General features: G+C 57.9%; 38 protein-coding genes and 3 pseudogenes (1 of these 41 running past the window's edge). 17 read left to right on the top strand and 24 right to left on the bottom strand.

Features of this window, described 5'->3' with window-relative positions; genetic code table 11:
- The 9 genes from ACTJKL_RS28465 to ACTJKL_RS28425 all read right to left on the bottom strand — a co-directional run.
- Window positions 1-710, bottom strand: the 5' portion of a protein-coding gene (locus tag ACTJKL_RS28465; protein WP_440637056.1) for an enoyl-CoA hydratase-related protein. Its footprint begins 22 nt before the window's first position; the window shows 710 of its 732 coding nt (coding positions 1-710); it begins with the start codon at window positions 708-710; the stop codon falls past the left edge of the window.
- Between the two features lie 37 nt (window positions 711-747).
- The gene (locus ACTJKL_RS28460) at window positions 748-2,190 is read right to left on the bottom strand and encodes an NAD-dependent succinate-semialdehyde dehydrogenase (protein WP_440637058.1); all 1,443 of its coding nucleotides are present in this window, start codon (window positions 2,188-2,190) and stop codon (window positions 748-750) included.
- A gap of 57 nt (window positions 2,191-2,247) precedes the next feature.
- Window positions 2,248-4,545 (bottom strand): molybdopterin-dependent oxidoreductase, encoded by a 2,298-nt coding sequence (locus ACTJKL_RS28455; protein ID WP_440854389.1) that lies wholly within the window; start codon window positions 4,543-4,545, stop codon window positions 2,248-2,250.
- A gap of 22 nt (window positions 4,546-4,567) precedes the next feature.
- Entirely contained in the window at window positions 4,568-5,335 is a 768-nt protein-coding gene (locus tag ACTJKL_RS28450) for an enoyl-CoA hydratase/isomerase family protein (protein ID WP_430764912.1), read from the bottom strand.
- Between the two features lie 38 nt (window positions 5,336-5,373).
- A complete protein-coding gene (locus ACTJKL_RS28445; RefSeq protein ID WP_440854388.1) occupies window positions 5,374-7,470 on the bottom strand; it encodes a hydantoinase/oxoprolinase family protein in 2,097 nt (698 codons plus the stop codon).
- A 13-nt stretch (window positions 7,471-7,483) separates the two neighbouring features.
- Window positions 7,484-9,313, bottom strand: a complete 1,830-nt coding sequence (locus ACTJKL_RS28440; RefSeq protein ID WP_430764914.1) for a hydantoinase B/oxoprolinase family protein — start codon at window positions 9,311-9,313, stop codon at window positions 7,484-7,486.
- Window positions 9,314-10,117: 804 nt separating this feature from the next.
- A complete protein-coding gene (locus ACTJKL_RS28435) occupies window positions 10,118-11,848 on the bottom strand; it encodes a SulP family inorganic anion transporter (RefSeq protein ID WP_440637064.1) in 1,731 nt (576 codons plus the stop codon).
- Window positions 11,849-11,904: 56 nt separating this feature from the next.
- Window positions 11,905-12,237, bottom strand: a complete 333-nt coding sequence (locus tag ACTJKL_RS28430; protein ID WP_440637132.1) for an ArsR/SmtB family transcription factor — start codon at window positions 12,235-12,237, stop codon at window positions 11,905-11,907.
- Entirely contained in the window at window positions 12,234-13,118 is an 885-nt protein-coding gene (locus ACTJKL_RS28425; protein WP_440637066.1) for an MBL fold metallo-hydrolase, read from the bottom strand. The genes ACTJKL_RS28430 and ACTJKL_RS28425 overlap by 4 nt, the downstream gene beginning before the upstream one ends.
- 612 nt (window positions 13,119-13,730) lie before the next feature.
- Between ACTJKL_RS28425 and ACTJKL_RS28420 the strand changes: the two are divergent.
- Window positions 13,731-13,829, top strand: a pseudogene (locus ACTJKL_RS28420) (ferredoxin--NADP reductase); the annotation flags it as partial.
- 545 nt (window positions 13,830-14,374) lie between these two features.
- Here the strand turns inward: ACTJKL_RS28420 and ACTJKL_RS28415 are convergent.
- Window positions 14,375-15,940 carry a carboxylesterase/lipase family protein gene (locus ACTJKL_RS28415; RefSeq protein WP_440854387.1) on the bottom strand — a complete coding sequence of 522 codons (1,566 nt, stop codon included), beginning with the start codon at window positions 15,938-15,940 and terminating at the stop codon, window positions 14,375-14,377.
- 308 nt (window positions 15,941-16,248) lie between these two features.
- Window positions 16,249-16,986, bottom strand: a pseudogene (locus tag ACTJKL_RS28410) (IS630 family transposase); the annotation flags it as partial.
- Window positions 16,987-17,514: 528 nt separating this feature from the next.
- On the opposite strand from ACTJKL_RS28410, the gene ACTJKL_RS28405 reads away from it, so the two are divergent.
- Together ACTJKL_RS28405 and ACTJKL_RS28400 are read left to right on the top strand one after the other, a co-directional pair.
- Window positions 17,515-21,060 (top strand): AAA domain-containing protein, encoded by a 3,546-nt coding sequence (locus tag ACTJKL_RS28405; protein WP_440637069.1) that lies wholly within the window; start codon window positions 17,515-17,517, stop codon window positions 21,058-21,060.
- Window positions 21,061-21,182: 122 nt separating this feature from the next.
- Window positions 21,183-22,832 (top strand): phospholipase D-like domain-containing protein, encoded by a 1,650-nt coding sequence (locus ACTJKL_RS28400; RefSeq protein WP_440660742.1) that lies wholly within the window; start codon window positions 21,183-21,185, stop codon window positions 22,830-22,832.
- A gap of 234 nt (window positions 22,833-23,066) precedes the next feature.
- On the opposite strand, the gene ACTJKL_RS28395 is transcribed toward ACTJKL_RS28400, so the two are convergent.
- Window positions 23,067-23,609 carry a hypothetical protein gene (locus tag ACTJKL_RS28395; RefSeq protein WP_440854386.1) on the bottom strand — a complete coding sequence of 181 codons (543 nt, stop codon included), beginning with the start codon at window positions 23,607-23,609 and terminating at the stop codon, window positions 23,067-23,069.
- Between the two features lie 63 nt (window positions 23,610-23,672).
- Here ACTJKL_RS28395 and ACTJKL_RS28390 point away from each other — a divergent pair, with 63 nt between their 5' ends.
- Genes ACTJKL_RS28390 through ACTJKL_RS28375 form a run of 4 tightly spaced genes read left to right on the top strand, consistent with a single transcriptional unit; the run spans window position 23,673 to window position 29,917 of the window.
- Window positions 23,673-24,842, top strand: coding sequence for a cysteine desulfurase family protein (locus tag ACTJKL_RS28390; RefSeq protein ID WP_440637075.1), 1,170 nt, complete (start codon window positions 23,673-23,675; stop codon window positions 24,840-24,842).
- Window positions 24,843-24,852: 10 nt separating this feature from the next.
- Window positions 24,853-25,776 (top strand): DUF4007 family protein, encoded by a 924-nt coding sequence (locus ACTJKL_RS28385; protein WP_440637077.1) that lies wholly within the window; start codon window positions 24,853-24,855, stop codon window positions 25,774-25,776.
- On the top strand, window positions 25,773-29,081 hold the full coding sequence (locus ACTJKL_RS28380; RefSeq protein ID WP_440637079.1) for a hypothetical protein: 3,309 nt from the start codon (window positions 25,773-25,775) through the stop codon (window positions 29,079-29,081). Before ACTJKL_RS28385 ends, ACTJKL_RS28380 begins: the two co-directional genes overlap by 4 nt.
- A complete protein-coding gene (locus ACTJKL_RS28375) occupies window positions 29,078-29,917 on the top strand; it encodes a phosphoadenosine phosphosulfate reductase family protein (protein ID WP_440637080.1) in 840 nt (279 codons plus the stop codon). The genes ACTJKL_RS28380 and ACTJKL_RS28375 overlap by 4 nt, the downstream gene beginning before the upstream one ends.
- Window positions 29,918-29,932: 15 nt before the next feature.
- Here the strand turns inward: ACTJKL_RS28375 and ACTJKL_RS28370 are convergent, their stop codons facing one another.
- The 6 genes from ACTJKL_RS28370 to ACTJKL_RS28345 form a co-directional block, all read right to left on the bottom strand.
- On the bottom strand, window positions 29,933-35,398 hold the full coding sequence (locus tag ACTJKL_RS28370) for an FtsK/SpoIIIE domain-containing protein (RefSeq protein WP_440854385.1): 5,466 nt from the start codon (window positions 35,396-35,398) through the stop codon (window positions 29,933-29,935).
- Window positions 35,395-36,936, bottom strand: coding sequence for a methylation-associated defense system protein MAD7 family protein (locus tag ACTJKL_RS28365; RefSeq protein WP_440854384.1), 1,542 nt, complete (start codon window positions 36,934-36,936; stop codon window positions 35,395-35,397). Before ACTJKL_RS28365 ends, ACTJKL_RS28370 begins: the two co-directional genes overlap by 4 nt.
- Window positions 36,937-36,938: 2 nt before the next feature.
- Window positions 36,939-38,708, bottom strand: a complete 1,770-nt coding sequence (locus ACTJKL_RS28360; protein WP_440637085.1) for a hypothetical protein — start codon at window positions 38,706-38,708, stop codon at window positions 36,939-36,941.
- 249 nt (window positions 38,709-38,957) lie between these two features.
- On the bottom strand, window positions 38,958-39,818 hold the full coding sequence (locus ACTJKL_RS28355; RefSeq protein WP_440854383.1) for an SIR2 family protein: 861 nt from the start codon (window positions 39,816-39,818) through the stop codon (window positions 38,958-38,960).
- The gene (locus tag ACTJKL_RS28350; protein ID WP_440637089.1) at window positions 39,818-40,870 is read right to left on the bottom strand and encodes a DUF262 domain-containing protein; all 1,053 of its coding nucleotides are present in this window, start codon (window positions 40,868-40,870) and stop codon (window positions 39,818-39,820) included. Before ACTJKL_RS28350 ends, ACTJKL_RS28355 begins: the two co-directional genes overlap by 1 nt.
- 93 nt (window positions 40,871-40,963) lie before the next feature.
- Window positions 40,964-42,094 (bottom strand): RHE_PE00001 family protein, encoded by a 1,131-nt coding sequence (locus ACTJKL_RS28345; protein ID WP_440637091.1) that lies wholly within the window; start codon window positions 42,092-42,094, stop codon window positions 40,964-40,966.
- A gap of 209 nt (window positions 42,095-42,303) precedes the next feature.
- Between ACTJKL_RS28345 and ACTJKL_RS28340 the strand changes: the two genes are divergently transcribed.
- Entirely contained in the window at window positions 42,304-43,458 is a 1,155-nt protein-coding gene (locus tag ACTJKL_RS28340; RefSeq protein ID WP_440854382.1) for a site-specific integrase, read from the top strand.
- A 78-nt stretch (window positions 43,459-43,536) separates the two neighbouring features.
- On the opposite strand, the gene relB is transcribed toward ACTJKL_RS28340, so the two are convergent.
- Together relB and ACTJKL_RS28330 are read right to left on the bottom strand one after the other, a co-directional pair.
- Window positions 43,537-43,863: a type II toxin-antitoxin system RelB family anti-toxin gene (gene relB, locus ACTJKL_RS28335; RefSeq protein ID WP_440854381.1), complete on the bottom strand. Its 327-nt coding sequence runs from the start codon at window positions 43,861-43,863 to the stop codon at window positions 43,537-43,539.
- Complete coding sequence (locus tag ACTJKL_RS28330) at window positions 43,856-44,221, bottom strand: type II toxin-antitoxin system RelE/ParE family toxin (protein WP_427277320.1); 366 nt, start codon at window positions 44,219-44,221, stop codon at window positions 43,856-43,858. Before ACTJKL_RS28330 ends, relB begins: the two co-directional genes overlap by 8 nt.
- A 142-nt stretch (window positions 44,222-44,363) precedes the next feature.
- Between ACTJKL_RS28330 and ACTJKL_RS28325 the strand changes: the two are divergent.
- Window positions 44,364-45,272, top strand: a pseudogene (locus ACTJKL_RS28325) (recombinase family protein).
- A gap of 490 nt (window positions 45,273-45,762) precedes the next feature.
- Here the strand turns inward: ACTJKL_RS28325 and ACTJKL_RS28320 are convergent.
- The 4 genes from ACTJKL_RS28320 to repA all read right to left on the bottom strand — a co-directional run bounded on the left by ACTJKL_RS28320 (window position 45,763) and on the right by repA (window position 50,902).
- Complete coding sequence (locus ACTJKL_RS28320; protein ID WP_440854380.1) at window positions 45,763-46,938, bottom strand: hypothetical protein; 1,176 nt, start codon at window positions 46,936-46,938, stop codon at window positions 45,763-45,765.
- Between the two features lie 300 nt (window positions 46,939-47,238).
- Window positions 47,239-48,483, bottom strand: a complete 1,245-nt coding sequence (repC, locus tag ACTJKL_RS28315) for a plasmid replication protein RepC (RefSeq protein ID WP_440854379.1) — start codon at window positions 48,481-48,483, stop codon at window positions 47,239-47,241.
- 157 nt (window positions 48,484-48,640) lie between these two features.
- Window positions 48,641-49,636: a plasmid partitioning protein RepB gene (repB, locus tag ACTJKL_RS28310; RefSeq protein WP_440854378.1), complete on the bottom strand. Its 996-nt coding sequence runs from the start codon at window positions 49,634-49,636 to the stop codon at window positions 48,641-48,643.
- Between the two features lie 75 nt (window positions 49,637-49,711).
- Window positions 49,712-50,902 carry a plasmid partitioning protein RepA gene (gene repA / locus ACTJKL_RS28305; protein ID WP_440854377.1) on the bottom strand — a complete coding sequence of 397 codons (1,191 nt, stop codon included), beginning with the start codon at window positions 50,900-50,902 and terminating at the stop codon, window positions 49,712-49,714.
- A gap of 391 nt (window positions 50,903-51,293) precedes the next feature.
- On the opposite strand from repA, the gene traI reads away from it, so the two are divergent.
- The 8 genes from traI to trbL all read left to right on the top strand — a co-directional run.
- Entirely contained in the window at window positions 51,294-51,917 is a 624-nt protein-coding gene (traI, locus tag ACTJKL_RS28300; RefSeq protein ID WP_440854376.1) for an acyl-homoserine-lactone synthase, read from the top strand.
- A gap of 12 nt (window positions 51,918-51,929) precedes the next feature.
- Window positions 51,930-52,907 carry a P-type conjugative transfer ATPase TrbB gene (trbB, locus tag ACTJKL_RS28295; RefSeq protein ID WP_440854375.1) on the top strand — a complete coding sequence of 326 codons (978 nt, stop codon included), beginning with the start codon at window positions 51,930-51,932 and terminating at the stop codon, window positions 52,905-52,907.
- A complete protein-coding gene (locus ACTJKL_RS28290) occupies window positions 52,897-53,280 on the top strand; it encodes a TrbC/VirB2 family protein (RefSeq protein ID WP_440854374.1) in 384 nt (127 codons plus the stop codon). Before trbB ends, ACTJKL_RS28290 begins: the two co-directional genes overlap by 11 nt.
- Window positions 53,273-53,572, top strand: a complete 300-nt coding sequence (locus ACTJKL_RS28285) for a conjugal transfer protein TrbD (protein ID WP_440854373.1) — start codon at window positions 53,273-53,275, stop codon at window positions 53,570-53,572. The genes ACTJKL_RS28290 and ACTJKL_RS28285 overlap by 8 nt, the downstream gene beginning before the upstream one ends.
- 9 nt (window positions 53,573-53,581) lie before the next feature.
- Window positions 53,582-56,038 carry a conjugal transfer protein TrbE gene (locus tag ACTJKL_RS28280; protein ID WP_440854372.1) on the top strand — a complete coding sequence of 819 codons (2,457 nt, stop codon included), beginning with the start codon at window positions 53,582-53,584 and terminating at the stop codon, window positions 56,036-56,038.
- Window positions 56,010-56,813 (top strand): P-type conjugative transfer protein TrbJ, encoded by an 804-nt coding sequence (gene trbJ, locus ACTJKL_RS28275; protein ID WP_440854371.1) that lies wholly within the window; start codon window positions 56,010-56,012, stop codon window positions 56,811-56,813. Before ACTJKL_RS28280 ends, trbJ begins: the two co-directional genes overlap by 29 nt.
- Window positions 56,810-57,010: an entry exclusion protein TrbK gene (gene trbK, locus ACTJKL_RS28270; protein ID WP_440854009.1), complete on the top strand. Its 201-nt coding sequence runs from the start codon at window positions 56,810-56,812 to the stop codon at window positions 57,008-57,010. Before trbJ ends, trbK begins: the two co-directional genes overlap by 4 nt.
- Window positions 57,004-57,671, top strand: a 668-nt coding sequence (gene trbL, locus ACTJKL_RS28265; protein ID WP_440854010.1) for a P-type conjugative transfer protein TrbL, incomplete at its 3' end; no start/stop codon positions are given. The genes trbK and trbL, both read left to right, overlap by 7 nt.

Here is a 57,671-nt window from a genome sequence, read left to right as displayed (position 1 = left end):
CTGCGCTTCTGCCTGAGTGCGAGCAGGCCTTCGTCCCGGTCACGGCTTGATTTGATCCTCGCAATGTCCCGATTAACGCTGGCCGCCTTTTCCGATGGTCCTTCGGGCAGGATTGACGTGTTGACGAAGGATTTGAATAACTCCAGTACCATCGGCGCGGCAGAGCCGATCCTGTCGGCCCATTCCAGCGCAAGATTGACGTGCTCGCCGTTCGGTGCCACCCGATTTACAAAACCGACTTCGTAAGCACGCTGTGCTGTAAGGCTTTCGCCCATGAACATTACCTCCATCGCGATCTTGTGCGGGATGCGCGCGGCAAGGCCCGCAATCATCCCTCCGGTAAATCCGCGATATGCCTCGGGGTAGAAAAACTTAGTCGTGTCGGAGGCTATAAGCAGATCCGATTTCATCGCCATGACCATCGCCCCGCCGACGCACCAACCTGAGGGCGCGAGGATCAGTGGTTTCGACAACTGGAAGCCGATACCCGGAATGCAACGCCACAGTTCCGGCAAATCTTTCACGTCAGCTCCCGAGCAAAACGTTTCGCCCACGCCGGTAAGAACAACGACGCGTTGGTCTGACGCCTCGAAATCCTGAAATGCCTCCTGCACCTCGAATGCGGTCGCACTGTCAATGGCGTTCAGGCGGTCTGGCCGATTGAACGAGATTTGAGTCGTCTTGCCGTGGTTTTCGATGATGAGGGTCATAACTGGCCTATGTCTGTGGATAATAGCCGGCGCGAGCTTACAATGATTGTTCGATGACCAGCCGCTTCGTAGTGTAAGATTCGATACCTTCACTTCCACCCTCGCGGCCGTAACCGCTATCCTTGATGCCGCCGAAGGGCGTTTCAGGGAAGGATACCGTCAAGCCGTTGATGGCAACCATACCAGCTTCCACGCGGCGCGACACCTCTGCAGCACGCGTCATAGACTGGGTAAAGCCGTAAGCGGCAAGACCATACGGCAGGCGGTTAGCCTCAGTTATGGCATCGCTCATCTCGTCGAACCGGTTGATCAGGGCGACGGGTCCAAAAGGTTCCTCGTTCATGATCCTCGCTGACAAGGGCACATCCGCCAACACGGTGGGCGCAAAGAACGATCCCCGGTTCAGGAGCCTCGAGCCGCCGGTCAGCAGGCGGGCGCCCTGCTCAACAGCGTCGCCGACCAGATTCTCCATCGTGATCATACGCTTCTCGTTGATCAAGGGGCCCATCTCGACGTCGGGCTCAAAACCATCGCCAACTTTTATGTTTGATGCCACCTCTACAAAGCGGGAGAGGAAGGCTTCATAGATTGTGTCTTGGACAACAAAACGGGTGGGTGAAGTGCACACTTGTCCGGCGTTGCGGAACTTCCCCTCCGCAGACATGGTGGCGACCTTTTGCACATCGACATCATCGAAAACGATGACGGGAGAATGGCCGCCTAGCTCCATCGTTGAGAGCTTCATGTTCTGCGCCGCCATCGCGGCTAGATGCTTGCCGACGGGAACCGATCCGGTGAAGGTAAGCTTGCGTATTATTGACGAGGTCAGCAGGTGATTTGAGATCTGCGCAGGATCACCAAAAACCAGATTGATCACGCCGTCTGGCACTCCCGCCGCGACAAACGCTCGGACGATTTCTACAGCCGTGCCAGGCACATCTTCCGCGGCCTTAAGCACGCAGGAACAACCCGCCGCCAACGATCCAGCCAACTTGCGGGTGGGCGAGATGGCCGGGAAATTCCAGGGCGCAAAGGCAGCAACGGGGCCGACCGGCTCCTGCAAAGTGTACAGCCGCATCTCGGGACCGGACGGCACGGTCTTACCATAGGTGCGCCGCCCTTCCTGCGCGCCCCATTCGATCATGTCGGCCGCTTTGAGTACCTCTCCCTTGGCTTCGGCATAGGACTTGCCTTGCTCCATGGTAAGTATCTCGGCGATACGGAGGGCTCGCTCACGAACCAAGTCTGCGGCCTTTTGCAAAATAACACCGCGTTTGGTGGGACTGGTGTTACGCCAAATTTCAAACCCCTTGGCGGTTGAGGCGAGCGCGGCGTCTAAATCCGCAATCGTGGCATGAGGCAATTGGCCAATCACTTCGCCGGTGGCGGGGTTGATGATGTTTGAGGTCTGGCCCGCGGATCCGCCGCGCCAGACGCCGCCGATGAAGAGTTGAACGTCCGTATATTTGCGCTCGGTCATGGTGATATCCTTGATTGGCTTCTGTTGCGGTCCCCGCGGGATACGGTTCTCGTTTTGTCAGGCGCTGACAAAACGGGGCGGATCAAAAGCTGTGACGGGCGGCGGGTCTTCAATCGGACCGGAGAGCTGCACCAGACACGTCTGTGCCGAGCAACCCTGCGACAGGCCCGAGCAACCGATGTCCAATGTCAGCACATTGGGATTTCCATGCTTCTCTAGATCATCGCCTGGCCGGCGGTCATACCAAGCGCCGGTCGCAAGACGCAGGACACCTGGCATCACCGCATCCGAAACGCACGCGCCGGCAAGACATTTTCCGCGACTGTTGTATAGCATCACGACGTCGCCCTGACTTATGCCGCGCGCGACCGCGTCGTCTGGATGAATATAGACGGGCTCGCGTTGCGCTATCTTGCCGTCGCGGCTCCACGAGGAATGATCGTACTGGCTGTGTAGCCGGCGGGTCGGCTGATCGCTGAGTAGGTGCAAAGGATGGTCCTTCGCGACGACCCCGCCCAGCCATTCTGGAGGTTCCTGCCAATAGACGTGACCAGGGCAGTCTTCCAGTCCGAACCCCGCAATCGTTTTGGAAAACAGTTCGATCCGCCCGGACGGTGTATTCAGAGGATGCGCTACCGGATCGTGGCGAAAGGCATCAAGCATGGAGGTTTGGGTCTCCGGTGACGGTAGAGCGATCAGGCCGTCTTGCCAGAAGACGTCGAACGGCGGAATTGTGACGCCGGTTTCGGACCAGTCCGCGCGGGTTCCTTCATACAACACCCGCAACCATTCCTCCACGCTGCGCCCTTCGGTGAAGGCAGGCGCAGCGTGCAATCGCTCGGCCAAGGCGGTGAAGATGGCATAGTCGTCTCGTGCTGATCCAGGAGCCGCCAAGACGCGGCGCATCGCAACCAGATGTCCTTCGCGGTTAGCGAAAGCGAGGTCGTCACGCTCCAGACTCGTGGTGGCCGGCAGAACGATGTCCGCGTGTTTGGCGGTGGCCGTCCAGAACTGTTCATGCACCACGATTGTCTCAGGTTTCTGCCAAGCTTTTCGCAAGCGGTTCAGATCCTGATGGTGATGGAATGGGTTACCTCCCGCCCAGTAAACCAGTCGAATGTCTGGATAGTTGCGTGTTTCCCCATTGTAGGTGAACGAAGCACCTGGGTTCAACAACATGTCAGCTACGCGAGCAACAGGAATAAAGTCCGTGACCGCGTTATATCCTTGAGACAACGTCGGTCCACGCATCTTACGATCGGGGCTGCCAATGCTGTTCGTCATGCCATAGCCCACTCCGAAGCCGCCGCCGGGAAGACCGATCTGGCCCAGCATCGCGGCAATCAGCACCAGTCCCCAAAAGGGCTGTTCTCCGAACCGCGCCCTTTGCAGCGACCAGGCGGCGTTCATCATGGTGCGTTGTATATGGATCTCGTGAGCAAGCTGGTGGATGCGTGCGGCGGGAACGCCGCAGATGTTGCTGGCCCAGTCGGGTGTCTTTGCCGTGCCATCGGCATGACCCAGAAGATAAGAGCGCACGATCTCGTAGCCGACAGTGTGGCTGTTGAGAAAAGCAGTGTCCGCAAGTCCCTCGCTTTCCAGGACATAGGCGACAGCCAGCATCAAAGCGACATCTGTGTTCGGGCGGATCGGAATCCATTCGATGTCAGCCTCTTCGATTACGAGATTGTCGCGCACCGGGCTGATGTTGATGAAACGGCATCCTGCCCGAGCCAGACCTTTGAGCCCGTCGACCACACGATGTCGAACCGGACCGCCGGCGCTGACTTGTGTATTTTTGACCGGAATACCACCAAACGCAACGAAGAGTTCCGTGTGTGCCTGCATCACCGGCCAGGAGGTGTGATTAAATTCAAGCTCGGACATAGGCGCCACAATATGACCCATAATCACCTGTGCCGCGGCTATCGAATATGAATCTCGGTGCCGCACATAGCCGCCGATGCTATTGAGAAAGCGATGGATCTGGCTTTGCGCGTGATGAAACCTGCCGGCGCTCGACCAGCCATAAGAACCGCCAAAGATAGCACTGTTACCGAACCGACCGCGCACCCGACCGAGGTCGCGCGCGACAAGGTCTAGTGCTGTGTCCCAAGACACTTCGATGAACGGCTCGTCTCCACGTGTGGGCGGAGCCACACCGGGGCCTTCGCGCAGCCAACTCTCTCGAACTGCGGGACGCAGCACACGGCAGGCGGCTTGACCAGCCGCAATCTGGTGAAGTCCGATCTGAGAAGGATCCGGATCCTCCGTGTGCGGCACTAATTCCGGCAACCCGTCGTTCGGCTGGTGTATCTCATAAGTGCCCCAGTGCGAGGTAGTGTATCTTTTCATCCAACGCTCCTCATCAGTTGAGTCACCGTCCAACAAATTGGGGCAGGCGGCGGGCGGCCATGGCTTCGATTCCTTCCGCAAAGTCCTCGGTCTGGAACTGTATTTCTTGCTGGGCAAGCTCATGACGGGTAGCGGCGACAATATCCGCCGCAAGGGACCCGCGCAGGGTCGCGCGAACGGATTGAACCGCAATCGGTGCTGATGCAGCAATTTCCTGGGCAAGTTCGATTGCGGCATTGCGCAAATCGACAGCCGGGACGAGCACATCGGCAAGATTGATTCGGTGAGCCTCGTCGCCCGTGATGCGACGACCGGTGTAGAACAGTTTTGCTGCTTGCTGCCCGCCGATCACACGTGGCAGGCTTACGCTTAGGCCGAAACCCGGATGAAATCCAAGACGGGTGAAGTTGGCAGCAAACCGGCTTTCAGGCGAGGCAACGCGGAAATCTGCCACCATCGCAACGCCAAGCCCGCCGCCCACGGCTGCCCCTTGGACTGCTGCGACGATAGGAAGGCGGCAACGAAATAGCTGCGCGGCGTAGGTATAGAGGTGATCGTCCATCCCGTCGTGGACGGACCCGACTGTCTCGCTCGCAGGATTGGAAAAGTCAGCGCCGGCGCAGAAATTTTTCCCTCGCGAGCAAAGCAGTATTGCCCGCATACCCTGCGCCTCGAAGCCTTCAAAAGCTTCGGCCAGAGAGCGGATTAGCGATTTGTCAAAAAAGTTGTTTGGAGGGCGGTTCATTTCGGCGATGCCGACAAGACCCGCCGTCGTGGCGATAACATGCATGACGCAGTTCCCTTGTTTTCCGGCGCGATGAGCACGGATCAGGCGACACGGATCCGGCTCTCTTCCACCGGAATGGTTATGAACAGGCCCCGTTGGGCTGTGACGCGTCCAGTCGCACCCGGCGGAATGTAGTTGACGGTCACTGTTTCCTGCACCAAGGCTGGACCAACCATTGTGGCTCCAGGCATCAGTTGCGCACCATCATATATGGGGATGTCGACAGGCCCGCCACATTCACGTAATTCACTGCGAGAGTGCCCAACGAGAGCCGAGGCGGCGGTAGGTGAAATGTCGGTTTCAGCCTCCGTCGGTTCACTTGAGACTGGCCCTATGGCATCAAGGTTCCACTCGGTGAATTCAACCCTTTCGCCTGGCGAGCGCACGGCATAATACGCTTCATGTAAAGCGTGGAAGCTTGCCTCAAGATCCGCAAGACCGGTTTTGTCCAACGAAGCTGCGGTGAAAGGGAGGGTAATTTGCCAAACTTGGCCGGCGTACCGCGCCTCAACGCTGAATTTCAACTCGCGCACTTCATCGGGAACGTCCATCCGATCGAGAAACGCAGTTCCTTCGATGCGCAGCCTTGCAAGCAGTGCATTCACCCCGTCAAGATCGAAATCTTGAGAATGGGTGAACAGCGAATGGGCAAAACTCATCTTGATCGCGCCTGTCATAATGCCATACGCACTGAGAACACCTGCAGCGCGAGGAATAAGGACCTGACGGATTCCAAGTTCGCGCGCGATAGCACCCACATGGAGCCCCCCTGCGGCACCCCCCGATACTAGGGTGAAGTTGCGCGGGTCGACCCCTCGCTTGATGGTAATGTCCTCGATCGCGGAAACCATATTCTGCTCGGCCACCAAGCAGATCAGGTTCGCTGCTTCCCTAACTTCCATTCCTAAAGGTTCCGCAATCTGTTCGCGGATAACACGTTCGGCTGCTTCAACATCCAGTTTGAACTGCTTGTTGGCGAAGGTTTGCGGCAATATAAATCCCCTCACAACATTGGCATCCGTAACGGTCGGTTTATTGCCGCCGCGTCCGTAGCAAGCAGGGCCAGGCATAGCGCCGGCGCTCTCAGGCCCGACGTGGATGAACCCGCCCGCGTCGATCGATGCGATCGAACCGCCACCGGCTCCAATGGTCTTGACCTCGACCGACGGGACGCCAAACATGTGGTCACCGATCATCCCCTCGCGGTGCATGGGCGTGTCCCAGTCTACGCTGACGCTAACCTCGAAGCTGGTGCCGCCCATATCAGTGGTCAGGATGTTGCCTAGCTCGATACCTTCGGACCGTGCCAGACGGCAACCAGCCTGCGGCGCTGCAGACGGACCTGAAAGACATAGTGAGATCGGACGTTGCACGATCTCCGTCGGTGAGGTGCGACCCCCGCTACTTGTGATGAAGGTCAGCACACCATTGAAGCCTGCGTCAGCCAGCATGGTGTCGATCTCTGTGACCCTGGCCTGTACAAGCGGCTTAAGAGAAGCGTCGATCGCCGCCGCCGATGTGCGCCGGTATTCACGGACTGACGGATTGACCTGATGTCCCAAGCTGAAGGGGATGCCGGGTAATTCCTCGACGATGAGTTCACCGATACGCCTCTCATGTGTAGAATTGGCGATCGACCATATCAATGAGACGGCAATCGCCTCCACCTTGTCCTCGCGGAAGCGGGACAGTGCTTCGCGGACAGCTGTTTCGTCCAGGGCTTTTTCGATGCCACCCTCCGAATTGATCCGCTCGGGAACTCCTATTGTCAAATGCCGAGGGATGTAAGGGGCCGGGTAATCCATGTAGAAGTCGTAAGAATCCGGCTTTCCTCCTTCGCGAATAAGAAGCGTGTCGCGAAATCCTTCTGTGCAAATCAATCCGGTTTTTGCTTGCCGTCCTTCGAGAATTGCATTCGTGGCTATAGTCGTTCCACAGGCAAATGACTTGCAATCGTTCATGAACTCGCGTTGGGTCAATCCGAGAGTCTCTGCAATCATTGACACGCCGTTAAGAATGCCTTTAGAAATATTGCTGGGGACGGTCGAGGTTTTGAATATTTCTACCGCTTTGCCGTCGATCCGCAGCACGAGATCGGTGAATGTGCCGCCCACATCGGCGGAAATCTCATATGCCATTCGTGCAAACCTTTCAGGATGTGAACTCGGGTTTAAGGACGATCGGCGTCCGGGAGATTATCTGGTCACGTAGAACCTGCGTGGCGGCAGGATCGGCGCGGAACTCGGATCCGGACCGTTGCAGCACAACGCCGAAAACCTTTCGCGCTCTTTCGATACTTATCCAACCCTCCTGTACATCACGGGCTACAAGGTCGGGCTTGCGGTCGAGCGGATTGCCGTAACCGCCACCGCCCGACGCGCGAGAGATAAGTTTCTCCCCGGCGTTGAGTACCACATCAAATGAATTTGGAAGGGTGTGGTGCGCACCGTTACGGCTTTCCCAGAGGACGTCATTCGCGCCGCCTGGTTTGCCGCCAGCGACCCCGAAGGGCGGGAAATCATGCCCCGCAGCGTTGCCGGTATAGCGGATCCCGTCGGTTCGGCTGCGGAAAACGCAGATTGCGCCAGGAGCGCCACACCATTCCCCAGGGCCGCCGCTGTCCACACCGATCTCTAAACGTTCAACGAGCACGGGCTGCTGCTGTTCGACGACTTCGACGCTAGATTGACGCAACTGGCCCATTGAGCCGCTGCCGCCGTGCGTGAACCAACCATCATGTCCCTGCAGCCCAGGTCCGCCCCAGTATCCCATGATAATCTGGTTAACGAAACTTTCACCGCCGCGGCGGCTGTCGCTTCCGCTGACCACGGGACAAGATGCAGGCATGCCTAGAGTGCCACACGCACTGCCCAGACCCTTCTGGATTTCGGCGAAGGCTGAGCGGACGAGTGGTCCAAGAAGTTGCGTCAGATTTGTCGTCGCGCATGAAGTTGCCGCCGGAAATTTTGGCCGCCCTATCGCGGCGCCTTCGCGGCTTAGAATGCGGATACGGCTATAAGCGCCGGTGCTGCGCGGAACATTTGGGCCCAGCACGGTGAGTACAGCCGTCAGGCACGTCGCGCGCATGGTTGCTTCAGTCAGGTTAATTCCGAGCGGCAAATTATCAACATTGTCAGTCAGATCCACGGTGATCATCCCCGCTGCGGGATCGACTTCAACTGTGGCGCGGACCGGAATGCCGTCGGGGTGCAGATCGGTTTCAGAATCGTAACGCTCTTCTCGGGTCACTCGACCTGCCGGCAATTTGCGGATCGCCTCGATCGCCATCGTCTCGGCGTAGATTTGAAATTGCTTGAGGAAACTGCGCACGGTGCCGACACCATACTGCGCACAGATATTCTGCATACCAATCTCACCGGTACGCACGGCGGCGAGTGTGGCCAAATAGTCGCCGTAAAACTGTTCGGGTGCGCGGATGTTGGCTTTGCAGATATCCACAACTTCGGGAATATCACGATTGTCTCTCTGGATGCGCACGCAGGGCAACTTCAAACCCTCTTCGTAAACATCACGAGACAGCGGTCCGTAAGTTGTGGGAGTTGGAAATCCGATATCCCCAAGGTGAGCGCGGGCTATGGCGTAAAATATTACCTCGCCCTCGAAAAACACAGGGGCGCACAGCGTGAAATCACCACAGTGGGTATTTCCGTGGTAGCCGCTGTTGTTAGCGAAACAATCGCCCGGATGAATGTCGTTCCCGAACTTCGTCGCGACCGCTTTTGAGATTAGATCAATCGCACCAACGTGGACGGGCAGACCCAATGCGGTGCTTACGGTCTGGAAATCACTGTCGGTTACGCTACACGAGAAATCCATCGCGGTGTTGAGTACGCCGGAACGGCCGGTACGAAACAGGGTGTTGATCATATCGCGAATGACTGCTTCGATCCGACGGCGGAGAACCACCATCGTGAACATATCGAGGTTCGTTTCACCCTTGTTAGGTATGACGTCATTCATTAGGAAATTCTCCAAGAAATGCCGATGCTGGAGCCTCCGGGTATCTAATTCAGACAGGATCGGAGGGCTGTCAGTAGGGTGTCATGCCCAGCGAAGTTGCGCCAGAAACTTTCATTTATCCGTGCCCTTCAACTTCCGTGATGGAACGAGAGACCGCCTACTTCGACTGGGCGCTGTCTCTAATTGCAGTCGCAAAGTGGCCGTGAAAGTCGTTAACCAGGTCATTTAGGCAGACCGCAACCCTTAAAACGACCGCAACTGCCTGACTCCGCCCAGAATGCAACATCAGGGTTTAGGTGATTCCACGTAGCGCGTTTGTGAGCAAAGGGACAGTTTTTGAAGGACTGAATCCCGCGGAGAGGCATATGAGCGGCGTCGACGTGCGCAAAAATCATTCGGCTTCTGATCAAGGAAATCATTGACAATACCCTTGACGACACATTGGTACCTGTCATTAATTAGCAGGGTGGCGACACCCCGATCACGGTGAGCACAAGCGGCGTTCTTGCTGCTCGCCTGCTATGCACGGAGCGCCTTGGATAATCCAACTTTCGAACCTTCAACACGACACCGTGCACCACGAGGGCGATGCCCGGCGATCACGGTGTTCGGAGTCTCAGAAGTTACTCCAAAAAGCCCCTTATATTATAAGGGGCATCATCAGATGAGTAGTATGTCGCCAAGGTCGCTACCCGCAAATAGGCTGTCGCCTAAGGCTTCTCGATAGCCGAAATCGAAACGCGATGCCCTGGAATTTCAAGCCAGACGCCATCTGTTGACCGCTTACTCCGTAATCGCCGACAATCATGGGGATGGTTCATATTCCAGCTTGGTCAGTGTTTGGATTGCTTCATGCTGACTGAGGAAAACTTTCCCGTTTAGACTGCTCAAGAATTCGGTTCCCTTAAGCCGGTCCATTACCGGACCCTTCACCTCTGAAAGGTAAAAGCCGATTCCGCTTTCGGTGAGCCGGCGGCCTACTTCATCTAGGCTTTCCAGCGCAGACGCGTCAATAGCATTCACGGCCGAACACATCAGTATGACGTGCTTCACCGCAGGCCGGTTGGTGACCATCTCCGCGATCTGGTCTTCAAGATAGCGCGAGTTGGCAAAATATAGGCTTTCATCAACTCGCACTGAAAGGATTTCCGGCCAGGTTGCGACCGAGTGACGGTCCACGTTACGATAGTGTTCCGTGTTGCGAACTTGACCGACGACGGCCATGTGTGGTCGGCTGGTTCGGTAAAGATGGAGAAGTAGCGAGAGGAGCACTCCGGCTACGATGCCGAGTTCCACACCTCGGCCGAGCGTGACGACGAGAGTTGCAGCCATCGCCGCGAAGTCAGATCTGGAATATAGAAAGACGCGTCGCATCGCGGCGAAATCTACCAGAGACAGCACCGCGACGATGATGGTGGCCGCCAAAGTTGCACGTGGCAGATTGGAGAGTAGTGGCGTAAGGTACATTGCAGCGACCGCAATGCCCACAGCAGTGAACGCACCCGCCAACGGGGTGGCGGCGCCGGCTTCGAAATTGACCACCGAGCGGGCTAAGCCACCGGTAACCGGATAGCCCGCCGAGAGACCAGCTGCGACGTTGGCTGCACCGAGGCCAATTAGTTCCTGGTCAGGATCGACCCGCTGGCGTCGCTTTGCGGCGAGCGTCTGCGCCACTGACACGGATTCTACAAAACCGACGACTGAGATGAGGCAGGCCGGCATGGCTAGCGTGGCGATCAGGTCGAGCGATATGTGGGGAAAGCCCAACGACGGCAGTCCCGCCGGAATGGTGCCCACGAGTGCTACGCCATGAGCACCAAGATCGAAAACAGTGGCAAGTAACGTTGTAGCTGCGACTGTGACCAATGGAGCGGCCCTTGAAATGATTTCTGCTGGACGCGCGGGCATTCGCGCCATGACCAGCATCGGTTTCAAACCCTTGCGAGAGGCATAGAGGGAGATCAATACCAAACTTCCAACTGCAAAGGTCACAGGATTGACATTGCCAAGTTGAATGGCCAACGCATAGACGATTTCGGGCAGCGTGTCGCCACGGCCCTTGACGCCCATAATGTGGCCAATTTGCCCGGCTGAGATCAACAGAGCCGCTGCAGTTATGAAACCAGAGATAACGGGATGCGATAAGAAATTCGCTAGGAAACCTAGGCGGAACAGTCCCATCGCGAGTAGTATGAACCCTGACAGCAATGCCAGTACAAGAGCCGCTTCAACATAGCTGGCTGTGCCTTGTGCAGCAACCTCCGATATCGCTGAGGCACTCATAAGTGACACGACGGCGACAGGTCCAATGGCCAACGTCCGACTTGTTCCAAACAATGCGTAGGCTACAAGCGGGAAGATCGACGCATAGAGCCCGACTTCCGCGGGTAGTCCGGCCAGCATCGCATAGGCCAGCGATTGAGGAATAAGCATGGTGGCAACGATAACGGCAGCAAGAAAGTCGCTGGTCAGCATCGTACCGTCGTAAGTACGGCCCCATTGGAGGATGGGTAGATATCGGGAGAGGCGATTCATGATAATCCGGCAAGATAGAATGAGACAAGCCACTCTGCGATAGTGACACCTATTTTTTACAAGGCGCAGGACGCTTCGTGTTGTCTGCCGAAGAGTGTGTGCATCGTGGTGATGAACGTCGCTACCCGTGGGTCGTTCAACCGATAAAATACTTGCTTGCCCTCTTTGCGAGCAGCGACAAGGCCGATCTTACGCAGCTCGGCAAGCTGCTGCGAAAGCCCAGGCTGACGGATTCCAAGAAGGTCCTCAAGCTCGCGCACGGAGCGCTCCGCGTCGGCGAGCGCGCAACACACGAGCAGACGGTCCGGATGCGACAACTTCTTCAAAAAGTCGGAGGCCTCATCAACGTTCGATCTCATATCTGCGGCTTCGCAGGACAAACGCGTCATTGGTGCCACGCTGCTCCTCCAATCAGATTAATCGGTATCTTAAGATAGCGCAGCCCGTTGTCTTCAGGTTGCGGCAGCCGCCCAGCATTTGTGTTTATTTGCAGCGCGTGCAGGATCAGCTTCGGCATCGCTAGTGTCTTATCACGAGCGACTCGGGCGGCGATAAACTCGGCTTCGGTCTTGAACACGGATATATGGATGTTCTTCGACTTTTGCTCGGCGACTGTCGATTCCCACCGCGGCTCGCGATTACCTGGTTGATAGTCATGACCGGTAAAAATCCGGGTTTCGTCTGGTAGGGCCAGAATGTCCTGGATTGAGCTCCAAAGCTGCTGTGCGCTACCTCCGGGGAAGTCCGCCCGAGCTGTACCTGAATCCGGCATAAATAATGTATCATGCACAAAAGCGGCGTCTCCGATCAAATAAGTGATCGAGGCAAGAGTATGACCAGGGGAAAACATCACCCGGGCGTCGATGCTTCCGATCTTGAAGGTTTCGCCATGGGCGAACAACTTATCCCACTGCGATCCGTCTGCAGGAAAGTCGGGCCAGTTATAGAAACGCCTCCACAAATTCTGAACACTAACAACCATTTCGCCTATCGCAGTGGGTGCGCCGGTCATTTCCTTCAGATAAGCGGCGGCCGAAAAATGGTCCGCGTGCGGGTGGGTATCGAGGATCCAAGTGATCTCGTAGCCTCTATCCAAAATGAACTTGAGAATCTTGTCAGCATGTGTCGTGGACGTCGCGCCGGACTTGGCGTCATAGTCGAGCACCGGGTCGATAATTGCGCACTTCATCGTTGCCGCGTCGACGACGACATACTGAATTGAAAAAGTTACAGGATCAAAAAAGCCGTAAACTTCCGGGCTTGCGGACATCAGCGGTTCCTCATTATCGGACGATACAGGAATGTCGAAGCTAAAAGATGCAGACAATTGCGGAATAATGCAATCGAATTCTTGAAATTATCTTTTAGGGATAATCGATCGAAACCATCCCGCTGCAGTTCGCGTGTGAACTGGCTCTTGCCGTCGCCGTGCGCGCATTAACGTCCATTGATGATAATTTGTTATCCGCTTACAATCTCGCAACTGGATGCCAATCGTCATGGTACTGATGTAAATTCGGTGGAACCGCTCATCGAGCAGGATCGTAGTCTCGCGCAAGGACACCGATCGGCTATACCCGCAGATCATTGATCGCAGGGGCTACATATCTTCGAAGGATGCTGGGCCGATACATCAATAGTTTCTTCCGAATGCGAAACGACCGGCGACGATCAGCCCACGCTCGGCCTTCAATATTCTGTGGCTTTTCAGCGTTAGAGCACCAACGTGCCGGTCGAATTCCTGCGCCCCAGCACCGTTTCGCTCGACTTGATCGCTTACAGGTGACAGGCGAGCGGCCCATTCGGCACCTCGCTTGAGAAGAACTCCAGCTGTTCGTCCAAGTGGATGGCGATTGAATTGACGCGGTAGACCCAGCATTAGACCGCCCGCTTATTCCGCTTCCGCATGACGCGGCCGGTCAGATTGCGTTTCCACTCCGGCGAGTTCGCGATGATCGACCTGATGGTCAGTGAGAAGCCTCGACAGGAGGCAGCGTTTCGGCATAAACTTCTGCTGGAACGGACGCCACAAGCCTCGTTTTTCCAGCTGCGTTCATTTCGCTAGTCTAATTTGCTCAGGAAAGGTGGCTGGTGAGCCGAACTCATCCGGGAAGTCCTCTGCCGAATCGCAAATCCATACACAACCATCCAGAACTATAATTGGGCCGCGTTTTCTCGCAGCACTCTGGACATGCTGACGATACGCAGCTCGCCAGTTGGAGCACTGCGAGAGTAGCCGCCGGGCGTGACCTAAGAAGTCGAATGGTGTCGTCAAATGGTTCATGGAAGGCCTCATTCAGTAGAGAGCGTCGAGAAGGACGTATTGGGGCTTCGCCTACATGGTGGGTGCATATATTAGAAAATGTCCTTCCTATCTGAACCTACCAAACAAAGTTGCAATGACAACTACGGTTCGTAATCCGATACGCGAGCGAAGTTATCATATAACAGCGCGGTATTGTGTCTTACGAGACTTGAAGGTAGAGGCGGGGTACTACCCACCTCTGTTGGAGGCGGCGCTGGAGCCTATAGCTGGAGCTCGTAGTTGCTCCAGAAGTCACAATGGTGTTCGCTTTTCACGTTCCACTCCGGATTAATTGGTTTGGCGAAGTTCAACACTGTTTCCGGCTTGTCCGCCAGTGTTGGCCATACAGGCAGACCCGCTCCGTTGGGATCGCCGGCTCGCGCAAAATTTGTGAGGTAGGACCGCATTTCCGCCGATAGCTTCTTGATGTCAGGCGACGAGGAATCAGGGAACTTCGCAAACCAGTAGTCGTGATCGACGCCGTGGTAGTTGCCGATATCGCCGTACCAGGCGGGAACGTCGAACGGCGGCGGAGGGTTACCCTGGAAACCGAACTGGAAAGCCCAGACCCTGCGGTCGTATTTGACCATATCGTCGGCCATCTTGAGATGCTGGCATGCGATCATGAAGTCGGTTGCGGTGGCCGCATAAGCCTGTGTCGGGTTTGGGTAGGCGGAGAGATCGTAGGTCTTCGCCAGCGCGGATGCATCGATTCTGGGCTTCGAATATGGTGAGAGGTATTTCGCCGCGTCCTCGGCGAAGTTTTCCTTCGTCTTCTCGCCGGCGCCATACATGTATCTGCTGTATTCGTGCTGGGTCGCGCCTGTGATGAACGGCACCTTGTTGTAGTTTCCGCTTTCAAATGCGTCCTCCGGGGACATAGGCAATATGTAGTCGTCTACGAGAGGGACAAACTCGTATTCACCAGGAGGTGTGGACGCTTTCACCACGGCCTCGATTGGCTGGGACCGAAGGCATGCTAGGACCGCTTTCCGATCGCCTTTGCAGCCCCACGCGTCGGCGTCCTTCTCACCAGAGGTTTCGGCTTCCGCAAGCGTTCGTCCCTTTGGATACCAACCGCCACTAAGTGAAACTGCCTTATGGAATAGCGTCTTCGAGCTCGGCGAAGCTAGGTGGGCAAGGACGGAGATGGCACCGGAGGAATACCCGAAGATGGTCACGTTATCGGGATCGCCGCCGAAACCTCTAATGTTTTTCCGGACCCACTGCATGGCGAGCCGCTGGTCAAGCAGACCATAGTTGGCCGAACGGACGCCGGAGGCGTCGAGCGTTGAATTGTGAGCAAAGAATCCGAACCCGTTAAGGCGGTAGTTTATTGAAACGAGGATCACATTGTTTTCGGTGGCGAGCACTGCTCCGTTCGCCTGGTCCGCTGATCCCCGCATTAGCCCGCCACCATGGATGAAGAACAGCACGGGCAATAGCGTATCGCTCTTCGCCGTCGGGCGAAACACGTTGAGATACAAGCAATCTTCAGACCCCACGACCGCCTTGAACTCCAACTGGACGCACTTTGAAGCGACCTCGGTCACAGAAAATTCGCCCTCGTGCTTTACGGCTTCCACAGGAGGCTTCCACCTGAGTTCACCGACTGGCGGTTGACCATAGGGTATGCCGAGGAACTCCACGTAACTGTCGTGTGCAATCCCCTTGAAGGCTCCCTGTGAGGTATCGGCGATCGACAAGTCATCCGCCCACACCGGAGCAGCCGATATCAGTCCGAATAGTGTGGCGATCACGATGGCATGCCTTCCGAGTTTGGTCATTTTGTACGTTCCTTTCACTTTCAGCTGGGTCAGGTGAGGTAGCGTGCAGACACCCTCCCGCGAGAGAGGGCGGGTCAAACGTTTTAGATCAATTGTAATATTGAAACGGACGCTTTAAGCGATAAGGGGACCTAGAGACGCGTAAAGGCATCGCTGATCCAGCCATTTCCCCCAATTGCGACTGTAAAATCACATTACGGCGCGAAGGAAAAATGACAAGTGAAATATTACAGCTGTTATGAAATATTTTGTCGGGCCGTCTTCGGCGTCAATGGCGACGCTCGGACGTGGTCAAAGTAACGAAGAAGTCATACGTGGAGGAGCGGCGAACGGTTTGATTCCAACAATCGGTGCCCACGTCTGACGGCTGCGAAGTCAGGTCTGCTTTCCAGATGAATGGCTTCGGCTTTTTGTGCTCTTTGATAAAGCGGTTGATGGCTGCCTGAAGATCACCGACCGAATGAAAGACACCGTTCTTCAGCCGACGACGGGTGAGTTTTGCGAAGACCCTCGACGGCATTCAACCAGGAACAGGATGTCGGAACGAAGTGGAAGGTCCAGCGTGGGTGCCGCGCCAACCAGGCCCGGACTTTGGGCTGTTTGTGTGTGGCGTAGTTGTCCAGGATGACGTGAACCGCCTTATCCTTCGGCAACTGAGCCTCAATGGTGTTGAGGAAGCGGATGAACTCCTGATGCCGGGGCCGCTGCATGTTGCCGCCGATGACGGAGCCGTCGAGAACATTCAGGGCGGCGAAAAGTGTCGTGCTGCCGTGGCGCTTGTAATCATGAGTCATCGTGCCGGCACGGCCCTTCTTCATGGGAAGACCCGGCTGGGTTCGATCCAGCGCCTGGATCTGACTTTTCCCATCAACGGAAAGGACAATCGCATGGGCCGGCGGCAAGACGTAGAGGCTGACCACATCGTGAAGCTTCTCGGCGAAGCTTTGTCGTTCGATAGTTTGAAGCTGCGCCACCGATCGGATGCGAGACCATGCTCATACCAGATCTTGACGACAGGACGCCGCAATCCCCACAGCCTTTGCCATCAGTGAACACCTCGAACCAGCGCACCGGCTCATCCCTGGATTTAAGCTTAAGCTCTGAAATCGACATGCTCGCCTTGTTTAGGCGCGCCGTGGAATGGATACGGTGTTAGCTAACCTCGCCAAGCTGGAAACGGAGTCGATTCGGTCGGCGTGAATAGGTTGAGCGCCTTGAACGGATCCGAACGAGCGACCCCGCTCTTCCTAACTCCCTCTGTGACAGATTCGTAGGCGAACCAAGAACTTGCCTAGCTGGGACAACCGATTTGGTACCGTGACCGGAGAGGCAGGTTGCATTTGGTGAGCTTCAGAAACGGACCTAGTGAGGCGAGTGCCAGTTGGATCTACAGCAGTCACTCAGTTGACAGCGGCACTGGTAATCGGGCTGCATGGCCAGCATTGATCGATAGGACTCTTCGAAAGAATGGTGGGAACTTGCCGCGAATGTCATTTGGAGGAGCTATTTCAGCAGCTTCTCCTCTATTCTCATCAAAAGACATCGCCTATCTTGAGTTGAAGGGGGGGGATTGTATGGCAATCAAATCGCGCCGCAAAGGCACGTTCCTGTCAGCTTATAAGCTCGAGGATCGCGACCTTCAGAGAGCGGATCGAAAATCAGGACGACCTTCACTAACACTTGGTGTCGATGAGAGCGGAAATCACGTTCTCATCAAAGCGTGGCCACGTGCGAGTGGCGAAGGACAAGAAGAGCTTCGTGAACTTTGGCAGCACGAAGTGCGTCATCTTTACCGTTTAGGGGGATATCCCGGAGCGTCGACGTCGATTGCAACGCTGCTGCAAGCCGGCTTCGACGATTCGGGCTTCTATCTCGTTCTCGATCTCGGCCAACGCCAACCGCTGGCAACGCTTCTCCAGCATCGGCAAGCGAACCATTGGCTGCAGAACCCGCGCATCACCCGCAATCGGCTGCTGCTCTGGCAAAATCTGTCGCAGATTGCGTTCGCGCTGGAGATACTCCACGATCAAGGGCTTCTGCATCGCAATATCGACCAGTGGTCGATATTGGCGTCTGGCGGAAGCGAACCTGATTTTCAGCTCACTGGCTTCGAGTGGTCGCTGAGGCTTGCAGGCGCAGCGAACGCACCGAGCGCGACACGCACAAAGACCGGCGCGCCGGCATCATTTGTCGAGGACTGGCGAGCATTTGGCGAATTGGCTGCAGGATTATTGGGAGCCGACCTGAAGCGGGTCATTGACCTTCGCATCATTCCCTCCGATGTAGCAGACCACCTGTCTTCTGCTGAAGTCAGGCTTCTGCGACAGCTCATCCGGATCGAGCGGCTGGATCGGCTCGACGGCGAAATCGTACGTCTGCGAATTCAAGAAATCCTCCGTGATCTCGGCGCCAGCGCCGCAGGCCGGGAAGCGAAATTTCATCTAGTTTTCCGTTTCGCCGGAGCATTTGCGCAACGTATCCGCGAGGCTTCTGGTAATGACGTAGAAGTCGATGACGTCGAAGCTATGCTTGGATTCGTTCGCGCCGATCTCGGCGACGCGCCGCTTCTACTCGCGATAAAGAATGAAGCACAGCCATTCAGATTGACGCTCGCCGGCACACTGCTCACCTATTCACTGACGCAGTACATCCAAAAGCCGGGCGTGCCAGGAACGTGGGAGATGGCGTATTGCGAGCGGGCAGAGGCCACCGAAGCAGCCGCGGTTAACATTTTGGGACAGGTACAGCTTGAGGCCCGCTCGCTCGAGATCATGGACCAGCGGGACGCAGTCGCAAGATTTCCGAGGCTGCGTGGGAAACTATCAAGCTGGGAGCAATTACGGCGCGAGCTTGATGAGGAACAAGCCAAGCCTGACAGGGCGAAGCGCGTTCACCAGGCGTTGGCGCTCACGCAATTTCTTGAGGCGCTCTACGCAGCCGCCGACGTCTATCCAGTCGACATAAAGCAGGTGGTCGACGCCCATGGGGCTGCGAGCGCGGACGGCGAGGAAGTTTGCGTCGCCATGGTGCCCCGCCAAGATCCGGAGCGCGACGCACTTTCGATCGCGCTCGGGCTCCGGCCGCCGGCCAAGCGGTTCGAGGACGTGATGATGGGCGATGCGCGCATTGAGGATTGGGTGCTGACCGAAGCGCGCCAGGTCGGCGACCGCGAAATTTCCGACACGTCGTGGAAGTTCAGCCGCAAGGATCAGCAAGGCGCGTCGCAGCCGACCTATATCTTTGTCGGCGCCGAAAGGCCGACCAACTTCCGCGACGCGGCGCTCGTGCCGGCAGATTTCGTGGGCCGCGACATCCAGCTGCGCCGCCGCCTCAGGGCACTGAGGGCGCTCGCGGACCACTCCGAACTGCTTCGCATGCTCGACGACCCACGGTCGAGGATCCTCGATTCACATGAAGTGGCGAAGTCGGACGAGCGTTTCGCAGCGCTCGACGAATCGAAACGCTCCGCGCTCGGCGCGATCATATCGACCATCCCCCTGTTTTTAGTCCAGGGCCCGCCGGGGGTCGGAAAGACCCGGTTGGTGAGAGACCTGGTCCTCGACACGCTCGCCGACAACAGCTCCGCGCGCCTGCTCTTGACGGCCCAGAGTAACGCTGCGGTCAATCATCTCATGGATGAACTCGCCGAGGCGCTCGAAGGACATCCCCGCGAGCCCGTCATCGTGCGCAGTCAATCCAAGGACAACAAGGATGACGCCGGCGATTTCGAGGTCGTCCGCCAAACCGAGTCGCTGATTGCAAAGCTCGCCGCGAGTCCGCTCGTCGCCGAGGCGCCCCAACGACTTCGCAAGCAGCTCGGCGATCTGCAAGCGAGCGTGGCCACCAAACCCAAAGAAGAACGATCGAGCGTCACCCAAGGCCGCCAGGCCATGGAGGCGTTGCTCGTTCGGGGGGCGAACCTGCTGTTTGCAACCACCAACTCGCCCGAGCTGGAGCGCCTTCTCGACGAGCGCGGCCAATTCGACTGGGTCATGGTCGAGGAGGCAGGAAAAGCGACAGGGGGTGAGCTAGTTGCCCCTCTCCTGCTGTCCTATCGGCGCTTGATGATTGGCGACCACAAACAACTCGCGCCTTTCGGTTCGGAGCGAATCGTGCAGCTGCTCGCGAATCCGCAAGCCGTTGCGCAGGCTCTCGAAGCCGGCGCCGAATTCATCGGCCGGACGCTTCGCGATATGTCGACCGACGAGGTTCTGGACGAGGTCGACACCGATCAGAGTGATTTCCCCGCCCTCTGCGCCTTGGCACTCGGTCAGATCCTGCTCTTCGAGCGGATGATCGAAGACGAGTTCAAGGTCCACAAGAACAAGCCCAAGGCCCGCCGGCTCGCTCAGCGACTGACGTTGCAGCATCGGATGCACCCGGCGCTTGCCGAGGTCGTGTCCCATAGCTTCTATGACAACGAGCTCAAGACGCATGAAGAGGCGGCAGCGCGGATCACGGGCGCACCTTCACCGGTATCCTCCAGCGACAGCAAGCGGCTCCCGAACGCCCCGCTTATCTTCATCGACATGCCATGGGTCCAAGCGACCGTTGGGATGAAAGCGAGCGACGCCGAGCGCCGGCCACGGTGGCACAATCCCGCCGAGGTTGAGGCAGTTCGGCAGATCCTATCGCTCCTAAAGGTTCGCCAAAGCCTGGAAAAGCCGCCGACCCTGGCGATCCTGTCGCCCTACAGCGAGCAGGTGCGCCGACTCAAGGCGGCGTTCGATGACAACCGGGCGAGCTTTCCGATTTTAGGCGACTTGTCACCGGCGATCGATGCCGATCGCTATTGTGGCACGGTCGATTCGTTTCAGGGAAACGAGGCCGACGTCGTCATCGTGTCCCTCGTCCGCAATAACCACCATGCATCGCTTCGCAGGGCGCTCGGCTTTCTCAGTGACCCGCGCCGGATGAACGTCCTCCTCAGCCGGGCAAAGTCAAACCTGTACGTCATCGGTTCGCTCGAATTCATACGCTCGACGATCGCGTCGAACGTTGGCACCGAGGCTCTGCAGGAAGCCGCATTCCTGGGCCGGTTCTTGGAGGCGCTGGAGACCGAGCGGCAGCGTGGCAAAGCGGTGATCATCCCCTTTGAACGTCTGGTCGGTGGAAAATGAGTCTCATCCGCGTCGCCATTCCCGTCCTACAGGGACGCCGCAAATTTCACTTTGACAAAGGCCGTCCGTGGACCGTTCTGGAGCAATTGCTTCTGTGGGAGCTGGACCGCGGATCAACCTCCGTGCATGCGCTTAAAGAGCGGGCGTGCATCCCGGAGCGCGTAATCGTCGAGGCGCTGATCCGTCTCATGCGCGCGGGCTGGGTCGAGATGATGCAATCGGCATCTGCCGTGCAATTCCAGATCACACCGGAAGGCCGCATTGTGAAGGATTACGATCAGTTACCGACGGCCCCCCGGCGCTTGAGCCGCAACATGACGTTCGTGATCGACCAGATTACGGGGACGCTGTTCAGAAGCCGCGACCTTCCCTTCGTCCATGAGCATGTCGTTGAGAAAAGAGAAGAGCAAGGCGAGCCGATCGTGCGCATCGAGCGCCCCGCAAGACAGCTTATCGAAGAGGTGCGACCGCTCGTTGACGCGCTGTTCCAAGCCGACGAGAAGTTCGTTGGCATAGACCCCTACGGCAACCGCCTCGCCAAGCGATGGGCGCTCGTGCCGGTGAGGGACGGACAGCCCGAAGGCATGAGCCCCCGCACCCCTGCGATGCTCATCGAGGAGATCAAGCGTGCGGCGGCTGCCATGTCGGCCAAGTCGGCGGGCGGCCAACAGCGTTCATACACGCCGACGTCGCTCGCCGGATCCGAGAGCGCCCAGATCACGCCGCCAATCCGCAAGGTCGCTTTCACGACGAACGACCTGATTGCTGGCGGTGCCGAACACGAAACCGCACTTAGGGGAGCGATTAGCCGGGCGCGGCACAGGCTTCTGATCCACTCAACCTTCGTGTCGGCCCAGCGCTTCGCCGCCTTGCTTCCGGATTTCCGCAAAGCCGTCGCTTTGGGCGTGAAGGTCGACATCCTCTGGGGTCAGGACAAGAATGCTGACGAGCGTCGTTCGACGGCTAAGGTTGTCCAACAACTGCGAGCCGAGCTTGAAGCTGAAGGGCTCGACGGATTGACGATCCACCCGTTTTCGACGGGATCGCACGCCAAGATCGTGCTCGCCGACGACGGCACCCCCGACCGCGTGATCGCCTTGGTCGGATCGTGCAACTGGCTTTACAGCGGCTTCTCGAGCTTCGAAGTTTCGGTCCGCATGCGCGACTATCAATTGGTCGCCGATGTCATCGATCAGGTCGCCGAGCTATCGCGGGGCGGCAACGGTCACTGGACCAATCTGACGAGCGACCTCGTCGCTCTCGCCGTCAACCTGCGAAGCCAGCTTTCGCAGCACGAAGGCAAAGCCAGCGTTTGCGTTCTCCTGGGATCTGACCATGCCGAACTCGTTCGAGAGGCGAGGGACACTGCCGATAAGAGCCTCGTCATCGCCAGCCACCGGTTTGCAGGCGCGGCGAACAACCTGATCTTGGCACCCGTGTTCGCGGCCTCGAAACGTGCTCGCGATCTGGATGTGCGTCTTTTCTACGGCGAGGACAGCGGCGCAATCACGGCGACCGACATCGCGCGGCTGACCACCGAAGCGGCTAAGGTCGGCGTTCGGATCCGGCCTGTTCATCGCCCGCGACTACACGCGAAGTTCCTCACCTGGGACGATGACGTGGCTGTCATAACTAGCCAGAACTGGCTTTCGGCTGACACGATGGACGACAACCCGCGCCAGGAAATCGGCATCTGTATACGCTCCCCCGGTGTGGGACGCATCCTCCTGGAACGATTTGAGGCGGCGACAGTCGCCGCGGGGGGCGGCTAAGTCAACCGCGGTGATTTGTGTAATTAACAAAGCGCCATCCAGTGAACGATTGTGTCCTTTCGTCGAACGGCTACTTTCGGAACCTGCGCGTTAGTCGAGAACGACCGAAACGCACAGCAGCTTAAGGCTTTCACTGCTGAAAGGGCCTCCCCTCGCGTGGCCGAGCTGATTTGGTTTGCGAGCACTGCTCTTGATGATAGTCGAACCCTCGAATCCTCTCGGCGCGTACGGACATTACTGGCTTCGATGCGGTTCCTCGACGCCTATCTGCGAAATGCCGCCCTTAGTAGCTTGGTCGACCGACGCTTCAACGGGCGTCGAATGCAGGGGCTGCGTCCTGATCGCGTGGCCCACGCCAATAATCGAAACGATCGCTGAAACCCCAAGAAGAAGTTGGATTGTTTTTACAGTCGAAGGCAAGTTGGACGGCTTCAAGGTCACCCGATATTCACCGTCGAACTTATTAAGGTTATTGAGATATCCGTTAAAGGCGCGCCCAAATCTCCCCATGATATTTATGAACGCAATACTCAGAATCACACAAAAGAAAAAGATGCCCGCTGCCACAACTCGATCGGTCTTCAGCTGAGAGACCGCAAAATACCACAAGCCTCCTAGCGCGACGGTAAAAAGCGGAGGGATCTTGTACAAGATGTCGTTCATTGAGCGGAAGTGCGCATACTGCTCTCGATAGATATCAGCTATCCGGATATGTTCCGCGGCGCTGCGATTATGAGAATTCTCTTGCTGTAGTTCATTCGCTATATGGTTCGACATCTGAAACCTCATCGTTCGATTCTCTTTAACATCCAACGCGAGCCCAGTGGGGAAGATTTCGAAATGGAGCACCCAATCTATCTCGATGGTTTTGCCACTCTACCGCTTGCGCCTGAAGCTCGCGACGCGATGCTTGCCGTTTGGGCGCACCCGGGCAATGCGGGTTCGCCGAACGTTTCAGGCGAGGTTGCCGCACGCACGATTGCAGAGGGCCGCAAATCCGTTGCCGACCTGATCGGCGCCACCGCAAGCGAGATCACCTTCACGTCGGGCGCCACAGAAGCTAACAATCTCGCCATTTTGGGCGTGGCGCGCGCGGCTCGCAGATTCGAACCAAACCGGAAACGCGTCCTCGTTTCGGCAGTCGAACATAAGGCAGTCTTGGAGCCTGCTCATGCGTTGCAGTCCGAAGGGTTCGACGTCAGCATTGCTCCCGTCGATCGTCGCGGTCGGCTTGATCTTGCCGAATTTGCAAAACTCGTCGACCAAGATCTCCTCCTTGCATCAGTGATGATGGTCAACAATGAGACCGGTGTCATTCAGCCGGTAAAGGAAGCTGCTGTGTTAGCGCATGAGAGCGGCGCGTTCTTCCACAGCGATGCTGCACAAGCAGCCGGCAAGATCGATGTCGACGTCCTTGAGCTTGAAGTCGACTACCTCACCCTTTCCGCCCACAAGTGCTATGGTCCAATGGGCATAGGGGCATTGTATGTTGCAGCATCGGCGCCGAAGCCGCTTCCACTGACTTTGGGTGGTGGCCAGCAAAGCGGTATGAGGCCGGGAACTGAGCCGGTCGCACTCGTCGCGGGCTTCGGTGCGGCAGCTCGGCTCGCGAGAGATCGACTTGAATCCGACCAAGAGCATTGCTCGGCGTTGATCGAGCGCTTGCTTGAGATGCTCGAACAACGGCAGCTTCGCTTTCGTCGGGTCAGCGGCGATGCGCCAACGGTTCCAGGCACAGCGTCCATCCAGTTGTTCGGCGTCGATGCGGACGAGCTCTGTGCCCGCATCGGCCGCCACGTATCGCTTTCAACAGCCTCGGCATGCACCTCAGGACAAATCAAGACTTCTCATGTTCTTGAATCTATTGGTTTTTCTGAAGCGGACGCTCGTGGCGTTATTCGGATTCTCTGTAATCGCTACCAGAATTCGGAAGAGATATTAACCGCTGCCGGCCACATTGTTGATGCCGCCGCGCTGTCTCGCCTTGAAACTGGAGAGGTTCACCAGTAAGGTCCCCTTCATGGGACGCGCTACGATAAAGATCGATTCGAGAGGGCAGTTTGCGGGACACGAGACGTTCCCGCTTCGACTGCTATGGTTGAAGAAAGCCTTCGATGCAATTGGCGGCGGAGCCGATTCGAGAACATTCCAGGAACAAGATGCAATAACCCGATTTGGCGTTGGGCGCAATATGGCCGTGTCAATGCGCTATTGGGCTCTCGCCTCGGGCTTTTTCGCTGAAGTCGATCGCATCATCGCTCCGACCGACCTTGGTAGCTCCGTTCTCTCTGACGATGGGTTCGACCCGTATCTTGAGCAATCATCGACGATTTGGCTCGCTCATTGGCATATCGCTAGCACGCCGGCGATGACGACAACTGCTTATTACGCGTTCAATTTGCTCAACGCGATCGAGTTCGATCCGGCGATGTTGCTTGACCAGCTAATGGCCTTAGTGGAGAACAACCGATGGCGGGCAACGCGCGGAACACTCAAGCGCGATATCGAAGTTTTCTTGCGCAGCTATGTGCGGCGCGCAGATACACTTAATGAAGACGCGGCAGAGCCTCTGTTAGCCGAGCTTGCGTTGATCCGGGAAGCTCGGCTTGGGGGCTGGTACGAGTTTGTTCGTGGCCCTAAGCCCGGCCTTCATGACGCGGTTTTCGCGTTCGCGCTTGGTCAGTTCTGGGAACGATCCGGCGGCGCGACCACATTGACGGCTGAACAGATTTGTTATGGAGCAGGCTCGCCAGGCCGCGTTTTCAAACTCGACGAAGACAGCGTTATTTCTCGACTGATGCGGCTTGACGATCTGACTGCAGGCGCGTGGCAATGGGTCGACACAGCCGGTCTTCGCCAGATTCAACGCACGGCCGCGTTCGATCCGACGACGGTTCTTTCTCTCGCCTATCCTCGCAAACCTGACCATCAGATCGCAGCATGAGCAAGCTTGCCAGTATTGTTTCCATTGATCGCCGTTTCGCGCGATCGGCCCGGCTCGATGCCGACTTGAACGGCACGCCGCCATTGGTCGGATACGTGTTACAGGCAAGTGTGGCAAAAGCTCTGCGCACTCTTGGGGAGAGCCAGCGAGACCACTATCAAAGCGCCTACACTTGGACCGGCCCTTATGGCGGTGGCAAGTCGAGCGCTGCTTTGCTACTTGCGAACCTCGTCGCCGGCGCAAAGAAGAACCGGAAAATTGCTCGCGATATTGCGGGAGAGCCTCTTTCAACGCTGTTCAATCAGGCGTTCCCGGAAACCAGCGGCCCCTGGAAAGTCGTCGCCGTTACCGGCAGTCGGACACGCCTCCGGGACGCTGTCGTCGAAGCCGCACGTAATGCGCTCAATTGGTCGGCGGACGCCGCGACACAGTTCGCAGCAAGCGATGACCGACTCATCAAAGCTTTGATAGTGGGCGGCGAAGGCGCGTCCAGCGGAACCCTCCTCATCCTCGACGAACTCGGCAAACTTCTTGAGCACGAGGCACTCGAGGGCGGTGATGTCCATCTGCTGCAGGATCTCGCCGAGCATGCCTCGCGCAGCAACGGCCGCTTGGTCGTCATTGGCATTCTCCACCAGTCGTTCGACCAATACACAGCGCGCGCTGCCCGCGACGCGCGCCAGGAGTGGCGTAAGGTCCAAGGCCGCTACCAGGACATCGCGTTTCTTTCGGGTGCGGACGAAACGGTTGCGCTGCTCGGCCGGGCCATAGCCGCTGAGCGCCCAGATTATGATGCGTCCGGCGCCCGCGTTGTTGCTGAAGCGGTCGCCAAACGCCGCCCGACTGACGTTGATGTGCTCGCGGAAGCGCTTGAGCAGACATGGCCTCTTAACCCGGTGAGCGCGCTTCTGCTCGGACCGATCTCGAGAGCGCGGTTTGCCCAGAACGAGCGGAGCGTTTTCGGTTTTTTGAGTTCCGCCGAGCCCTCCGGCTTCAAGGAGTTTCTGGAGACGACCGATCTTAAGGGCGGGACGTACGACCCCTCGATGCTCTGGGATTATCTTGCTGCCAACTTCGGAATGGCCCTTACGGCGGGTGTGGACGGCAACCGCTTCAGCCTCGCATTCGAAGCAATCGAGCGGGCCGGCGTCAAAGGAACCGGTTTGCATGTTGCCTTGACGAAAGCGGCCGCGATCATCGAGTTTTTCCGCAACGGTTCTGGCGTCGTGCTCGCAGACGACTTTTTGAACGCGTCGGTACCCGGCTTCGGGAACAAAGCGATCAGCAGAGCGATCAAGGATCTCGTCGATTGGGCTATCCTGATCCGGCAGCCACGCCTTGGCGGATATGCACTGTTTGCCGGCAGCGACTTCGATCTTGAGGAAGCCATTGGCCGGGCTATCCAACCGGCGGATTCACTTGAGCTCGCGGACATTCCGCGCCGCGTCGGTTGGGGCTTTGCCACGGCTAAACGGCATTACTTCCAGAAAGGCGCGCTGAGGACTTTTGAGATAGCCCTGCAGGTCGTCGGCCCGAACGACACGATCGAGTCTTTGACGAGCGGCATACTAGCCCGCCCGGTTCATGGCAGTGGCCTTTTGCTATTGCTTCTCGGCGACGGTTCTTTGACGACGAAATCCGTCGACCAACTGGCCCATAAGGCGGCTAAGGCGCTAGAGACTAAGGGGCGTGTGATTGCCGTAGGCGGGGCAAATGACAGCTTTGCCCTCCGGTCAACGGCTGCGGAGTTGTTGGCGGTCGAACGCGTTTTCCGTGAGCATCCGCAGCTGGAGGGCGACCGGATCGCAAGGCGGGAGATTGCCGCGAGACAATCCCACTGCATCGATCAGCTTCATCGCGCGCTCGAAACGGCTTTTGAGAACGCAAGCTGGTATCTGGCGCCTCACCCGAGCCAAGCCGTCCGCGCGCCGTTGACGGTCGTTGCAAGCGCGCTGGCTGACGCCGGTTACGCCAAGGCGCCGATTATCAAAAGCGAGTTGCTCCAGCGCGACAAACCGTCATCAAATTCGATGGCAGCTTTGCGCGAACTAGCTCACGCAATGGTCAATTCGTATGCGCATGAGCAGCTGGGAATGACCCAGTATCCTGCAGAGCTCGGCCTCTATCTTACCTTGCTTCGACCGTTCGGACTGCACAAAGAGATCAAGGCCGGCGTGTTTGGCTTTTCGGAACCAGACGATAGCCAAGAAGGAGCATCGCTCCGCCCTGCGTGGGATGTAATCGACCTTGCGGGCGAAAATCCTCTCGATGCTGTCTATGCGGAGTGGGCTCGGCCGCCCTATGGCATCAAAGCCGGTGTAATGCCGGTATTGGCGCTTGCCTACATACTTGCCAAGCGCGAGAGCGTCGCGGTCTATATCGACGGAGTGTATCAAACAGCAATCGATGACGTCGTCGTCGACAAGCTTTTGCAGAAGCCTGGTCTCTTCCGTTTGAGGCGGATTGACCGGTCCGTGCGCGAAACCGCGTTTCTCAGCGGCCTCGCGCAGCTGCTCGGCGTCGACCATCACGGCACGTCATTGCCTGTCGCCGCAGCTCTGTTTCAGCGTTTTGAAGAGCTCTCACAATTCGCAAAACGTACGACCAACCTTGATCCTTTGGCCGTGAAAATCCGCGGGATTGTGATGAAGGCGGATGATCCCGAGCGTCTCCTGTTTGACGATCTTCCCGCTGCTCTCGGTGAAGAGCTCGCCCCGGAGATCGTCTATCACGCCCTTCAAGCGGCCGAAGCGAGCTATCCGGCACTTCTCGAGGAGTTGCGTCTCGCACTTGCAAAGGCGCTCGGCATCGATGCGCTGAGTTTCGTGGGGATCGCGGAACGCGCATCGGTGCTGAAAGGGCTGACCAACGATTACAATTTCGACGCCTTTGCAGATCGCGTCGCAGCGATGGAGCTTGGGAAAGGCGACATCGAGAGCACGGTCAGTGTTCTGTTGCATCGCCCCGCTCGGAATTGGTCGGACAGAGATCGGCAGGAAGCGCTGACGGAAATTGCGCGATACGGGCGCCGTTTCCGGGAACTTGAGGCTTTGGCGATCGTGCGAGATCGACGCTCCCAAACCGAGGCCCTTGCACTTGTCGTCGGCCTCGACCCAAAGACACCGCCGTTGATGCGCAGCTTCGAACTGAGCGAAAGCGAAAAGGTGGCCGCCGCAGGAATCGCTGATCGCTTGGTGGCTTCGCTCAGATCAGAAAACAAGAGTGGACGACTGCAGCTTGCTGCACTGGCGCGTGCGGTCGCGATGATGGCAGCCGATGGCGAAGATGAGGTTGGCAGGCAATGAGTGGGGAACGTCATATCCTCGGTCTCTCGGGCGGGCGCGACAGCGCCGCGCTCGCCGTTTACATGCGGCAGCATCGTCCAGAGCTGCCGATCGAGTATTTCTTCACGGACACCGGAAAGGAATTGCCTGAAGTCTATAGCTTCCTGGATAAGCTTGAAGGCTTCTTGGGTCGGCCGATCGAGCGGCTTAACCCCGATCGCGACTTTGATTTTTGGTTGGACGAGTACGGCAATTTTCTCCCCTCGCCCCGCACCCGCTGGTGCACGCGACAACTGAAGCTGCGGCCGCTGGAGCATTGGCTGCAAAAGGATCTGGAAAGCGGGACGATCATCCACTCCTATGTCGCCATCCGCGCCGATGAGCCAAGCCGCGAGGGCTATCAAGCCACACACCCCAACATGCGGGTGCATCTTCCGCTTCGTGAAGCAGGGGTCGATCGGACCGGCGTCATCGAGATACTTGAGCAGTCCGACGTCGGTGAGCCGGCCTACTATCAATGGCGTTCCCGGTCCGGCTGCACGTTCTGCTTCTACCAACAGAAGATCGAATGGGTTCGGCTCGCGGAACACCATCCCGATCGCTTTGCCGAGGCCGTCGACTATGAAAAGACCGCCTTGCGAGACGGCTCGCCGTTCACGTGGAGCCAAGGCGAAAGCCTGACGGATCTGATCTCGCCCGAACGGGTCGAACAGATCAAGTCCGATTACGAGAAACGTCGGGAGCGGTTGCGACGCGGCCGGCGGATCAATCCTCTATCCGGCAGAACCTCGGAAACGATCGACGACGTCTACGGCCTCGACGAAGCAGCCGCTAGCTGCGTCGTCTGCCACAAATGACCCCATCTGGCCGGCTTAGTGAGACGAACCACGGCCGGCGTCACTGGCCCGAATTGCATCCACCGCGGCTTCTATATCATCATCGGACAGGAACGGCGCCTGTGCATACATAATTGCTGGCTCACCGCTGAGCTTTGCCGCAAGATGGCCGAGCCCCAAGAGCTGTTCCGCTCCTTTCACGCCAAGCGCGATTTCGGATGTTCCGACGCTTGCAACCTTCAGAATCAATCTGTTGCCAAGGTTGTCGCGTAGCTGCATTGGCATGACATTCGCATCGGGCCGTTGCGCCGCGAAGATCAGATGCATGCCGGCGGCGCGTGCCTTCACGCCCAAGCGCGAAACGTTGGATGTCACGGCAGACTTGTAATCTTCCGTGAGCATCCATTCCGCAAATTCGTCATGGACTAGGAAGACATATGGCAGCCGCTCGGAGAGCTCGACTTTGGAATTGAACGCTCGAATGTCTCGAGCCCCCTTGGACCGGAACAGCTCATAGCGGCGCTCCATCTCTGTGACGAGACCCTCCATCACCTCAACCGCCCGCGTCTGGTCGACAATCACGCCGCCCTGCAGATGCGGCAGTCTCTCGATTGCCGCATAGTCGACACCCATTTTCGGATCGATCAGGTGGATGTACGCCAGATCACTGGAGTTGGTCGCAGCGATGTCGAGGAGGAGCGCTTGGATCAGCACGGATTTCCCCGACCCCGTTGCGCCCGCAACGAGCGTGTGGGGCTCATGCTGTTGTCCGCCGGCGAATGGGCCACCAAGATTCAGATAGAGAATATCGCCGTCAAGTTCCTTCAGGCCGAGCACGAAGGACGTGTTCACGCCCGCAGCATTGCGATTAATTTCCCGTCGGCCCCAAACATCCCAAAGAGAAACGACTTGTCGCTGCGGCCGGGCCACGCCGACGACGATCTCGCCCGGCAATGGCGAAATCGAGATCAGCCTCAGCCCATGTGTTGTCAGAAGCGATGATTGTTTCGCTTCGATGTCTTCAACGCGCAAACGATCCGACCCCATAAAACGGATGAGTGCGGCGTTTGGGGTCAAACGCGTCCCGACGATCTTGGCCTGGAGATTGTAGCCGAGCAGTGCGGAGCGCAGCTTTTGTGCGGTGCTATCCAACCATTCACGTTCGTCTGCCGAGTTTTCGCGTGCTTTCTGAGCGCGAGCTTCGATGAGAGCGGCAATGCCGATCTCGGCGCCGGCGCGAGGAAATTTGTCAGGCGTCGGAGCAGCCGTGCCGCCGCCCGGCAACGCAGGAGCACCCGGTTGCGTGTTCGTCAAAGACGATCGTGAGATAGTTGGCTGGTCTTCGTCTTTGGTTTGGGTCGAAGCTGGGGCGGGGGTGATTTCCCCGCCGGACAGACCGCCGCCGTCGCCGCTCACGGCGACCGAACCATTGCCGTTTGTGCCCGGTTCTACGGTCTCAATAACAATTCCGCCTTCGGGATCGCCCTCGTCGTCATCTTGATCATAGTCATGGCTGATCGGCTTTTCGCTCCCCGCAATCGAATGTTCTTCGTTGATAGGCTTCGTCCAATCCACCCGCGGCGCGGGGTGACGATAACTGACCGAGTTCCAGGTATGCTTTTCGCCAAGCTGGGCGCGAAGTTCGGTTAGGCTCTGTTTCGCCTCGTAAGCCTTGATCAGTTTGCGGAGCCCCTCGCGCGTGAACGTTTCCTGGAGCCCCATCTGAATTTCCGGCAACTCATCCTGCTCTCCCAGCGAACTGCCGTCAGTCGCTGGGCCGGAAACGAAAATGTGGGAGTAACCGCGCAAATCGATCGGGACAGCACCGCGGCGAATGCCGTCTCGAACCCGTTCGAGAAGGTTTGCCTGGCCTAGTGCTGCCGTACCGTCCAGCAACAAATCGGAGATGCGGGAAAGCCAGAGGTCGCGATCGAGGCGTCCGGGATCGCCAAACAAAGCGTCATCGATACGGGCAACAGTCTGTCGCAGCTGGCTGCGTGACTTGCGGCTCGCCTCCGCCAAACCCGTCTGGTCGACATATTTGGCTTCGGTCACAATTGCCCTGAGCTTTGGAAGACCATCTTGGCGTGCCGAGAGGCTGATACCAAGGATGTCGGCGATCCCCTCTTCCTTTTGTCCGAGCCATTCCGCGTAGTCGTCGAGCAGAAACCAGGCAACCGCTGCGCGCTCGCCAAGCTCTTCTTCGACAAGCGCTCGACTCAACACCAACCCAATCAGTTCTCCTGCTGAAACGCCCCGTTTGGCCGCACGCAGAACGATATCGCCCGATATGGCGTTGGCGTCTTCGATCATTCGCCGCGCGAGACCCGCAAGACGATCGTCGTCAAGACCCAAGGAGAGTTCCGCAAGCCGCCGTCTGACCAGCACGTGAAGTATTCGCAGCTCCGATGTGGACGAAACGACCATGTTGCGGCCATGCGTGCGTTGGCGACGATACCGGATCACGTTGATCCCTTGGGCGGCAAGCTGCCGCTTGTCGAGAAGATCGTCGTAGGTGGCAACCCACTCTGCCAAGTTATGCACCTCGTCGAACATCCCCTTCAGGCCACCATCCTGGAACGAGATCTGACGAGCCGGTAGATAATGTTCGCCCTCGACGTGCGACTGGCGTCGAACAACGTTTGCAACGGCATCAATGTAAGACCAGCAGGCATCTGGCTGACGCGGACATGTCAGGTAGCTCGTCGCCTTGAGCTCATCTTCGGCGGTGACCCGCCGGTAGGACCAGCGCGCTGGCACGTGTTCCAGCAAAGAAGGATTATCCGGCAAAGCAGGAACCGGGAACCACTGTTCACGCGCTTGACGCGATACGACGTCATGCAGGAATGCCACGTCTATCTCGCGAGCTCCATCCGACTTCGACCCGCCCGCAACGTCGAGCATGACGCCGATGCGAAGCTTTGACATGAAGTTCCGCGATGTCTCGCTGACGACAACCGCATCGGGATCGTTTTCCGATCGTTCTAGCAACTCAGTGTAAACACCGGACAAGCGGGCCCGGTCGCGGTGGCGGACCAGCACATTGCAATGGACTTCTTCTTGGTCCTGCACTGAACTCAGCGCGCTCACCGTTGCGAGCGGCAAGCCGGCTGCATCGCAGTTGTAGAGCATGATGCTGAGGTTCGACCGCTCATGCGGTTGGAGATCGAGATAGCGTTCAAGCAGCGAGCGGATCTGTCGTGCGGCCTCCGATGGATCAACGTCCGTGGTTGCCTCGGACGGATCCCGGACGGGCCGCTCGAACAGGCTATAGTCGTTGACCGTGCTGGTTTCCGTGAGCAGAACGGGTTCGCTGCCGTCATAGCCGACGGCGATTTCGGGATAGAGCGGATGGCTAAGTTCGTCGCGAAGATCGCTGAAAAACAGCCGCGAGTCGCCGAAGTTCACGTCGACATCGGACAAGAGATAGTCGGCTAAGCCGGCGACCGATCGCATTTTGGCTGCGACACCGGCCAATCGCAGCGGATGCCAAGGTGCAACAATGGCTGATGGTGCGCCTCCAAGCACTTCGATCGTCCCGATCCTGAGCACTGGCTCCCAGATATCGCGGCGGTTGAGGTCGCCTATGGCATTTTTGGCCAAGCTGTTCAGCAGGGTGCCGAAGGCGTCGGCTTGGGCGACGAGGGTAGCAGAGGCGTACCCTGATGACTGCAGTGATGTAAGGGCGTCTGTGTATAGGGCAGCGAAGTGCTTCCACGCGGCAGCAATGTCGTCAGCACCATCTTGTGCGATCCGGCCGGCGTCTTGCGCCTCCTTCAAGCGTTTTGGGAAGAGCTTCGCAAGGTCGATACCGGTGCTGGTGCGCGGGATGAGCGTTCCGGAATCCTGTCCGAAAGCTGGCTGCAGCGTTCCCGTATCGCTTAGAGATACGGACTGGAGTGCGCCCTTTCGACTGACCGAGAGCCGCGTGACGCTGCTGCGTCCAAACGGTCGCTTGATGAGACGACCGAGATCCTTCGGCAGTTCCAAACCGATCGCTGACGGTAGGCCACTCCACACGAGCTGGACTGTCGCCCGCTCCCGCCCGGCTGTTAGGGCAACATCGAATTTGATTTGCAAGGCACTTCGTGCCGTCGATTCATTTCGCCGGTACTTCTTTTGACGGGTTTTCGCGCGATCAAGCAGTTCTTCGTAGGTAAAGAGATACGGTACGTCCCATTCGACGGCAGCGCCAAGGAGCGGCGGCAACCCTCTGTAGCGTAGCCCGAAATATAGGCCAACATCAGCGTTCAAATCGAGCCATTGGTTGCGTGATCGCCGCGCTGACTTGATGCTCAGTTTGCGCGGCCCGCCTCCAAGGTTGACCTGGCCAAACAGACGTTCAATAACCCGCAGAAGGCCTTCGAGGAAATCGGTACATTCGATCGGGCGACCGAAGACGAAGCGCTCCCACTTAACCCTGAGAGCCTTGTCTTGCCCGAGATCGTCCCGGTGAGCCTCAAAGAATTCGCGATCGTCCTCCCGCGTCTCCTTCAGCGATCGGCCCTTCAGAACGCGGAGATACTCGTTGTCGGCTGGACTTAGTCGGTCGGGAAATGTGAACTCGAAGAAATTGATCGTCTCCTGAGCGAGCGACGTCTTCTTCAGCTTGATCCCGGAAAACAGCTGCAGAACGCTTTCGGCCTCCCATTCAAAGAAACTGAGTGCTTCCGCTTCTGGGCCCCACCCCGGCGCGGCCTCGATGAACGCCTCAATGGCAGGATGCACCTCCGCTGGAATATCCTCCCGCACCTCGGCGAACTGGTCTCTCAGTTCTTCGTTGTCGATGATCTGGCGATTGGGACGCTGTTTGACCATCAGAGGTTTGCGATCGGCGACGAGCTTTTCGAACAGCTTCTTCCACCGGCGAGGGACTTCGCGATCACGTTCGCCAAGCCCGAGGAAGTACCCGCTATCGCGCGGCAGCCGCAGTGCCGGCAGAGCCCATCCGAGTGCGTCCGTGACCGGAACTGCGTCGGTTTCAATCCGGGAGCGGGTCATGGCGACGTAGGTCGCAATCTGATGCAGCGTCCAGTCATCCGCTGCGGTCAGCCCTCTCAACGCAGCGGTCCAGGTTGCGATCTGGCTGTCGCTCAAACCGAGACCGACGGCGGCGGCCTCTACCCAAGGTCCCGGCTCCTCCGTCAGCTGCTTCGCGCCGATCAGAGTCACATCCCCTAGCGAAGCCCCTTGATCCTCATCCGTGTTGGCAAAAAGAAGCGCTGGACTTTCGTAATCGGCATGCCGGATCGCCACCATCCGCTCGTCCGTCAGCACGCTTTCCGGGAGACCGAAGGGTGAAACCAGGCTCCGCGGCAACGCAATTCTCAGAAGCTTGGTCAGTTTCGCATCGATGAGCAGCGCTTGGGTGATCGCAGCCACCTGCTCGCCGGTCAGACGGTCGAGCAGGTAGCGCGCCATGCCATCTTCAGGAGACAGCGCGTCAAGACGCAAACGGATCGATGTCGCGCCGGCGGCGCCAATGAGATCAGAGGGGTTCACTCGGCTCTCTCTCTTTGGAATGGATTTTCGACATAGGCGCAACTGTCGGATAGGCGTCTGAGAAGGCCCAAGCTTGCCAATCGTTCTTCAAGGCGATGGGCATTGTCGGAAAAGTCTTCTTGATCTGCCGTCCCGGCATCGACAAACGACCGAGCCTGCGCGTCTCCAATGATGATCCCGTAGCGCTGATGCAAACGGGTCAGGAAGTCTTTGAATTCAAGCCTGTTGTCGACGCAGGCCACCACCAGGGTTTTCAGCAATCGATCGGTAGGGGCATAGCGCACCCGCCGGCTCGATCGGCGCGATGACAATCCGATTGCGCGCGACCATGTCGCATGAATTTTACCCACGTGCTGCCTATGCCGGGTCGTGGCTTTCTTGAGCAGTTCGTCAAGCAGCTGCTTGGGATCGCCGACCGTCTCATCCTCGTCACCGTCTGGCCATCCAAACTCGCGCTGCATCAGGTCACTGGCTCTCAAGACGGGTTCGTCGGATGCAACCGCAGCCGTCCAGGCCGGCGTCTCGGCGATCCGCATGATAAAATGCTCGATCGCCAGCTGCGGCAGCATATTGTTTTGTTGATAGGAGTCGGCCGACAGATCCCGCACCACCGACTTCTTCGGGGATACGATTTCGCAAACGAGTTCAACACTGGAATGACCGAGCAGCTCTTTTGCCCGGTCGAGTTGATAGAGAAACAGATTGAGACCGGCAGTGGTCACAAGGTGCGGAATTGCGTCGTGGCCCGGAATTGGCAACTTCAGAATTGCAAGCCAATCTTCGGCCATTCGATCAAATACAGGATGCTGCGAACACGGCAGATAGGCGCCACCGCGTTCCGCCTTGGCGAGCTGGATTTCTCCCTGGAGTGCCCGCGCCATCGCATCATAGGGTGCGGGTTGATCGAGAAAGCGAGACGTCAGCAAGGCGCGAAGGTCGTCGGTGTGCCTGCTCCTGCTTAACATCAGGTAGAGGATCTCGCCCGTGCGGGCGAAAAACCGTCGATCGTTCGACACGCTGCCGTTCGGCTTGACGTTGACGTCCTCGAACAGCGAATGAGGCCCAAACGGGAAGACGAATTTCGAGCTCCACCGCTTGTTGCTCGACCCCTCGATTGCTGTTCCCTGAAGGAAGTTCAATACCGCGGCAAAATCCTCGAACGTCTCGAAACAATCGCGGAGATAGCTAAAATCCGGTTTGTCGATGCCGCCTGCCGTGGCCGCCATCTTATCAAGCCAAAGTGACCATGCCGCTTCGTCTGACCCTGCTTCGGCGCGAACAGTCATCACATGAGGATTGTTGAACACCAGATTGCGCAGACGTAGCTGAAGCTGCGGCTTATATGAAAGGCTGTTATAGGTGTCCTCGCTGAGTGCCCGGCCTTCGCGGTGCTCCGACAGCAGCACCGTCAGGAACTCCAGGAAAGTCAGCCAAGGGGACTGCTCGTCATGAAGGCGGTGTCCCCAGATCGCTTCGTCGATCCAGTAGGCGGGGCCGTTGCGGTCTTCGAACTGGGTGGGGCGATCAAGAAATTCCATTGTCATACTCGCACGATCACGCGTCGGGGCTGAGCACGGCCATCGGAATTTATATCGATAAACCGCAAAACGAGTTCGCCGTCTGTCATGACATCGTCACCATCGAGCTTGCGACGGTTTTCGGTCTCCCGCAGCAGGCGCGCTTTGAAGGCGAGTAGATCTTCGTGACATTCAAGCGAGAAACTGCTGGGTAACGCGCCTTCAGCGACGCGACCGAGAAACTCGAACCTGGTCGGAGACAATGCCAGGAAGACGGGCGGAATTTCGCTGCCTCGCACTAGCTTGACGGAGACCCCGAAGTTTCTGCCGGCTTTGTCCGGAACAATGCTGACCTCTTCGCCGCTTGCGCGAGGCACCGAGATAATTTCATCGAGCAGAGGACTACGCTTCGATTGCGAAAAGCTGCCGGATGTCGCAAGCACGAGCTCATCCTGGTTCTGAACCAACATCCCCGTGAAGATTCGGTTCAGGCCGCGGACAATCATGCTGACCGCCTGCCGGGGCGCCGCTTGTCCGGCGGCAATTTTCTGCGCCGTTTCGAGGTACAAGCCGGCGTATCGAAACACGCTGAGGTCCCAGAGATCGTACTCGTCGATCTTGGACTCCGGCATCGTAAAAAACAGGCGCTGCCGCTGGGCTCGAAGCGCGCCAAGGAACAGGGCGCGCTCGTTGATATCGGCGCCCTCGAGGTAGGTCCGTTGAGCGCCCGTGAAGGCTGCCGTCGCCCCGTACACAGGATCCGAAACGACAAGCTCGTCATAGTCGGATTTATAGGCCGGATCGTCAGCGCCATAGACGAGCAGATTATCAACCCGGTTGCTCGTCTCCGCGCCGATCCCGAACGCGTTGAGCTTTCGAAACAGTTCGGTCTTTTCGGCCCTGCTTGACTTTAGGTTCTCGCCAAAAATATTTCGATAGATGCTCGCCAAATCGAGGTGCCCCGCGTCTTGAAGCGCAGGCACGTCGGCGCACGTCATCAGCCCGTCTCGGGCGTCGGGATGACCGAGGAGGCTGTTGGCGACCAGTGCCAAGAGTTGACGCACCGGAAAATGGCTGCCGTTGCGCTCGCTGAGTTCAATGATCGCCGCAAGTCTTCGTTTGAAAGGATCCATCTCGCCGACGCCGATCAGCCGTCGGCGATTTTCGAAGATCGGACAGATTGCGCCGTCGCTGCGTGCAGCGCAGCTGTCACATCCCTGCCAACCTTCATGCTCAGTTATCGCCTCGATAATCGCCGTGATCATTTGGGCCGCCGGAGATCGACTGAGGTCTCTCAGTTCGAGACGAATTCCCGTGTCGTTCGTCATCCCCGTAACCAAGAGATCTTCGACGACTTGGCTCACCCGTTCGACCTCAGGCGTCTTCGGCGCCGTTTTAAATTTCTCGAGGAGCTGCCCGTGATTGGCGGCGAGGAGGTAGAATCTTGAGGCGGCTGGGTCAGCGATGTCGGCCGAGAATTCAGCGATCAGCGATGCACTTTCGTCATCGCGCAGTTCGCTCAAATCTTTGACCACGACAAGAGACCGGCCTTCGCCAAGCTCCAGCCTTTGGACCTTGTCACCGTGATTCCAGATGTTTGCGTCACCGCCCAGCTCAACCCAGACCTCGCGGCAATGATATGTTTTTCCATCGCCGGCTGTGCCGGTGATGATGTATGACACTGGGGAAGGGCCGCGAAAATTCTCAACGAGCTCGTCGCGAAGTGGCGCGGGAAGCGTAATCGGCCGAATTTTGTGACGACGGAGCGCGCGCTGGATTGTCTCGTCATACATGTTGTCGTTGGTGGGAATCGGTCCATAGTTTCTAAGAAACCTGACCCACGCATGTATAGATGGTATATCCGACAAGCTCCGCCCCCTTATTTCCGCAAAGCTGTAGACGAATTAACGATTCGAGCAACGAACTTAGCAGCAACCGCCAATTTGGATACAGAGCATTGTTCAGTACCCTTCTGCTTTTTCAGACGCTGTCACGCGTTGGCCGACATCCCAAGGGCGCGCTGTTAAAGACACCTCCGACGACTAAGCGGCCGCCTCCCGGAGGGCGACCAAGAATTCGGTCAGCTCCGCATAGTTGTTATCCTTGCTGATCGGTATCAGCTGCACCTTGAGGTCCTTGAACCACCGCTCCTGCTCAACGGATGTTATTTCCTCCTTGGCCATCGCGGCGTAGTGATTTGGTCCCGAGTCCTGCGGGTACGCGTCGGCAATGTAGTTTAGCAAAAGACGCATTTCCGGATCGTTCATCGATGCTCCAACGAACACGATCGAGAACATCGAGAACATGCCCGTGAGGAGATGTTGGTAAGCCCTTTGGCGATACAGGATTTCGCGGTAGTCCCGCTCGGTTAGAATGATACCGTTTCCCGTTCGCTGGGCATCTCCATGCGCCTTCAGGATGAAGAACTCGCGCTTGAAGAGCCGGCGCTGCAATTCACCTTCATCTTTGTAGGTCAACACCGAGACATCGTCGTCGACCTCGGCGCGATAAGCCCGCTCTATGATAGTGTCGTAGTTTGTCGTGAGCACGAACGGCAGGTTGTCGAGCCTTATTAGCGCGTTATGCAGGTCAGTCGGCTTTGGCTTCGGATCCTTGAAGGTCTTTTCGATAATCTCGGAAAAGTAGTTTCCAAGGTCGTCCTTGAGGCCGGACGCTACCATCAGGTATTTGGCTGGGTCCTTGATAAGCTGCAGATACTCTTTCGCCTTGTCGTCGGTCACCACCGACTGCTTCTGCCCATGGTCCACCAAGGCTTCGAGAAATTTTCCCCAGCTGGGAAGGCCTGCACCGCTCGAGGCGCCTGCGCCGACGAAGATGGCCGCTTTCCCGCGCTTGTATGTCTCGATGAGGTTACCGGGTATTCTGTCATGATCAAAAGCCATTAGGTCCTCACGTCTATGTCGGGGCAAAAGGCACGAAGTGCCTCGTTACGGGTTTTCAGGCTTTCTTTAACGCCGCCTTGGCTTTTGAATGCGACGATGTAGTCGTAGAGGTGCCGGTTCAAACGCGACGTGGTCCCTCCTCCAGCGATGAGCGCCTCCGGCGCCGCATTGTGCGCCGTGCGCAGCTGGTCGAAATGCCGGTACGCCGCTGCGAGTTTAACCGCATCCACGTTTGCGCCGCTGTCATGCCTCTGCGAAATGAGCCAGAACAGGTCCACGAAAATCCATTTCTGGGTAATGCGGAAGTTCAGCTCCTTGTTGACATCGTCCAGCACATTGAGGACATCGCCGGCCCGCGAAGCAAGCTCCAGGATTGCATCGGTGTCGTTGGGTCCAAATTGGGCGATCAAGCGTTGCAAGTCAGGCGCTTTTATATCCCGATTGGACCCATGCGCCAGAACCGCAAACCCGTGAGTGAGATAATCAAGATGTTTCGAACGGCTCGGAGAAATTCTGCTGTTCTGAAAAAACTCATGCGACTCGGCGATCGAGGCCATGATCCGGTTCAGCGGCCGCAGCTGTGCGTTCCTGAGCTCGGCCGGGTTCAGCGGAACGCCCATCTGCAAGCGTGCAAACAATGCCGAAATGTCATCATTGCTCGCGTTCAGAATCTCACCGATGCTCACTTCGAAATTATCGAAGCGGTTTCGCAGTGACTGATCGAGCTGATCATATTTGAGACCGAAGATTGGAAAATTCCCGACGTCCGGAAGTCGCTCCGCATAATCAAGGGTCAACTGCCCCGATCTAAATTCCCAGATGGCGCGAAGACGTTGCTGCCCGTCCACTGCGTCGTGTGAATAGACCGCATCCCCCGGCCGTTCGCGAAGGTAGACCTTCGGGATATCCATACCTCTAAGAATTGAGTCAATCAGCAGAACTTGCCGCGACTGCTTCCACGCTGGCCCTCTCTGCCATTGAGGGTTCAAATTGATCTGACCGCGCTGGCCATAGAGCTTGCCAACCGTCCATGCATCCTGCCGAATTTCCAATTTTGTCCCCATCCCCGAACTTATTCGGATGCGAATACACCACAACTCTTCCTAGAAGACTAACGGAGGTGATGAGAAGAGGGAAAAACACGATCATATGACGCCCCAGGCCCGATACCGTCCCCTCCCCGTCATCTCCCGCAATCCCAGCTCTCCAACGATCCGAAGCGCCGACTGCGGCTTCATCTTCAATATTTCGGCGACCATGCCGGTGGAAACGAGCGGCCGGGCGATGACAAGATCGATCAGCGCCGGCAGTCTCGAGGATGTCCGCCGACCGATCAGTTTGCCTTCCATCAACTGCCGCGCAAGGACCAGCCGGTCGTGTTCCTTCAGCCCGATTTCAGCAGCTGCCATCAGTCCATGCGCAATCGCGAGGAGCCGGGCCTCCCGGTCGCGATGCCGGCGGCGCTCGACTGGAACTGTTTTCAGCCCGAAACTGAACGCGGCCAGATGGGCGGCGGTTGTGACGCCGGCCTGGCGCAGGATTGCGGCGGCGAACAGCCGGCCGAGCCAGGGCGCGTGTTGCAGCACAGACAATTCGTTCCAGGCATCGAGGGCGACGATTGCCTGCAGCACCGCCGGCAAGTTTTCAGACTGACGCAGCACGCCGCGCCACTCGTCGAGCCTAGCATCCTCGTCCCAGTCGAAATCATAGACCAGCGGATCTTTTTCCGCCGCGCCGGCACGGCCGGGCCGTGTTGCGTTCTCGATCGCGGCTTCCGATCGGGCCAGCACCGCATCGATGGCGGCATAATCGACACCCGGAAGAGTTTTGGCGTCGTCAACATCTTCCCCCTCCCCTTCCGGATCAACCGTCGCGCTGTTCTTCGTGACACCGACAGTCTGCATCTCGTCCACGCCGGCCGCCGTCGCATCTGACGTCTGGCGCAGCGATCGAACACCATCGAGCGAAAGCGCCCAGCCAGATGCCTGGGCGGCAATGCGCCGGCGGGTGCGCAAAACATCACGCGCAATCGTCAGTTCATGGGTGGGCGTGCGAATGTCGGCGTGGGCGTCGTGCAGAACCAGATCCTCGAGGTGGACGAGCTCGCCGTCGATCCATAGCGAGGCGCAGGCATCGGCAAAATGCATGCGCTCGATCCAGCCCTGCCCGACCGGCGAACGGGCAATGCGCTCGTCGAGGCGCGCCAGCGCGATGCCAGCGTCCGAAATCGGACTTAACAGGCTTGTTATGGGCAATTTCGACAAATCATAACGCATTGAATTTACGGTAAATGATTTGCTAAATGAACTCTAGATGCGTTTAAAAGTTCGTCACTGTTATAGATCGCGGATGCTGAATCTCACTTCCGATAAGTAACCCTTATCGGTGGTGATTGATTTCAAGCCGCAAATCAGCGAAAACGGGACAATGGACGGCCGCCGGCGTCGTTATCGCAGGCGAACTCCCGTCGTTTCAGGAGGCTTTTTTGGACATCATCGCCCCGAAACCCGCTCCCGACGCGATCGCTCGGCGGGCCGAAGCGCTCGACACCATCGCGGCGGTGCTGCCGATCGACCGGCGCGACAAGCTCGCCGAAATCCTCACCGACCAGGACGTCGAGACGCTGCGCCATCTCGTCAACGAAGGCATGGGCGACAACACGCTACGAGCGCTGACGTCCGACCTCGGCTACCTCGAGGCCTGGGCGACGGCCGCGACCGGCAGCCCCCTGCCCTGGCCGGCGCCGGAGGCGCTGCTGCTGAAATTCGTGGCGCATCATCTCTGGGATCCACGTCGGCGCGAAATCGACGCCGAGCACGGCATGCCGGCCGAGGTCGACCAGGCATTGCGAGACGCAGGCTTTCTCCGATCGGTCGGGCCGCATGCACCAGACACGGTGCGCCGGCGGCTGGCCAACTGGTCGACGCTGACCAGGTGGCGCGGTCTCGAAGGTGCCTTCGCCTCCCCTGCCCTGAAATCCGCCATTCGGCTGGCGATCCGAGCCGCGCCAAGACAACGTCTTCGCAAGAGCGCCAAGGCGGTCACGTCAGACGTGCTGGCAAAACTGCTGGCGACCTGCGGCGGCGACAGCTTGCGCGATCTGCGAGACCGCGCCATCCTGATGGTCGCCTTCGCCTCCGGTGGACGGCGGCGCAGCGAGGTTGCCGGCCTGCGCAAGGAGCAGTTGACGATCGAGCCGCCGGTGAAAGCGGAGGACGGAACTCCCCTCCCCTCGCTTTCCATTCATCTCGGTCGCACCAAGAATTCCGGCGGCAGCCAGGATGAGGTCGTCTATCTGACCGGACGGCCCGTCGATGCCCTAAACGCCTGGCTGGTGGCTGCCAAGATCGACAGCGGCAGTGTGTTTCGGGCGATCGATCGTTGGGGTCATGTCAGCCGGCGGGCGCTCGATCCGAAGGCGGTCAATGATATCGTCAAGTTGCGGGTGAGAAAGGCCGGGCTCGAGGTGGGGGAGTTTTCGGCGCACGGGCTGCGCTCGGGGTACCTAACCGAAGCTGCCAATCGCAGCATTCCCCTTTCCGAGGCAATGGAGCAGTCGCGGCATCGCTCGGTGCAGCAGGCATCGACCTACTATAACAACGCGACGCGTAAAAGCGGGCGGGCTGCTCGAATGCTATAGCGGTGGCTCTTTGACATGCACCTGCCCTTCCGGCGAAGACGGCGACGCTAAGGTCTCTGCTCTGCCAACGATGGCAGCTCAAACCTTTGAACCGTGCCGCGAGCGCTCCGCGATGCTGGATAGATCAACCTTCTTGCCCGCGACATCCGCAACGATTTTCAACGTGCCGCCGAGGGACTCGACATAATCGCGAAGCGTCGACAGCTTCATGTCGGCGCGCTTCTCCAGTCTTGAGACGTTGGTCTGCTTGAAACCGGTCGCAGCAGACACGTCTTCCTGCGTCCGTCCAGCAAGCGCCCGCAATTCCCGCAGATTGTGCGCCGTGACGAGCTCGTCGGCACGTTTCGCAACGGCGCGCTGTTCATCCTCAGGCAGCGTCTGTATCAGCCTATCGAGATCATCCATGTCTCTTCTCCAACTCGCTCAAATGCTCGTCGTACCGTTTGTCCGCCAGATCGATTAGCCGTTTGTAGAAGAGCTTCTGGCTCACACCGCTCTTCGCACCACCGCAGAGAACCACAGCCTTTCGCTCCGGATCGAAGGCAAAGGCGAACCGCCATTGCACCTTCAACACTTTGACGCGCAGCTCCTTCATGTTCGCGTGTTTGGAGCCCTCGAGGGTGTCGACCTCAGGTCGTCCCAGTCGAAAGCCCTTCTCGCGAAGCAGCACCAAATGCGCTAGCAACTCGACCCGAACATCGGCCGGAAGGTCTGTGATCTCGCCTTTGAAGCGGTCATGAAACTCGACCTTCCATTCCGTCATTTCATATCCTGAATGATATAGATACTTTGGGATATATAGTCCACGTCTCCGCTCAAGGCAATAGTTGTTGGGCATTTGCTCAGGAGACGTCACGCATTCCTTATCTGTACAAATCACCTCGAAACGGGCCGTTAAAAGCGCGATGGCGAAGCGACAAACAGTTAACGTCCAACAGCCTCTAAAGCGGCTGATCGGCTACGCCCGCGTCTCGACGGACGACCAGGTCCACGATGCCCAGATGGACGAGCTGCGGGCCGCCGGCTGCAATTGAATCTATCAGGACCATGGCTCCGGGGCATCACGCGCCCGACCGGTCTTAACACCGCCGATCGGCGAGTTGGCCGCGGGTGACGTCCTCATGGTCGTCCGCCTCGATCGACTGGCCCGATCGGTGAGCCACCTCCTGGCAGTGATCGAGGATCTCGAGCAACGTGGCGTTCNATCGGATCGCGGATCGAAAATGAACGCCGCAGGGTATGTTTTCTCTTCAGGTCCTCGGGCGTGATCGCGCAACTCGAGCGCGCTCTGATCGCCGAACGTACCAAAGCCGGCATCAAGGCGGCAAAGGCGCGCGGCAGACTTCCTGGAAACCCGGGCCTGCGAGAACGGCGACCGGAGGCGATCAAGGCAGTCTCGCAAGCAAGGGAGAAACGCTATCTCGATGAGCTCATTGCGTCGGCGCAGACGTGGCTGCCGATGGTGCGGCAACTCCGGCCGCAGCACAGTTGGGACAATGTCGCTCGGGTGCTCAATCGCCGCGGTCACGACTGGACCGTCGAGCGCCTCCGTCGCGCTGTTCATCTTCTGGTCCGAGAAAAGCTCGCAGAAAAAAGAACTCCTGGCCCGCTCCCCTCGCCGCGCCCCCAAGGACCATCTGATGAAGCTGGTGGCGGCGATCGCCATTGCCGATCCCGACCTATCGCTTTGCGGCATTGCCGCTCAACTGGACCAGATGGGAGAATGACCTGTGCGCGCCGGTACGAAGTGGCAGGCCTCCTCCGTCCGCGACCTGCTGGACGAAGCCCACCGATTTGATCTCATCCGCCATTGAGGGCACGGTTCATCAGCGGCCGAGATCGCCGGCGGCAGCGTGCTTGGGGGCGTTCGACTGCTGAGGCAATTTTTCCGGCCGCCCTCGATCCCAGGTGGTGAATGGCATCGTCAACCAACGCAAAAAACTGTCTGGACTGGAACCGGAAGATTTCGGCCACGCATTAAGATGGATATTTGACCGAAGCGGCTGTTCGCCGAATTCCTGTTCCCGAGACGATGGAGCAGTCGCGGCGTCCAGCTATCATAACACGCCATACGAAGAAGCGGACGCTCCGCGAGGATTCGTTTATGACGTCCACAGGTTCAGGGAAGCGTTTTGAATCCAGCGGCAGAACTCACCGTCCTTTTCGACGGTAGTGGATGCGCTTAGGAGCGAATATCGCTTTTAACCAACTCGAAATCGCGTGGCCGCACCGTCAATCTGTCCCACCTAACTTATATTCGAGGTAGAGGGGCTCCCCGATGGTCCGCGACAGGTGGCGATGGCTTCAGCTAGAATAAACGACATCGGTCCCGTGAGCCGGCCGCTTTGGAAATTTCGCGATAAACCGCTTCAAAAGCGATTGGTCGAGATTGAGATGAACATACCCGCCCGCGATGGAAGGACGCATAAGCTTATGCTCGGTGCCAAAGAATCTCTTTGTTTGATGATAGAAACTTTCGCCCTGAGCTCGTGAGAGCGCTAAACTGAAAAAGTTCGCTCCTCCCACCATACCGACTAAGAGCTCTGGCGTAACATGTGGCAAGGCCGAGTCCCGCTCGATGGTCGGCAGGATGTGAACCGAGAAACTTGAAAGCGGTATTCGAACTCGGTCTCCAACTAAAAACGAAGGGCTAGGCTTGCTAAGAGCCAAGATGCAGAGGCAGTCGTCGATGTACGTGTGGAAGAAAACACGCTCGAAAACCAGTTTTCCTTTTTCAAGCTCATCAATGCTCATGAAGGCTATAAGAGCGCCGTCTACCACCGACATTCCGCTCGGATCATATTCATAAAGCTCGTAATATCCTCCAACTCCGGCTTCAAGAGTTTGGGATTGCGGAAGAACGTCTTCTTCAAGCAAGCGAGAGAGCAGCCAGCCACCGGTTCTGTGCCTTCTGTGATAGAAGGGCTCATTACCGATCTCCAGCTCAGAGTACTGCTTGCCTCGTTCAAATAGCCAATCTCTCAGAGCAGGCGCTCCACTCCCGGCAAGCGTGACCCTGCCGAAGTAGGGGATCTCATCGGCGGTTCCAAAATTCTTCGCCCTGCTGAACCATGCGCCGTCGCAAATACCGATAATCTCAAAGTCACCACGCGCCTTTTGCTCGCTGATATCCATTGCGTGCTCGAGGACGCTTTGAACCCTTCGAGTATCAATCGGAGGCAAGGCAGTCGAGGGCATGAGTGGGCCGCTCCGGAGTTGTCGGGCGTTGCGTGCCACGTCCTTGATGTGTGAAACCGTTCCGGCGGTCAAAAAGGCGGCATCCGACACGTCACTCTTCACTCGCAAGATCTTCCTTGCAAGGCTCACCGGTACCGCGTTTATGTTCAATGGATACCCGGCTGGCGCTGACGGCAGCGATATGGGCACCGGCACATGCAGTGGGGCATTGGAGTAGTCCGCTGACATAAGCACGTCGGCGATGGCTAACTGAAGTTCTTCAAAAAATGCTACTACGGTCATAATTTACAGATCCGATACAAAGCTGCTTCGACCTGCCAAACAAGGCCCAGCCTTTCGCGGTCTGTCGATATCGATAAGGAGCAATGTCAAAGATCTCCTTTATGAAACTGGTGGCATTTCCCAAATCTGCTTCGTTTTTGTTTAGGTGCCTTTCAACCGTTCAACCTCCCTAAATCCTTGTGTCTTATGAGAAAACGACGAAAAAAAACGGCTGACAAGGCGTGGCGTCGCAGGGATCGGAAGATTTCACACTCGGGAGATCAGGGCCCCAACCACGAACCGTGAGGAATCTCTCTGCCGTCAGCCCGCTTTTCGAGATTCCTCTCCGCTCGCCTTCAACAGTGCCATTAACATCGGACCTAGCGAAAACTCACCGCGCTCCGTGCGTCGCGTCAGATCTCGCAAATATCCGCCGGCCGAGTTGATAAAGTTCGATCGTTCAAGGATGCATGCGATCGCAACAGCCGCGTTTTCGGGCCCCATGGCATCGCACGCCTCCTGGTAGGCGGACGGACTGACGCCCAGCATTGAGCGGACCAAAACCGCGGCCGCCATCAGCTCGCGCCAATGCGAAATCCCGCCGCGCGGCCCGTAATCGGTGATCTGGGGGCAAGCCCGCAAGACCATTCCCAGCGGGAAAGATTTGACCAGCTCGAAGTTTGTCTTCGCTTTTGCCTGCGGCTTGCGCATCGTTTCCGGTTCAGGCCGCGCCGGTCCGCCCTGCTCTTTTCGAGAGCTAGGTTCAAATTCATAGATGGATTCGGTTTTTGAATTCTGTATGTGGCATCCATTTTGGATATCATTGCCATCCATATTTTCAGCTTTTACCTGAATTTCCAGGAGGTTGAGCACCTCTTCGCGTAAGAGCTCCATTTCATCGAGTGTAGCTTCAACTTGCTCGCGAGACGCGTAACGCGGGAGGCGCCCGAGAATGCCCATGTAGACGTCTTCGACGGCAAGCCAGTCGCCCGGTGCGTCCTCCTCAATCGCGGCTGTGATTAGTTTCCGGACGTCCCGCCGGCAAATGGTCAGTGCTTCTTTCACGCGGCGAAAGCGCGTGCGTTCGGCGACGACATCCTGCGCGATAGCTGCGAACTCTGCGGCCCGCGCTGCTAGGGGCGCAAGGTCGAAGCCGAAAGCTTGTTCGATCTCGCCATCGTGGTTGCGATGCGCATAGCGCTTTCCGTTCGGGCTGTCGCGCCGCTGGATGAGACCGGCCTCCACAAGCGCCGCTAGATGCCGCCGCAGCGTAGTTCCAGTAATCCCGTGCGCACGCACCGAGAGCTGACCGTTCGAGGGAAAAACGACAAGCCCCTGCTCCAGATCGAGCTCTGTCTCAGGATAAAACGTCAAGAGCGCGTCAAGAACGGCAAGCGCTCTGTCCTGGAGACCGAAGCGCTCACGCGCCTCACACACGTCGCGGAAGACTTTCCATTTTTCAACGCGCGCGGTGGGTTTTGATTCCGCGACCTCAAGCTGACTTCTCACCAAGGCAAGCGTCATCGGCCGCCGCCCGAAGGGCGTCGTCACATGTCCCGAGTGCATTTCCTTCTCACCTTTCTCAAGGCAAAAGAATTCTACTCACCAAATCGGTGCCAAAAACTCTTGACTGCGATTCCGGGAAATGCGATTCTCGATCTTGCTAAGGATAACGAGAGAGGCTTCCACGGTTCACCGTTTGGGGGCCTTTTTCTTTTGCGGTCTAGTCTCCGTTGCGTTCAGGTTTGGACTGCATGTATTCGTCGTAGAGGCGATCCATTCGGCTCGAAAGCCAATCGCTGAAAGGCTTCGCTTCCGTGCTCGAAAGCTCGATCGCGACCTTCTTCGACTTGGCGTTCATCGTGAAATTCAGCGAGCTGTCGCTCGACGTCCATTCCGTCGCCGACGCCTGTCTCTTCGGCTTCTTGGCGGCTGATTTGTTTTTGTATCGTGTCAGGTAATCGTGGAGATTGTCGAACCTGGTTTCTTCTCCAAGTTCGAGAAACTCGGCAGTTCTTACATAATCGGTGGCGACCTTGAGGAGGGCAGGGGCGAGCAGAATCTGGCGCAAGCTCAGCCACTTGTCGCGTCCGATCTTCTTGGACGCCCCGAGCACTTTAATGACAGAGGCCGGCACCACGTCGATGACGCCGAGCATCTTGGAGAGCATAGCCTCATCAATTGCGAGCGACGACCTAACCACGTCCTTTGTCATTCCAGACGCGAGGAGGTTCTGCGCAAAATACGCACGCTCAATGAAAGATAGATTTGAACGAGCGGAGTTTTCCTGCCCTTGCGCGATCGCTGACGCGATGTCGTCCAATTTCTTGACGACCGCCTTGACCGGGATTCCGAGTTCCTGGGCAACCTTCAGGCGACGATGGCCGAAGACGACCATATAACGCTGCGAGTCTGCGGAGCTAGGTCGCACTAAGATCGGGGTCGATTGCCCGGATTCCTTGATCGCCTGTTTAAGCTCCTGATACTCCTCGTCCTCATTGGAGAGACGGTCGGCAACGAAGGAAACATCGAGTGATCGCGGATCCAAATCCACGATCACTTCGCCTTCCATGAGCTTCTTCGTGTTTTCTGCCAGGTCCTCGATGGATCGAACGACGGTCTTCGCAGCACCCGTCATGCCATAGCCAGGCTTCGTGGGCGCCTTGTCTGCAGAGATGGAGGCGAGGTCCAGCTTCGCGAAAGGGTTTTCACGCGACATAGTGAACCTCCTTCAACTTGGATAAGGCTCTGAGAGCACTATTTAAAAGGAGCGGAAAAACGGCTGACAAGTTGGTCATTTCCGCCCCCAAGCATTGTGGATGAGCTCCACGATCTCGCCATTGGCCGCGTTCAAGCTTTCAATCGCGCGGTCATAGGTCGATCGGACGAAATCGCCACGCTCGACTTCATACAAGGTTTGCTTTTTGATCGAAGCGTCTGAAATGGCGGTTGATTTTAGCACGTGGTTTCGAAGCATGTGCTGAGCAAACATCGACTGCATGAAGCCGACCATCTGTGCTTGCGGGATGTCGGTCGGCTCAAACCGCGTCACGAGATAGCGGAACCATTCGACGCGGATCTCTGCACCTGCCTCTGCGACTGGCGTCATGATACCACCCAGCATCATCAGAAACTGGCTCATCGACATGATGTCGAGCATCTGGGGGTGGATAGTGATGAGGATGCCGGTTGAGGCCATAAGCGCCGTGATGGTCAGATATCCGAGCTGCGGCGGACAATCGATGACCACCACGTCGTACCTGTCGTCGACGTCCTTCAGCGCGTTGACGATGCGCATGTGGAATAGCCGGCCCTCATCTCCCTTCTTTGAAGAAATGGCGAGCGGCACATCGTATTCGTATTCCTGCAGGACGAGGTTCGCCGGAACGACGTCTAGACCAGGAATGTTCGTAGACTGAATGACCTCTCCGATTGGCTTCCTTTCGTCGTCGAACCGCAGTGCTTCGTAAAGTGAGGCCGTATCGTCTAGTTCGGGCTGAATTCCGAATAGGGATGTCAAAGACGCCTGCGGGTCGAGATCGACCGCCAAGACGCGATGGCCCGTGAGGGCAAGATATTGCGCGAGGTGCGCGGCTGTCGTCGTCTTACCGCTACCACCCTTGAAGTTCACGACCGAAACGACCTGCATGGGTTCGCCTTCGCGCCGCTGCGGAATATAGTATCGCTTGTCGGATTTTTTGTTCGCTTCGAGATACTCGCGAAGCTCAAGCATCTGCTCGGCTGTGTAGTAACGCCGACCACTGACAGATTCGATTTCGGGTCCCTTACCCTCCGAATGAATCTGTCGCAGATGGCTCTGTGTAACGCCCATAAAGTCGGCAACTTCGCCGAGTTGGAACTTGCGTAGACCCTTGCGGGCGTCGGGCGGATACTGTTGACTGCGCAGCATATGCAACGCGGTCGAGATCTTCGACCCTTGCTGGGCGATCTCGAAATCAAATCGGTTGGGCTGCGGCTGGCTCATTTTGCAAACTATTTCCGACATAGGGACAATTTCGAAAAAATGGCTCTATGGCCAAAATTTTCGCAACTATCTCCCGATTCCCACCGAGCCGCAAGGGATTTAAGGTTAACAAAAAGTTAACGCAACGGCCGCAGAAAGAGCCGACCTCATCCTCTTTCTCCTTTATTTCCGCGCATTTAGCACGTTTCACGACCGCCCGTGTTCTGGGTTTGTTTTACTGTGAATCCTACAATGCGATCTGTACACATAGGCAGAACAGGCCACCCAAATCGCTATCGGCCACTTGCCGCAGGCGCGACTCACTTCGAACCGGACTTGTAGGATCCTACAACTACCGTCCGATTCTCATCTGTGCTGATTTCCCCGCCGACCAACGACGACGGAGAAATTCATGCAGATTCTCGCGATTTCCCAACCGCGAAATGTTTACGAAGCTCAGCTCCTCCACCGCCATCATCAATTGCGTGCACGCGTTTTCGCCGAACGCCTCGGCTGGGAAGTTGACGTAGTCGACGGTCAAGAATCGGACGCCTTCGACGCTCTTCTGCCGACCTACATCCTCGCAATTTCCGACAGTGGTGCCGTAACTGGGTGCGCGAGGCTGCTCCCGGCTCTTGGCTCAACCATGGTGACGAGCGTCTTTCCATCGCTTCTTCCGAATGGGCAGCTGAATACACACGCCGCGATGATCGAGAGCTCCCGCTTTTGCGTCGATACGACCCTTGAAGCGGGCAGGGGCGACGCCTCCATCCATGAGGCGACCCTGACCATGTTCGCGGGCATCGTCGAGTGGTGCATGGCGAACGGCTACACGGAGATCGTCACGGTGACCGATCTCCGGTTCGAGCGGATCCTCGCGCGTGTCGGCTGGCCCCTGCAGCGGCTGGCAGAGCCGAAAAAGATCGGAGTGACGATGGCTGTCGCCGGGATTCTTCCCGCGAATGCCGACACATTCCTGCGTCTTCGGCCGACCAACTACCGTTCCGAACTCAGCACCGTCAGCCAAGCAGCGTAAGGAAGAAACGCAGTGAACCAGCTTCGCTCTCATCCTCGACTTGTCCGCAAACTCCAGGAGGCGCTCGGCGATCAGCTTTGCGTCGCGTTGGACGACGCAACGGTCGTCGAGATCATGCTCAATCCGGATGGAAAGCTCTTCATCGAGCGGCTCGGCCACGGCGTGGCGCCCGCGGGCGAGATGTCGGCCGCGGCGGCGGAAATGGTGATCGGAACGGTGGCGCATGCACTCCAGTCGGAGGTCGATACCGAGCAACCGATTATCTCCGGGGAATTGCCGATCGGAGGTCATCGCTTCGAAGGATTGTTGCCTCCGGTCGTCGCCAAGCCGGCCTTCACCATTCGCCGTCGTGCCTCGCGCCTGATCCCGCTTGACGACTACGTGCGCGCTGGCGTGATGACCGAACACCAGGCCTCGACCATCCGCAGCGCGATTTCGTCCCGTCTCAACATCGTCATCTCCGGAGGCACCGGCTCGGGCAAGACGACGCTCGCCAACGCCGTCATCGATGAAATCGTCAAATCGGCCCCGGAAGACCGCATCGTCATCCTGGAAGACACCGCCGAGATTCAGTGCGCCGCCGATAACGCCGTTCTTCTACACACCAGCGATACCGTCGACATGGCGCGGCTCTTGAAGAGCACCATGCGGCTGCGTCCGGATCGGATCGTGGTCGGCGAGGTCCGCGACGGCGCTGCGCTCACGTTGTTGAAAGCGTGGAATACCGGCCATCCGGGTGGCGTAGCGACTATCCATTCCAACACGGCAATGTCGGCGCTCCGCCGGCTCGAGCAACTGACCGCCGAAGCCAGCCAGCAGCCAATGCACGAGGTGATCGGGGAAGCGGTCGATCTCGTCGTCTCGATCGAGCGGACGCCGCGCGGGCGTCGCGTTCGCGACGTCATCCAGATCGTGCGCTTCACAGGCGGCCAATACGAAATCGAATCCGACCAGCTTACGGAAGAACAGGAGGCGCGCCATGTCGCGTAGAAGCGCACTCATCGCCGTTGCACTCCTTGCGACACCCATCGTTCTTGCCTCGGTCGCGCCGGCACTCGCCAGTTCCGGCGGCAGTCTTCCGTGGGAAGGGCCGCTAAAGCAAATCCAGGAATCAATTACCGGTCCGGTCGCCGGCGCCATTGCGCTGGCAGCCGTCGCGATCGCCGGCGGCATGCTGATATTCGGTGGCGAGCTGAACGATTTCGCGCGACGGCTGATGTATATCGTGCTCGTCGCGGGCATCCTGCTTGGCGCCACCAATATCGTCGGCCTTTTTGGCGCGACCGGTGCCTCGATCGGACTGCCCAACGAGCAGACCAGTTCCATCAATCAGAGCGGAGAAGGGGAGGGGGCTCATGGCTGAGTCCCTATCCGGGCTTCGACGCAACCGCATCCATAGGGCGCTGTCGCGTCCGAACCTCCTGATGGGTGCGGACCGGGAGCTGGTGCTGATCACCGGTCTTGCTGCGGTTATCCTCATCTTCGTCGTGCTGACGATCTATTCCGCGCTCTTCGGTGTTGCCGTCTGGATCATCATCGTCGGACTTCTGAGAATGATGGCAAAAGCGGATCCCCTGATACGACAGGTCTATGTCCGCCATATCTCCTACAAGCATTACTACAAGGCGACCTCCTCGCCCTGGCGCCGGTATTGAGGAGAAGGCATGGTCGCGCTCAAACGCTTCCGGGCTACCGGCCCGTCCTTTGCGGATCTCGTTCCTTACGCCGGCCTCGTCGACAATGGCGTGCTTCTGTTGAAAGACGGAAGCCTCATGGCCGGCTGGTATTTCGCCGGCCCCGACTCCGAGAGCGCCACCGATCTGGAGCGGAACGAACTGTCGCGCCAGATCAATACGATCCTGTCGCGGCTAGGAAGCGGCTGGATCATCCAGGTTGAGGCGGTTCGCATTCCAACATTCGACTACCCCTCGGATGATCGCTGCCACTTTCCTGATGCCGTTACACGCGCAATCGACGTCGAACGGCGGACGCATTTCGGGCGCGAGCAGGGGCATTTCGAGAGCAAGCACGCGCTCGTCCTCACCTATCGGCCGCTGGAATCCAAGAAGACCGCGCTCAGCAAGTACATTTACTCGGACGAGGAGAGCCGCAAGAAGACCTATGCCGACACGGTCCTCTTCATCTTCAAGAACGCCGTGCGCGAGATCGAACAGTATTTTGCCAACATCCTTTCGATCCGGCGCATGGAGACACGCGAGGTCGCCGAGAGGGGAGGGGAGCGGCTCGCCCGCTATGACGAATTGCTGCAGTTCGTTCGTTTTTGCGTCACCGGCGATAACCATCCCATCAGATTGCCGGATGCCCCCATGTATCTCGACTGGATTGCGACGGCCGAGCTCGAGCATGGTCTGACGCCAAAGGTCGAGAATCGGTTTCTCGCGGTTGTGGCAATCGACGGTCTGCCGGCTGAGAGCTGGCCGGGAATTCTCAACAGTCTCGACCTGATGCCGCTCACCTATCGCTGGTCATCGCGCTTCATCTTCCTCGATGCGGAAGAGGCCCGGCAGAAACTGGAACGCACCCGCAAGAAATGGCAACAGAAAGTACGACCGTTCTTCGATCAGCTCTTCCAGACGCAAAGCCGATCAGTCGACCAGGATGCCATGACCATGGTCGCCGAAACTGAGGATGCCATTGCGCAAGCCTCCTCGCAGTTGGTTGCCTACGGCTACTACACACCCGTCATCGTACTGTTTGATCACGATCGCGAAGCCCTGCAGGAGAAGGCTGAAGCGATCCGCCGGCTGATCCAGGCGGAAGGATTCGGCGCCAGGATTGAGGCCCTCAACGCCACCGACGCTTATCTCGGCAGCCTGCCGGGCAACTGGTACTGCAACATCCGCGAGCCGCTGATCAACACCAGCAATCTCGCCGATCTCGTACCTTTGAATTCCGTATGGTCCGGCAGCCCGGCCGCGCCGTGCCCATTCTACCCGCCGAATTCGCCACCACTCATGCAGGTGGCGAGCGGCTCGACGCCGTTCCGGCTGAACCTCCATGTCGATGACGTCGGTCACACGCTGATTTTCGGGCCGACCGGCTCCGGTAAATCCACGCTTCTTGCTCTGATCGCAGCGCAGTTCCGGCGCTACGAACACGCCCAGATCTTCGCCTTCGACAAGGGGAACTCGCTCCTGCCGCTGACGCTCGCTACCGGCGGCGATCACTATGAGATCGGTGGCGACGCCCAAGAAGAGGCAAAGGCATTGGCCTTCTGCCCGCTATCGGACCTGTCCAGCGACGCAGATCGCGCATGGGCAACCGAATGGATCGAAATGCTGGTCGCTCTGCAGGGTGTTGCCATCACCCCTGATCATCGCAACGCGATCTCGCGCCAGATCGGACTGATGGCGAGCGCAGCGGGTCGGTCCCTGTCGGACTTCGTCAGCGGCGTCCAGATGCGCGAGATCAAGGACGCGCTTCACCACTACACGGTCGACGGCCCGATGGGCCAGCTTCTCGACGCGGAACGGGACGGCCTGTCGCTCGGCGCGTTCCAGACCTTCGAGATCGAGCACCTAATGAACATGGGCGAACGCAATCTTGTGCCGGTGCTGACCTATCTGTTCCGGCGGATAGAGAAGCGCCTCGACGGTTCCCCGAGCCTGATCGTGCTGGATGAGGCCTGGCTGATGCTCGGCCATCCGGTGTTCCGCAGCAAGATTCGTGAATGGCTCAAGGTGCTGCGCAAGGCCAACTGCGCCGTCGTGCTCGCGACGCAATCCATCTCAGACGCCGAACGCTCGGGTATCATCGATGTGCTGAAGGAATCCTGCCTGACGAAAATCTGCCTTCCGAACGGCGCCGCAAGGGAGCCCGGCACGCGCGAGTTCTATGAACGGATCGGCTTCAACGAGCGGCAGATCGAGATCGTTTCGAACGCCATTCCCAAGCGCGAATATTACGTGGTCACCCCCGAAGGCCGTCGGCTGTTCGACATGGCGCTCGGTCCCGTGGCGCTGAGCTTCGTCGGCGCATCCGGCAAGGAAGACCTGAAGCGCATTCGAACGCTCAATTCCGAACACGGCCGCGACTGGCCGATTCACTGGCTTCACACGAGAGGAGTTCACGATGCCGCATCGCTGCTCAACTTCGAATAGATTCGTCGTCAGTCTGGTGGCTGTCAGCGTTGTACTAAGTGCAGCCGCGCCAGCGCGTGCTGGCACTGCCACGGGTGCCGCGACCGAATGGACGCAGGTTCTCAACAATGGCGAGCTCGTATCGCTCGTTGGCCAATCCGGCGAGCAAATCCAGAACCAACTCACCCAGATCAGCCAATTGGCGCAACAGATCGAAACGCAGCTCAATATCTACCAGAACCTGCTGCAGAACACGGCGACCCTTCCGTCGCATATGTGGGGGCAGGTTGAAAGCGATCTCAATCAGTTGCGCAGCATCGTCGACCAGGGCCAGAGCATCTCGTTTTCGATGGGCAATGCAGACGACGTGCTGCAGCAGCGCTTCCAGAGCTATTCAAGCCTCCGGACCAACCTCCCGAACGCCGAGAGCTTCTCCTCGAGCTACCAGACGTGGTCGGATACCAATCGGGACACGATCGCCAGCACCCTGAAGGCCGCGAGCCTGACGGCCGATCAGTTCGACAGCGAGGAAGGCACGATGTCGTCGCTGCGATCAATGTCCGAGACCGCCGATGGGCAGATGAAGGCCCTGCAGGTCGGGCACGAGATCGCCGCACAGCAGGTCGCGCAGATGCAGAAACTTCGCGGTCTCGTCTCTCAGCAGATGACGATGATGGGTACTTGGCTTCAGACCGAGCAGACCGACAAGGACCTCGCGCAGGTCCGGCGAGAAAAGTTCTTCAATGCCGAAGTCAAGACCATCCCGGCAGGTCAGAAGATGGAGCCCCGCTGGTGAACCGCGCCGTCGCCATCGCCTTCCTTGTGGTTGTTGCCGCTGTTTCATCTGCGGCGACGGTGCTGATTGTCAAATCCAGAGACACCACGAAGCCCCCGCTCACTGAAGAACGACGCGCCGTCAGGGAGAAATTCTTCGGCTCGAACAAAGAACTGCCGCCGATCAAGGATGGCCAGGAGATGCGTCCAAGATGGTGAGATCTAATCTTGAACGGTCACTCCTGATCGCAGGCTTCCTTTGCCTCGTCTTTGCAGCGCCAGCCTTCGCCCAACAGGGACAAGTCCTGACCGAACTGGAAAATCAGGTCTCGACCGCCGCGAAGGGGTGGGAAACCACCATCATGGATGCTGCAAAATCTCTTTTCTGGATCCTGGCGACCATTGAGGTGGGCATTGCCGCCGTCTGGCTGGCGCTTCAGGCTGCATCGCTCGATAGCTGGTTCGCGGAGCTTGTTCGGCGGATCATGTTCATTGGCTTCTTCGCCTTCGTTCTCACTCAAGGGCCGACCTTTGCGCGAGCGGTCGTCGACAGCCTCTTCCAGATTGGCGCCGGCGGCGGATCGGCGTCGCCTGCTGAAGTCTTCGACGCCGGAATTCGGGTTGCCTCGCAAATGTCGCAGCAAGCACAATTCGGCGTATTTGAGGACAATGCATTGGCGATTGCTGCCGTGTTGGCGATGGGTGTCGTCGTCATCTGCTTCTCGCTGGTCGCAGCAATTTTCGTCTCGGTCATGGTCGAGATGTATGTCGGCCTGCTTGCCGGCATGATCATGCTCGGGCTTGGCGGATCCTCCTTCACCAAGGACTTTGCTGTCCGTTATCTCGTCTACGCCTTCGGCGTCGGCATGAAACTGATGGC

The sequence above is a fragment of the Sinorhizobium sp. 22678 genome (assembly GCF_052044265.1).
GTDB lineage: Bacteria > Pseudomonadota > Alphaproteobacteria > Rhizobiales > Rhizobiaceae > Sinorhizobium > Sinorhizobium meliloti_A.
This window is presented reverse-complemented; position numbering and strand designations above follow the sequence as displayed.

What these genes read in the sequence shown, in the direction of transcription:
- ACTJKL_RS28290 (WP_440854374.1), top strand. Translation starts at nt 52,897, where the DNA reads ATGTCGCGTAGAAGCGCACTCATCGCCGTTGCACTCCTTGCGACACCC.
- ACTJKL_RS28280 (WP_440854372.1), top strand. Translation starts at nt 53,582, where the DNA reads ATGGTCGCGCTCAAACGCTTCCGGGCTACCGGCCCGTCCTTTGCGGAT.
- repB (WP_440854378.1), bottom strand. Translation starts at nt 49,636, where the DNA reads ATGTCGCGTGAAAACCCTTTCGCGAAGCTGGACCTCGCCTCCATCTCT.
- traI (WP_440854376.1), top strand. Translation starts at nt 51,294, where the DNA reads ATGCAGATTCTCGCGATTTCCCAACCGCGAAATGTTTACGAAGCTCAG.
- ACTJKL_RS28405 (WP_440637069.1), top strand. Translation starts at nt 17,515, where the DNA reads ATGGCAATCAAATCGCGCCGCAAAGGCACGTTCCTGTCAGCTTATAAG.
- ACTJKL_RS28435 (WP_440637064.1), bottom strand. Translation starts at nt 11,848, where the DNA reads ATGAATCGCCTCTCCCGATATCTACCCATCCTCCAATGGGGCCGTACT.
- ACTJKL_RS28415 (WP_440854387.1), bottom strand. Translation starts at nt 15,940, where the DNA reads ATGACCAAACTCGGAAGGCATGCCATCGTGATCGCCACACTATTCGGA.
- ACTJKL_RS28285 (WP_440854373.1), top strand. Translation starts at nt 53,273, where the DNA reads ATGGCTGAGTCCCTATCCGGGCTTCGACGCAACCGCATCCATAGGGCG.
- ACTJKL_RS28360 (WP_440637085.1), bottom strand. Translation starts at nt 38,708, where the DNA reads ATGTATGACGAGACAATCCAGCGCGCGCTCCGTCGTCACAAAATTCGG.
- ACTJKL_RS28425 (WP_440637066.1), bottom strand. Translation starts at nt 13,118, where the DNA reads ATGTCCGCAAGCCCGGAAGTTTACGGCTTTTTTGATCCTGTAACTTTT.
- ACTJKL_RS28440 (WP_430764914.1), bottom strand. Translation starts at nt 9,313, where the DNA reads ATGAATGACGTCATACCTAACAAGGGTGAAACGAACCTCGATATGTTC.
- ACTJKL_RS28430 (WP_440637132.1), bottom strand. Translation starts at nt 12,237, where the DNA reads ATGACGCGTTTGTCCTGCGAAGCCGCAGATATGAGATCGAACGTTGAT.
- ACTJKL_RS28330 (WP_427277320.1), bottom strand. Translation starts at nt 44,221, where the DNA reads ATGACGGAATGGAAGGTCGAGTTTCATGACCGCTTCAAAGGCGAGATC.
- ACTJKL_RS28450 (WP_430764912.1), bottom strand. Translation starts at nt 5,335, where the DNA reads ATGCATGTTATCGCCACGACGGCGGGTCTTGTCGGCATCGCCGAAATG.
- ACTJKL_RS28345 (WP_440637091.1), bottom strand. Translation starts at nt 42,094, where the DNA reads ATGCGTTATGATTTGTCGAAATTGCCCATAACAAGCCTGTTAAGTCCG.
- relB (WP_440854381.1), bottom strand. Translation starts at nt 43,863, where the DNA reads ATGGATGATCTCGATAGGCTGATACAGACGCTGCCTGAGGATGAACAG.
- trbJ (WP_440854371.1), top strand. Translation starts at nt 56,010, where the DNA reads ATGCCGCATCGCTGCTCAACTTCGAATAGATTCGTCGTCAGTCTGGTG.
- ACTJKL_RS28395 (WP_440854386.1), bottom strand. Translation starts at nt 23,609, where the DNA reads ATGTCGAACCATATAGCGAATGAACTACAGCAAGAGAATTCTCATAAT.
- ACTJKL_RS28385 (WP_440637077.1), top strand. Translation starts at nt 24,853, where the DNA reads ATGGGACGCGCTACGATAAAGATCGATTCGAGAGGGCAGTTTGCGGGA.
- repC (WP_440854379.1), bottom strand. Translation starts at nt 48,483, where the DNA reads ATGCACTCGGGACATGTGACGACGCCCTTCGGGCGGCGGCCGATGACG.
- ACTJKL_RS28390 (WP_440637075.1), top strand. Translation starts at nt 23,673, where the DNA reads ATGGAGCACCCAATCTATCTCGATGGTTTTGCCACTCTACCGCTTGCG.
- ACTJKL_RS28355 (WP_440854383.1), bottom strand. Translation starts at nt 39,818, where the DNA reads ATGGCTTTTGATCATGACAGAATACCCGGTAACCTCATCGAGACATAC.
- ACTJKL_RS28375 (WP_440637080.1), top strand. Translation starts at nt 29,078, where the DNA reads ATGAGTGGGGAACGTCATATCCTCGGTCTCTCGGGCGGGCGCGACAGC.
- ACTJKL_RS28320 (WP_440854380.1), bottom strand. Translation starts at nt 46,938, where the DNA reads ATGACCGTAGTAGCATTTTTTGAAGAACTTCAGTTAGCCATCGCCGAC.
- ACTJKL_RS28455 (WP_440854389.1), bottom strand. Translation starts at nt 4,545, where the DNA reads ATGAAAAGATACACTACCTCGCACTGGGGCACTTATGAGATACACCAG.
- ACTJKL_RS28380 (WP_440637079.1), top strand. Translation starts at nt 25,773, where the DNA reads ATGAGCAAGCTTGCCAGTATTGTTTCCATTGATCGCCGTTTCGCGCGA.
- ACTJKL_RS28365 (WP_440854384.1), bottom strand. Translation starts at nt 36,936, where the DNA reads ATGGAATTTCTTGATCGCCCCACCCAGTTCGAAGACCGCAACGGCCCC.
- ACTJKL_RS28445 (WP_440854388.1), bottom strand. Translation starts at nt 7,470, where the DNA reads ATGGCATATGAGATTTCCGCCGATGTGGGCGGCACATTCACCGATCTC.
- repA (WP_440854377.1), bottom strand. Translation starts at nt 50,902, where the DNA reads ATGAGCCAGCCGCAGCCCAACCGATTTGATTTCGAGATCGCCCAGCAA.
- ACTJKL_RS28460 (WP_440637058.1), bottom strand. Translation starts at nt 2,190, where the DNA reads ATGACCGAGCGCAAATATACGGACGTTCAACTCTTCATCGGCGGCGTC.